This is a genomic window from Aestuariivita sp., assembly GCF_021404545.1.
Taxonomy (GTDB): domain Bacteria; phylum Pseudomonadota; class Alphaproteobacteria; order Rhodobacterales; family Rhodobacteraceae; genus Aestuariivita.
On sequence record NZ_JAAWWD010000009.1, the window covers coordinates 1 to 54499 of the forward strand.

Annotated in this window: 56 protein-coding genes, 1 tRNA gene and 2 pseudogenes (1 of these 59 cut by a window edge); 30 read left to right on the forward strand and 29 right to left on the reverse strand. The window is 61.0% G+C overall.

Annotated features, from left to right (window positions below; genetic code table 11):
- Window positions 1-321 precede the first annotated feature (321 nt).
- The 6 genes from HEP69_RS05630 to HEP69_RS05655 all read right to left on the reverse strand — a co-directional run bounded on the left by HEP69_RS05630 (window position 322) and on the right by HEP69_RS05655 (window position 3649).
- Window positions 322-1179: a DUF1217 domain-containing protein gene (locus tag HEP69_RS05630; protein ID WP_290557583.1), complete on the reverse strand. Its 858-nt coding sequence runs from the start codon at window positions 1177-1179 to the stop codon at window positions 322-324.
- Window positions 1113-1517: a flagellar biosynthesis repressor FlbT gene (gene flbT / locus HEP69_RS05635; protein WP_290557584.1), complete on the reverse strand. Its 405-nt coding sequence runs from the start codon at window positions 1515-1517 to the stop codon at window positions 1113-1115. The genes HEP69_RS05630 and flbT overlap by 67 nt, the downstream gene beginning before the upstream one ends.
- Window position 1518: 1 nt before the next feature.
- Window positions 1519-1890 (reverse strand): flagellar biosynthesis regulator FlaF, encoded by a 372-nt coding sequence (gene flaF / locus HEP69_RS05640; protein WP_290557585.1) that lies wholly within the window; start codon window positions 1888-1890, stop codon window positions 1519-1521.
- A 68-nt stretch (window positions 1891-1958) separates the two neighbouring features.
- Window positions 1959-2804: a flagellin gene (locus HEP69_RS05645; protein WP_290557586.1), complete on the reverse strand. Its 846-nt coding sequence runs from the start codon at window positions 2802-2804 to the stop codon at window positions 1959-1961.
- A gap of 211 nt (window positions 2805-3015) precedes the next feature.
- Window positions 3016-3375, reverse strand: coding sequence for a flagellar biosynthesis protein FlgN (locus HEP69_RS05650; RefSeq protein WP_290557587.1), 360 nt, complete (start codon window positions 3373-3375; stop codon window positions 3016-3018).
- Window positions 3365-3649 (reverse strand): rod-binding protein, encoded by a 285-nt coding sequence (locus tag HEP69_RS05655; RefSeq protein WP_290557588.1) that lies wholly within the window; start codon window positions 3647-3649, stop codon window positions 3365-3367. Before HEP69_RS05655 ends, HEP69_RS05650 begins: the two co-directional genes overlap by 11 nt.
- A 2886-nt stretch (window positions 3650-6535) precedes the next feature.
- Between HEP69_RS05655 and HEP69_RS05660 the strand changes: the two genes are divergently transcribed.
- The 4 genes and pseudogenes from HEP69_RS05660 (at window position 6536) to HEP69_RS05675 (ending at window position 8544) form a co-directional block, all read left to right on the forward strand.
- The gene (locus tag HEP69_RS05660; protein WP_290557589.1) at window positions 6536-6889 is read left to right on the forward strand and encodes a flagellar hook-length control protein FliK; all 354 of its coding nucleotides are present in this window, start codon (window positions 6536-6538) and stop codon (window positions 6887-6889) included.
- Window positions 6890-6898: 9 nt separating this feature from the next.
- Window positions 6899-7573: a flagellar hook capping FlgD N-terminal domain-containing protein gene (locus HEP69_RS05665; protein WP_290557590.1), complete on the forward strand. Its 675-nt coding sequence runs from the start codon at window positions 6899-6901 to the stop codon at window positions 7571-7573.
- A 74-nt stretch (window positions 7574-7647) separates the two neighbouring features.
- Window positions 7648-8325, forward strand: a pseudogene (locus tag HEP69_RS05670) (aminoglycoside phosphotransferase family protein); the annotation flags it as partial.
- Between the two features lie 45 nt (window positions 8326-8370).
- Window positions 8371-8544, forward strand: coding sequence for a hypothetical protein (locus HEP69_RS05675; RefSeq protein WP_290557659.1), 174 nt, complete (start codon window positions 8371-8373; stop codon window positions 8542-8544).
- 197 nt (window positions 8545-8741) lie between these two features.
- Here HEP69_RS05675 and HEP69_RS05680 read toward each other — a convergent pair whose 3' ends face one another.
- Window positions 8742-9440: a glutathione S-transferase N-terminal domain-containing protein gene (locus tag HEP69_RS05680; RefSeq protein ID WP_290557591.1), complete on the reverse strand. Its 699-nt coding sequence runs from the start codon at window positions 9438-9440 to the stop codon at window positions 8742-8744.
- Between the two features lie 146 nt (window positions 9441-9586).
- On the opposite strand from HEP69_RS05680, the gene mscL reads away from it, so the two are divergent.
- Complete coding sequence (gene mscL / locus HEP69_RS05685; RefSeq protein WP_290557592.1) at window positions 9587-10033, forward strand: large conductance mechanosensitive channel protein MscL; 447 nt, start codon at window positions 9587-9589, stop codon at window positions 10031-10033.
- A gap of 42 nt (window positions 10034-10075) precedes the next feature.
- Here the strand turns inward: mscL and ald are convergent, their stop codons facing one another.
- The gene (ald, locus tag HEP69_RS05690) at window positions 10076-11194 is read right to left on the reverse strand and encodes an alanine dehydrogenase (protein WP_290557593.1); all 1119 of its coding nucleotides are present in this window, start codon (window positions 11192-11194) and stop codon (window positions 10076-10078) included.
- A 134-nt stretch (window positions 11195-11328) separates the two neighbouring features.
- On the opposite strand from ald, the gene HEP69_RS05695 reads away from it, so the two are divergent.
- On the forward strand, window positions 11329-11787 hold the full coding sequence (locus HEP69_RS05695) for an Lrp/AsnC family transcriptional regulator (protein ID WP_290557594.1): 459 nt from the start codon (window positions 11329-11331) through the stop codon (window positions 11785-11787).
- 226 nt (window positions 11788-12013) lie between these two features.
- The gene (locus HEP69_RS05700) at window positions 12014-13597 is read left to right on the forward strand and encodes a GMC family oxidoreductase N-terminal domain-containing protein (protein WP_290557595.1); all 1584 of its coding nucleotides are present in this window, start codon (window positions 12014-12016) and stop codon (window positions 13595-13597) included.
- 54 nt (window positions 13598-13651) lie between these two features.
- Here HEP69_RS05700 and yghU read toward each other — a convergent pair whose 3' ends face one another.
- Window positions 13652-14524, reverse strand: coding sequence for a glutathione-dependent disulfide-bond oxidoreductase (yghU, locus tag HEP69_RS05705; protein WP_290557596.1), 873 nt, complete (start codon window positions 14522-14524; stop codon window positions 13652-13654).
- A gap of 214 nt (window positions 14525-14738) precedes the next feature.
- Window positions 14739-14945, reverse strand: a complete 207-nt coding sequence (gene rpsU / locus HEP69_RS05710) for a 30S ribosomal protein S21 (RefSeq protein ID WP_008207378.1) — start codon at window positions 14943-14945, stop codon at window positions 14739-14741.
- A gap of 111 nt (window positions 14946-15056) precedes the next feature.
- On the opposite strand from rpsU, the gene HEP69_RS05715 reads away from it, so the two are divergent.
- The 5 genes from HEP69_RS05715 (at window position 15057) to HEP69_RS05735 (ending at window position 19602) form a co-directional block, all read left to right on the forward strand.
- Window positions 15057-15752, forward strand: coding sequence for a COQ9 family protein (locus HEP69_RS05715; protein ID WP_290557600.1), 696 nt, complete (start codon window positions 15057-15059; stop codon window positions 15750-15752).
- A 310-nt stretch (window positions 15753-16062) separates the two neighbouring features.
- On the forward strand, window positions 16063-17052 hold the full coding sequence (locus HEP69_RS05720; protein WP_290557601.1) for an NAD(P)H-quinone oxidoreductase: 990 nt from the start codon (window positions 16063-16065) through the stop codon (window positions 17050-17052).
- A gap of 36 nt (window positions 17053-17088) precedes the next feature.
- Window positions 17089-18063, forward strand: a complete 975-nt coding sequence (locus HEP69_RS05725; protein ID WP_290557602.1) for a quinone oxidoreductase — start codon at window positions 17089-17091, stop codon at window positions 18061-18063.
- Between the two features lie 136 nt (window positions 18064-18199).
- Window positions 18200-18718 (forward strand): TetR/AcrR family transcriptional regulator, encoded by a 519-nt coding sequence (locus HEP69_RS05730; RefSeq protein WP_290557603.1) that lies wholly within the window; start codon window positions 18200-18202, stop codon window positions 18716-18718.
- A complete protein-coding gene (locus HEP69_RS05735) occupies window positions 18715-19602 on the forward strand; it encodes a sterol desaturase family protein (RefSeq protein WP_290557604.1) in 888 nt (295 codons plus the stop codon). The genes HEP69_RS05730 and HEP69_RS05735 overlap by 4 nt, the downstream gene beginning before the upstream one ends.
- On the opposite strand, the gene HEP69_RS05740 is transcribed toward HEP69_RS05735, so the two are convergent.
- Window positions 19582-20226, reverse strand: a complete 645-nt coding sequence (locus HEP69_RS05740) for a ribonuclease T2 (protein WP_290557605.1) — start codon at window positions 20224-20226, stop codon at window positions 19582-19584. The two genes, HEP69_RS05735 and HEP69_RS05740, sit on opposite strands and share 21 nt — an antisense overlap.
- Before the next feature lie 127 nt (window positions 20227-20353).
- Between HEP69_RS05740 and HEP69_RS05745 the strand changes: the two genes are divergently transcribed.
- The gene (locus tag HEP69_RS05745) at window positions 20354-21121 is read left to right on the forward strand and encodes a DUF1013 domain-containing protein (protein WP_290557606.1); all 768 of its coding nucleotides are present in this window, start codon (window positions 20354-20356) and stop codon (window positions 21119-21121) included.
- A 154-nt stretch (window positions 21122-21275) separates the two neighbouring features.
- On the opposite strand, the gene recR is transcribed toward HEP69_RS05745, so the two are convergent.
- The 5 genes and pseudogenes from recR to HEP69_RS05770 all read right to left on the reverse strand — a co-directional run bounded on the left by recR (window position 21276) and on the right by HEP69_RS05770 (window position 25800).
- The gene (gene recR, locus HEP69_RS05750; protein WP_290557607.1) at window positions 21276-21869 is read right to left on the reverse strand and encodes a recombination mediator RecR; all 594 of its coding nucleotides are present in this window, start codon (window positions 21867-21869) and stop codon (window positions 21276-21278) included.
- A gap of 85 nt (window positions 21870-21954) precedes the next feature.
- Window positions 21955-22299 (reverse strand): YbaB/EbfC family nucleoid-associated protein, encoded by a 345-nt coding sequence (locus tag HEP69_RS05755; protein WP_290557608.1) that lies wholly within the window; start codon window positions 22297-22299, stop codon window positions 21955-21957.
- A 68-nt stretch (window positions 22300-22367) separates the two neighbouring features.
- Window positions 22368-23237: pseudogene (locus HEP69_RS05760) on the reverse strand (TauD/TfdA family dioxygenase).
- Between the two features lie 23 nt (window positions 23238-23260).
- Window positions 23261-25018: a DNA polymerase III subunit gamma/tau gene (locus HEP69_RS05765; protein WP_290557609.1), complete on the reverse strand. Its 1758-nt coding sequence runs from the start codon at window positions 25016-25018 to the stop codon at window positions 23261-23263.
- Window positions 25019-25230: 212 nt separating this feature from the next.
- Window positions 25231-25800, reverse strand: coding sequence for a TetR/AcrR family transcriptional regulator (locus HEP69_RS05770; protein ID WP_290557610.1), 570 nt, complete (start codon window positions 25798-25800; stop codon window positions 25231-25233).
- Between the two features lie 90 nt (window positions 25801-25890).
- Here HEP69_RS05770 and HEP69_RS05775 point away from each other — a divergent pair, with 90 nt between their 5' ends.
- Window positions 25891-26769 carry an alpha/beta hydrolase gene (locus HEP69_RS05775; RefSeq protein ID WP_290557611.1) on the forward strand — a complete coding sequence of 293 codons (879 nt, stop codon included), beginning with the start codon at window positions 25891-25893 and terminating at the stop codon, window positions 26767-26769.
- Window positions 26770-27113: 344 nt separating this feature from the next.
- On the opposite strand, the gene HEP69_RS05780 is transcribed toward HEP69_RS05775, so the two are convergent.
- Both HEP69_RS05780 and HEP69_RS05785 read right to left on the reverse strand, forming a co-directional pair.
- A tRNA-Ala gene (locus tag HEP69_RS05780) sits at window positions 27114-27189 on the reverse strand.
- 94 nt (window positions 27190-27283) lie between these two features.
- On the reverse strand, window positions 27284-27607 hold the full coding sequence (locus HEP69_RS05785; protein ID WP_290557612.1) for a TIGR02300 family protein: 324 nt from the start codon (window positions 27605-27607) through the stop codon (window positions 27284-27286).
- 123 nt (window positions 27608-27730) lie between these two features.
- Between HEP69_RS05785 and HEP69_RS05790 the strand changes: the two genes are divergently transcribed.
- The 5 genes from HEP69_RS05790 to HEP69_RS05810 all read left to right on the forward strand — a co-directional run bounded on the left by HEP69_RS05790 (window position 27731) and on the right by HEP69_RS05810 (window position 31809).
- Complete coding sequence (locus HEP69_RS05790; protein WP_290557613.1) at window positions 27731-28423, forward strand: SprT family zinc-dependent metalloprotease; 693 nt, start codon at window positions 27731-27733, stop codon at window positions 28421-28423.
- Window positions 28424-28455: 32 nt separating this feature from the next.
- A complete protein-coding gene (locus HEP69_RS05795; RefSeq protein ID WP_290557614.1) occupies window positions 28456-29103 on the forward strand; it encodes a GntR family transcriptional regulator in 648 nt (215 codons plus the stop codon).
- A gap of 89 nt (window positions 29104-29192) precedes the next feature.
- Entirely contained in the window at window positions 29193-30209 is a 1017-nt protein-coding gene (locus HEP69_RS05800) for an ABC transporter substrate-binding protein (RefSeq protein WP_290557615.1), read from the forward strand.
- A gap of 42 nt (window positions 30210-30251) precedes the next feature.
- Window positions 30252-31019, forward strand: a complete 768-nt coding sequence (locus HEP69_RS05805; protein ID WP_290557616.1) for an ABC transporter ATP-binding protein — start codon at window positions 30252-30254, stop codon at window positions 31017-31019.
- Window positions 31012-31809 carry an ABC transporter permease gene (locus tag HEP69_RS05810; RefSeq protein WP_290557617.1) on the forward strand — a complete coding sequence of 266 codons (798 nt, stop codon included), beginning with the start codon at window positions 31012-31014 and terminating at the stop codon, window positions 31807-31809. Before HEP69_RS05805 ends, HEP69_RS05810 begins: the two co-directional genes overlap by 8 nt.
- 42 nt (window positions 31810-31851) lie before the next feature.
- On the opposite strand, the gene HEP69_RS05815 is transcribed toward HEP69_RS05810, so the two are convergent.
- Both HEP69_RS05815 and HEP69_RS05820 read right to left on the reverse strand, forming a co-directional pair.
- Window positions 31852-32814: an acetyl-CoA carboxylase carboxyltransferase subunit alpha gene (locus HEP69_RS05815; RefSeq protein WP_290557618.1), complete on the reverse strand. Its 963-nt coding sequence runs from the start codon at window positions 32812-32814 to the stop codon at window positions 31852-31854.
- Window positions 32815-32895: 81 nt separating this feature from the next.
- Entirely contained in the window at window positions 32896-33489 is a 594-nt protein-coding gene (locus HEP69_RS05820) for a LysE family translocator (protein ID WP_290557657.1), read from the reverse strand.
- Between the two features lie 73 nt (window positions 33490-33562).
- On the opposite strand from HEP69_RS05820, the gene HEP69_RS05825 reads away from it, so the two are divergent.
- Entirely contained in the window at window positions 33563-34015 is a 453-nt protein-coding gene (locus HEP69_RS05825) for an Lrp/AsnC family transcriptional regulator (protein ID WP_290557619.1), read from the forward strand.
- A gap of 48 nt (window positions 34016-34063) precedes the next feature.
- Here HEP69_RS05825 and HEP69_RS05830 read toward each other — a convergent pair whose 3' ends face one another.
- Both HEP69_RS05830 and HEP69_RS05835 read right to left on the reverse strand, forming a co-directional pair.
- Window positions 34064-35272 carry a LytS/YhcK type 5TM receptor domain-containing protein gene (locus HEP69_RS05830; protein WP_290557620.1) on the reverse strand — a complete coding sequence of 403 codons (1209 nt, stop codon included), beginning with the start codon at window positions 35270-35272 and terminating at the stop codon, window positions 34064-34066.
- Window positions 35273-35374: 102 nt separating this feature from the next.
- Complete coding sequence (locus HEP69_RS05835) at window positions 35375-36337, reverse strand: L-malyl-CoA/beta-methylmalyl-CoA lyase (protein WP_290557621.1); 963 nt, start codon at window positions 36335-36337, stop codon at window positions 35375-35377.
- A gap of 285 nt (window positions 36338-36622) precedes the next feature.
- On the opposite strand from HEP69_RS05835, the gene dgcN reads away from it, so the two are divergent.
- The 3 genes from dgcN (at window position 36623) to HEP69_RS05850 (ending at window position 39529) form a co-directional block, all read left to right on the forward strand.
- Window positions 36623-37624: an N-acetyltransferase DgcN gene (gene dgcN, locus HEP69_RS05840; RefSeq protein WP_290557622.1), complete on the forward strand. Its 1002-nt coding sequence runs from the start codon at window positions 36623-36625 to the stop codon at window positions 37622-37624.
- A 67-nt stretch (window positions 37625-37691) separates the two neighbouring features.
- The gene (gene dgcA / locus HEP69_RS05845) at window positions 37692-38657 is read left to right on the forward strand and encodes an N-acetyl-D-Glu racemase DgcA (protein WP_290557623.1); all 966 of its coding nucleotides are present in this window, start codon (window positions 37692-37694) and stop codon (window positions 38655-38657) included.
- 11 nt (window positions 38658-38668) lie between these two features.
- Window positions 38669-39529, forward strand: a complete 861-nt coding sequence (locus HEP69_RS05850; RefSeq protein ID WP_290557624.1) for a D-amino-acid transaminase — start codon at window positions 38669-38671, stop codon at window positions 39527-39529.
- A 480-nt stretch (window positions 39530-40009) separates the two neighbouring features.
- Here HEP69_RS05850 and HEP69_RS05855 read toward each other — a convergent pair whose 3' ends face one another.
- Window positions 40010-41539: a cryptochrome/photolyase family protein gene (locus HEP69_RS05855; RefSeq protein WP_290557625.1), complete on the reverse strand. Its 1530-nt coding sequence runs from the start codon at window positions 41537-41539 to the stop codon at window positions 40010-40012.
- Window positions 41533-42195: an SDR family NAD(P)-dependent oxidoreductase gene (locus HEP69_RS05860; RefSeq protein WP_290557626.1), complete on the reverse strand. Its 663-nt coding sequence runs from the start codon at window positions 42193-42195 to the stop codon at window positions 41533-41535. Before HEP69_RS05860 ends, HEP69_RS05855 begins: the two co-directional genes overlap by 7 nt.
- 262 nt (window positions 42196-42457) lie before the next feature.
- Here HEP69_RS05860 and HEP69_RS05865 point away from each other — a divergent pair, with 262 nt between their 5' ends.
- Window positions 42458-44032 carry a 2-isopropylmalate synthase gene (locus HEP69_RS05865; RefSeq protein WP_290557627.1) on the forward strand — a complete coding sequence of 525 codons (1575 nt, stop codon included), beginning with the start codon at window positions 42458-42460 and terminating at the stop codon, window positions 44030-44032.
- Between the two features lie 3 nt (window positions 44033-44035).
- Here HEP69_RS05865 and HEP69_RS05870 read toward each other — a convergent pair whose 3' ends face one another.
- The 3 genes from HEP69_RS05870 to HEP69_RS05880 all read right to left on the reverse strand — a co-directional run bounded on the left by HEP69_RS05870 (window position 44036) and on the right by HEP69_RS05880 (window position 46319).
- The gene (locus HEP69_RS05870; protein ID WP_290557628.1) at window positions 44036-45034 is read right to left on the reverse strand and encodes a zinc-dependent alcohol dehydrogenase family protein; all 999 of its coding nucleotides are present in this window, start codon (window positions 45032-45034) and stop codon (window positions 44036-44038) included.
- A 55-nt stretch (window positions 45035-45089) separates the two neighbouring features.
- A complete protein-coding gene (locus HEP69_RS05875; protein ID WP_290557629.1) occupies window positions 45090-45407 on the reverse strand; it encodes a DUF1244 domain-containing protein in 318 nt (105 codons plus the stop codon).
- Window positions 45408-45581: 174 nt separating this feature from the next.
- Complete coding sequence (locus tag HEP69_RS05880; RefSeq protein ID WP_290557630.1) at window positions 45582-46319, reverse strand: N-formylglutamate amidohydrolase; 738 nt, start codon at window positions 46317-46319, stop codon at window positions 45582-45584.
- A gap of 122 nt (window positions 46320-46441) precedes the next feature.
- Between HEP69_RS05880 and pyk the strand changes: the two genes are divergently transcribed.
- The 5 genes from pyk (at window position 46442) to HEP69_RS05905 (ending at window position 50870) form a co-directional block, all read left to right on the forward strand.
- Window positions 46442-47887: a pyruvate kinase gene (gene pyk, locus HEP69_RS05885; RefSeq protein WP_290557631.1), complete on the forward strand. Its 1446-nt coding sequence runs from the start codon at window positions 46442-46444 to the stop codon at window positions 47885-47887.
- 43 nt (window positions 47888-47930) lie between these two features.
- On the forward strand, window positions 47931-48155 hold the full coding sequence (locus tag HEP69_RS05890) for a hypothetical protein (protein WP_290557632.1): 225 nt from the start codon (window positions 47931-47933) through the stop codon (window positions 48153-48155).
- 115 nt (window positions 48156-48270) lie between these two features.
- On the forward strand, window positions 48271-48471 hold the full coding sequence (gene rpmI, locus HEP69_RS05895; RefSeq protein WP_290557633.1) for a 50S ribosomal protein L35: 201 nt from the start codon (window positions 48271-48273) through the stop codon (window positions 48469-48471).
- Between the two features lie 15 nt (window positions 48472-48486).
- Window positions 48487-48852 (forward strand): 50S ribosomal protein L20, encoded by a 366-nt coding sequence (rplT, locus tag HEP69_RS05900; protein WP_290557634.1) that lies wholly within the window; start codon window positions 48487-48489, stop codon window positions 48850-48852.
- A 500-nt stretch (window positions 48853-49352) separates the two neighbouring features.
- The gene (locus tag HEP69_RS05905) at window positions 49353-50870 is read left to right on the forward strand and encodes an ABC-F family ATP-binding cassette domain-containing protein (RefSeq protein ID WP_290557635.1); all 1518 of its coding nucleotides are present in this window, start codon (window positions 49353-49355) and stop codon (window positions 50868-50870) included.
- 100 nt (window positions 50871-50970) lie between these two features.
- On the opposite strand, the gene HEP69_RS05910 is transcribed toward HEP69_RS05905, so the two are convergent.
- Complete coding sequence (locus HEP69_RS05910; RefSeq protein WP_290557636.1) at window positions 50971-52155, reverse strand: YbfB/YjiJ family MFS transporter; 1185 nt, start codon at window positions 52153-52155, stop codon at window positions 50971-50973.
- Entirely contained in the window at window positions 52156-53298 is a 1143-nt protein-coding gene (locus HEP69_RS05915; RefSeq protein ID WP_290557637.1) for a serine hydrolase domain-containing protein, read from the reverse strand. It abuts the gene before it with no gap.
- A gap of 184 nt (window positions 53299-53482) precedes the next feature.
- Between HEP69_RS05915 and pheS the strand changes: the two genes are divergently transcribed.
- On the forward strand, window positions 53483-54499 hold the 5' portion of the coding sequence (pheS, locus tag HEP69_RS05920; RefSeq protein WP_290557638.1) for a phenylalanine--tRNA ligase subunit alpha. 57 nt of this gene lie beyond the right edge of the window; 1017 of the gene's 1074 nt are visible here — the first part of the coding sequence; the start codon lies at window positions 53483-53485; the stop codon falls past the right edge of the window.

A 54499-nucleotide genomic window follows, 5' to 3' on the forward strand; every position in this document is an offset into this window, starting at 1 on the left:
CCTGAAACTCCCTAGTATCTTCTTTGATTTTCCCCCCCGTGATCCAATACCATGCGCACAGCACGTGCACGCAGTTCGTCCGGATATCTCTTTCCAAAGTTCTTCTTTTCCATAACCCAGTATCCTTACTTCTGGGTCTCCGGCAAACAAGCGGCGGTTCAGTCATTGTAAGCCGACCAGTTCGTGGTCTTGTGCTTTGTAGGGGCCCAACTGCTCATGCCCTCCAGCTATCATGCTGGATTCGCCGGATGAATCCCTAGCGGGATTTGTGCAACAAAGCCTCTGAAATGGACCAATCAGGCCGCCTGAGAAATACAGTTGCTAGGATTGGCTTAGCAGGGAGAGCGCGATTGCCGCGCCGCTAGTGCTTATATTGAAGCTGTCAATCTGCGACCGTGCCAGATAGGTATTTGTAAGGCGTTCCAAGGTTTCTGGCTCAACCAACTCGGATAACCGATCCGTCCCAAGTTTTTCGCGGGCCTTCTCTTGGAAAACGACCAGCTGTTTGTCGATATCCAACTGGCCAAAGCTGGCGGGAAGGCCGAGTGCCTTCTCCATCATTGTTCGCAGGGGTGGCAGGCCCATAACGGAAAACCACTGTGCGTCCTGGCTGCGTGTACTTTCGGCGATCTCGACCAACTCGCGTTGTGCATATAGCGCAATGCGCATCGTCTCATCTTGATTGCCAACCGCTTGCTCGAATTGTTGGGTCTTATAGCGGTGAATGATCAGTTCGGCGAAATCCGGCAAGATCGTCTGGATCAACTGATTGGGTCCAAACCCGAAGCCGTCGCTGAACTCTCTATAGCGTTCGTCACTGAGCCGGTTTGCCAGTGCATCCCGACTGCCCGTTCCGTCCTCCAAAATGCGCTGAAGGAACGCTTTATTGTTGATATCTTCCGAAAGGCCAAAGGCGCCCAACGCCACCGAGAGCAGGCGCCGGTCGGCAATCAGGGTCTCTGCCGTCAGAACGTTTTGAATGTTCTCACGAAAGTAATCGGTATCTCTCTGCAAAACGACTGATTGATTGAACGCCTCGAACTGATTGTCATAGGTGCGCTGCAAGAATTGCCATCCCGCGATACCGGCGAGCGGAACAACCGGTTGAAAGGTCATCTTGTATGCGCGGCCATCAGCCGCTCCTCGCGTGGCAGCAGACTGCGCAGCGCCTTTAGGCATTGATAATGCCTGTTGTTGACAACAGCTTGGGTCGCCTCAGCGATCGAGGCGCGGCTGTCAGGGTCTGTAAAGACCTGGCTCAACTCCTCAATCCGGCGTAACAGAGTCATACGCGTATCCTCCGCGGCGGCGTCTCCGGTCAGGACCAATTGGGCGGCATAGCACACGCGCTTGACCGGTGTTGTTGCCTCGTCCGGGTGGATCGCATCCCGCAGGCGCAGAATGTTGGCATCCGGTGTGACGATGGAAAGACGGCTGCGGCGGTCGCCGTTTTCAATGACCGCGCCGTTGATCAGCACCCTCTCTTTCGGGCCGAGTTTCAGAACTAGACCTGCCATTCTATGGTTTCCTTGGATTCAGGCCGCGCATGATGGCGGTGTTTATGTCGATGAGGGCCTGGACATCGTCCTTGCGCGCCATGACCTTGCGCGTATGCGTGAAAGTGAACTCGGCAAGATAGAAGATGCGCGCCCGTAGCGGCGCAGGGAGCTGGTTCCCATCGTTCGCCACGTCCGATGCAAGCAGTTGCCAAAGTCGGCGATTGTCGTTGAGCGCCTCCGCGAACGCAGCGAATGCGGTCTCCTTCTGCGCCGCGGCAGTTCTTAGTTTGTAGGTGATCCGCGCGATGACCTCGTATTCGAGGCCTTTTTCGGTGCGGGTTGGCGCGGCCCCGGCCGCGTAGGCGCGCTGCGCCCTCAAAGTCGCATTCACGTGTCCACCTCAATTTCCGATCATGAGCATTGGTGGGCCGGGGCGACATCACGCCCCGGCCGGGTTCATTAACGGAAGAGCTGGAGGAGTGTCTGAGGTGCCTGATTGGCAATCGACAACGCCTGGACGCCCAGCTGCTGCTGTGTCTGCAGAGCCTGAAGGCGGGCGGATGTCGCCTCCATATCGGTGTCGATCAGCGAGCCGATGCCGGATTTCATGGCATCGGTCAGCTTGCTCACGAATTCCTGCTGATCTTCCAGACGCTTGGCCGAGGCACCCAAAGCGGCAGCCCCGTCAATCGCGGTTTGCAGGAACGCTTCGATCTCACCCAGCGCCGTCGCGGCCGTTGCTGTGTCAGTGATCGCTGTCAGGTCAGCTGCCAGATCGATATCCGCCTCGAAGTCCACGGTATCTACTGCGATGGTCGCCGGTGTGGGTGCGGCGGAACCAACACGGTCGAGCGACGAGATCACCGAGACGCTGGTTGCACCATTGCCGTCAACATCGGTTGCCAGCAAGTTGGCGCCGTTGAATTGAGCTGCGGAAATGATCGATCCAACCTGGGCTGCACGCTCGGCCATGTCATTCTGGATCTTTGCAAAATCCACGTTTTCCGAGTTTGCGGAGACGGCGAGTTCTTTCATCTCTTCAAGAACGTTCACAATCTGATCGGCTGCGGCTGAGGCCACGGCCACGGTTGATTCGCCCAATGCAAGCGCATCGGAAACGGCGTTGAAGCCTGCGACATCTGCTTCCATCACCCGGGTGATGGCCCAGATCGCCGATCCCTCTTTCGCTGTCGCGATCTCTTTACCGGTTGAGATCGCGTTTTGCGTATCTGCCAAGTTGGAATTGATGCTCTTGAGCGTTTGCAGCGCGACCATTGCGCTGTTGTTCGTCAGAATACTGGACATAGTAGGTTCCTTGTTTTCAAAAAGGACGCTTTTGCGCCTTGCCTCTCCGCCCTGGACGGGCGGCTCGAAACGTCTTTCTGACGGATGCGTGCGGTTTGTTTTCGCTGTCGCGCCACCCCCCTCGGGATGCAGGGGTAATCTGGCGCCCAAGTGCTAAAGCTTCGCTAAGCCAAGGCCATGCTTTGCACAGCATTTGATTAAAACCTGATTATCAAGCGCGCTTTTCGACGGTCCGCTTGGGATCTGCGGCGATTTCCTGAATGGTGCCGGACCGGTCATAGGTCTGCAAGGATTGCCGAACGCTGCGCATTTCGGCCATGCGGTCCGCAACGGCGCGAATCCCTTCGAGGGCGCTCGCGATCAAGGTTTGATTGCGGGTCAGCTTATCATGTAACGGGGCAAGCGTTGGGGGCGCGAGATCGCTAAGCGCATTTAACTTGTCGATCAACCCCTCTTTGTGGTCGGCAAGCCGATTGATTTCGGCCACATTCCCGGCCAGCAGCGCGCTGCGTTCCGTCTCCAAGAGCGCGTCCAGCGCATCAATCAGATCTTGGGGTGTGTCAGTTGTCATGGGGTCGCTCCTTTAGTGCGTTGAAAATCGTTTCCGCCAGCCCGATACCGCCCGCCCGCGCCATTTCCAGGGCCTGTTCACGGACCAGAAACGAGCTGAATTGCTCTTCGCCCGCGCCGCCGCCGAACCCACTGCGGGTTTCGCCCATCCCAGCCGATTTCAGCATCTCGGCCAGAAAGGTCGCCTCGAGCTCGATGGCTGCGTCGTGCAAGGCCTTGTTGGATCGCTGAGTGGGGGCGTCGGAGATCGCGGGAATGGGATTGAGCTCGGTCATATGGATGCCTCGAATTGAGCGGATTTTTTCGATCATTGCCTCAAAGCGGTAAAGAACCAGTAACCACGCACCGCCATATTGACCGCACTGAGGCAGAACCCCGGAGCAGACATGACTGTGCACCCCAGTGCGATACCGTTGACCGCGCATACCGCATTCATTGATGGGCAGATCTTGGATCAGGTCCTCGCCAGCCCGCCTCTGCGCCCGTTCGATGCTGTTATGGCCAGCCTTATAGGCCAAGAGGCTGAGCAGGAGATGCCCGCTTTGAATTCGGCGGACCCTGTTGAGGGCGCGCAAGGCGAGCACTCTGCGGAGGACACTCCATTATCCAGGGGATCCAAGTTCGCGGTCTCTGAGAAAGCGTCGGATCGTCCGGTATCAGCTTCGCTAGAGATCAATGACCGGGATCCATCGCCGACGGTTCAACCCGCCGAAAAGAAGGAAAACCAGGCGGTGCCGGATCTGACGGCTTCGCTAGCACCGCCTCTGACGCCTCCTGATACCGCGACTGCAGCGGCACATAACCGTTCAACGCAGCTTCAGTTCGGGGACACCGACGTGGTTACCAGCGACACGCCAACAGTGTACTCACTGCCAGAGGCCCTGCGTCATGATCCCCTTCAGCGGCATCGAAATCCAATCCAGGACGCCAATGCCAACCCACTTGAAACAGGTCGTCACAGTCCGGCGAGTGCGACCCCGACAACCTCCCCCATCATAGCTCCTTCTCTGCCGGACGAGGAATCGCTTCGATCGCTGCCGCTTCCGAAGATGCGCGATCCGGAGCGGCCTGGTTCGCACCCCGGACCGGAGTCCGTACCGTTTTTGTCCTTTTCGGAAAGGGAAACACCGGGGGAGCCTCTTCCGCGGATCGCCAGCAACCATGCGCCGCCGCCGGATTGGTCTGCGGCTGAGCAGACCCAGCTGCCTTCGAGGCCTGGCCACATGCGGACTACCGATCTGCCTGCACGAGCAATTCATGACCGTGGTCCACCGTTGCCAGCAAAGCTTGAAGCCCAGACCCATCTCCCCAACACGCAGACCCTGCAAGGGACACCGCACATGGACCCGGTCGCGAAAGCGGCTGGCGCGAAGGCAGCTACCCGGCACCCCCTCGAATTGGCTGTTTCAGTTGCCCCGCCACCTGAATCCGCAATCTCGCCAGGGCCCGGGCGAAACGCGCCGAAGGGTGCAGCGGTCGTCCCGGATCGCTCGGATACATCGCATCTCCGACCAACGATCCCGGCAACGCCTGTCAATTCGCGATCACTCGCAGAGTCTCAAGTCGAAGGGCCGCCGGTTTCATCAGTAACGGTCGGAGAGCCGGTCTTGAGGCGTCAGCCCGAGCCTGTCCCGGCACCGGTTGCGCCACCCCAAGGGTTGGTTCGGCAAACGCTGGTCGACAGCCGATCGGAGGAGGCCAAACCACAGACGGAGGCGGGGATGCGCTCAGCGCCTTGGCCAGAGTCGGTGATTCCCCCGTCTGGGATATTACCAGCGTCTGGATCGACAACTGCACGGGTGCGCGCCAGCGCGGATCGGCCAGACATTGGGCATCTCCCTAGACCGATGGAGCCGCCTGAAGGGCGCGGCCCTGCGTCGACAGCCCCGGATCAACGTGCCTCAATGTCGCGTTCGAACCAAACTCAGTTGCGTGGTTCTGGGCAATCGTCGCCTGCTCAACCCAGTACGGCGGTGCCTCCGGCACCTGCTCCGGGCGCCCCTGAAAGACCCAAGCTGTCCATTCAGGAGAGCGCTTCATACCCTAAAGTGTCTGTCGACAGCGGTCCCGGGATTCGACCCGAGCCTCCAGTGAGCGCTTCTGCGGCCCGCAAGACTGTCGATGGATCGGACATTGTCACTCTGCCGCGTGTCACCCATCTGGACATTTCAAAGGGCGGCCAGCTGGTCCAGGTTCAGACCAAATCTGATTTCGCAGCGGGACAGTCTGCGATGCAGATCCTGTCCGCTCCGGCGCCGACACAGCCTGAGCTGCCACCGAAATCCGATGCGATCACCAGACAGCATGGGGTTCAAGCCAAACCCGACACCAAGGGAGTGCAACCTTCGCTGCTCCAGGGTCACACCAAATCTGATCCCACTGCGGGACAGTCTGCGATGCAGGTCAGGTCTGCTCCGGCGTCGGGCCAGCCTCAGCTGCCGCCGAAATCCGAAACGATCACCAGACAACATGGGGTTCAGGCCAAACCCGACACCAAGGGGGAACAACCTTCGATACAATCCATGCCGCAAAGCGGATCCCGGGCGCATGTCGAACCTGCCGTAGCTCCATCCGCAATAATAGAAACGCCCTCAGACAGAAGGTCAGCGGGTGCCGAACCTAATGTCCCCGCATCATTGCGGCATGCCGTTGCGACGACCTTCACGCCGAAACCGCCTCGATTTGCGGATGCCGAAGTGCCTCTGGAGCGTTTGGCAACAGTCAGGGTGGCTGAGCCTGCGGCTCCTCGCCAGGCAGGAGAGGTCAAAGCGACACCGTCCGCACAAGGAAACGTCGCACCCTCCGCCCATCGGGTGTCCGCTTTCCCGATGACACCGGACAGGACAGCGCCTGGCGACACCACATCAGCCAAAGGCGCGGAGGGGCAGGTCATTCGTCACAGCGACGCTCACCGGCCCGTGCCGTCTCAAACGGCAGGGGCACCGCTGGCCGCCGCAATCGCTGCAGGTCCGCCCAAGCCGGTACAGAGTGTGTCGCGTGTCGAGGAAGAGATTCGCGTGGGCAGCATGACGGGGTCCGATGCTGAAGAAGGGTACGTTTTCGCGCGGTTGGGAGCTGACGGGGTCTCTGCTCCCAGCTCCCCGACTGCGCCTCCACCATCTGCCGCTGCACGTGCTGTCCTGGTCCAGATTGCGCAAGCCATGCCTCAGCCCGGCCAGCAATCGGTCGAGATTACGCTTAACCCCGAAGAGCTTGGGCGCGTTCGCCTGTCGCTTTCCTCAACAGACGGGGTCCTCACCATGACCTTGACCGCAGATCGGGCAGAAACGCTCGACCTGATGCGGCGTCATGCGGCAGAGCTGGGCCAGGAATACCGTGCGTTGGGATACAGCGACATCGATTTTCAGTTCCAGCAGCATGGATCTGACACAGGTCCCTCTGGTCGACACGCAACAGCCGAAAGCGCCGGTCCAGGGCAGCCAGAAGAACTGACCGCAACCATGCCAAACCCCGCTGCCCGACCTGTGCAAACGGGCCTGGATATCCGGATATAGGAGTTCGCAATGACCACCGTTTCCCCCGCTACGGCAGCTGCCAATGCCGCCGCCGCGACCCAATCTCCCGCAGCGTCCAGCGCGGCGGTGCTTTCCTCGGATTTCGAGACGTTCTTGCAGATGCTGACCGCGCAGGCCAAGTATCAGGATCCTCTTGAGCCGGTCAGCTCGTCTGAATATGCCGCGCAACTCGCGCAGTTTTCGATGGTGGAACAGCAGGTGTTCACCAACGATCAACTGGCGCTCTTGGCTGGTGCCATTGGCGGCAACGCAATGACGACCATGGCCAACTGGGTCGGCATGGAGGCGCGGGCTGTTGCCTCGGTCGCGTTCAATGGCCAGCCAATCACAATTGCGCCCAACCCCGCATCTGCGGCCAATCGTGTTGAGATGGTGGTCTACGACGAGTCCGGAACCGAAGTGGCGCGGCGCGAATTACCGGTTTCGGCGGAGAATTACGAGTGGGACGGGCGCGACCAGACCGGCGCGGAGGTAAGCAGCGGTACCTATTCCTTTGCCATTGAGAGTATTGTGGATGGAGAGGTGATCCTGGCCGAACCTGCCGAGGTCTATGCCCGTGTGATCGAGGCTCAGATCGTCGGCGCGGACACGGTGCTGAAACTCCAAGGCGGCACCTATGTCCTGAGTGATCGCGTCACAGCCCTGCGGGAGCCGCCCGCCTAAGACTGGTCCAGATCTTGCACGCGATTGACCACTGGCATAGCGTCGACCGGTCTGACCTGATCACCGGTCCCATCGTGTCTTTGCCAACTCCCCATGCGCTGATTGCCCGCCTTGTCCGCGCGGGCCATATCCGTCAGCCTGACATCGTCCGTGGATTGTCTGGCGGACGGACCAATGCCGTCTGGCGGATCACATGCGGGTCGCGAAACTGGGTTCTCAAGCTTTATGCGTCTGCGGGGCAGACACCGCTTTTTCCCAATGACCCCACAGCCGAACGCATCTGCCTTACACACCTTGCGGGGCAAAGTTTGGCACCAAAACTGTGTGCAGCGGGGGCCTCTGAGTTTGGCCCTTGGGTTCTCTATACCTTTCTGGACGGTTCAATTTGGCGAGAGGGGACTGCCGACGTCGCTCGAGCCCTGCGCGCGCTGCATTCGCAATCCTGCCCAATGGGTTTGCGCCACGCTCCAAACGGCAGCGATGATTTGGAAAGCCAGACCGAAGAAATCCTGGCCCGCTGCGGCGGATCCCAAGCCGACGCGTTGCGCCTGGCGCGGCCCGAGGGAAAGGTCGCACCGACAATCAGCATAGCGCTGCTTCATGGGGACCCGGTCCCTGGCAACCTGGTCCTTTCCGAAACAGGGTTGGCCTTTATCGATTGGCAATGTCCTGCCTTGGGTGATCCTTGCGAGGATCTTGCGATCTTCCTGTCGCCAGCGATGCAACACCTATACCGCGGACATGCTCTTTCGCCGCGAGAGGTTCGGAACTGTCTGCATGCCTATGGTGCGCCTGACGTGACCTCCCGGTACGATGTCTTGCGGCCTTGGTATCATCGGCGGATGGCGGCGTACTGCATCTGGCGGGTTCAGACCGGTGCCACTGAATATGCCGCCGGTCTGGATCTGGAACTGGCCGCGTTGCAGGGGTGCGTCAACAAAGACCAGGTCGTTGACCGATGGGTCGATTAGGGTCGGCCCTCAGCGCAAGGCGGGCTATGCCGACCGGTCCCAAGCAGCGAGAGCCCGCGGTGCCCGGACCGGCAAGCCTCATGGCGCGTCGCGGCAGAGCGCGAAGCCCAGATGCACTGCACGGTCTTCGCGCTGCTCCGGCCCGGAGAAATGATCGGTAAGGCCAAGCCGCCTGGGCGTTGCGACCTCACCGTTAGTCAGTCGCGCGGCGGTGTCACCAACCCGATCCGGACGGCAGGGCGGGTCAGAAAACGATCCAGATAGGCGGCAAGGTTGGCGTGTTGATCCCAGCCAAGTATCTCCTTGGCGCCATAGAAATCAAGCGCGCGCAGCCAGGGCACGATTGCTATATCAGCGATCGAGTAATCGCCCGCGACCCAGTTGCGCCCGTCCATATGCCCGTCGAGGACGGCAAGAAGGCGCTTTGCTTCATTGATGTAGCGTTCCCGGGGACGGGGATCCTCGATCTCGGAGCCCGCGAACTTGTAAAAGAATCCAAGCTGACCGAACATCGGTCCCAAGCCGCCCATCTGAAACATCAGCCATTGAATCACCTGGGCCCGCTCGGCAGCCGTGGTGCCGATCAGCATGCCCGATTTCTCGGCCAGATAGATCAGGATTGCACCGCTTTCAAACAGGCCCACGGCCGTGCCGTCCGGTCCGTTCGGGTCAATGATCGCGGGGATCTTGTTGTTGGGGTTCAGCGAGAGAAACTCAGCACTTTTGACATCCGCATCTGACAGCGTGACCTTATGCGCCTCATACGGCAGCCCCATCTCTTCGAGGGCGATAGAGACCTTTACGCCGTTTGGTGTGGGAAACGAATAAAGCTGAATAACCTTTGGATTTTGGGCAGGCCATTTGCGGCTGATTGGAAACTGATCGAGAGCGGACATGCTGTCCTCCTATGAAGCGGTATTGCTAAACCTAAGACCCTGGCTTGTGAAAAACAGGCTTTGCCATGTTCGGCGATATGCTAACGATTGTGTGACTGCGCACATAAAGAAGGCGCTGTCCAAGGGCCAAGAGAGAGGGACATAGAATGTTTCAGGAATTCAGGACGTTCATTGCCAAGGGCAATGTCATGGATATGGCGGTCGGCATCATCATTGGCGCTGCCTTCACCGCGATCGTGTCATCCATGGTGGCCGATCTGATCAATCCGATCATCGGATTGGTCAGCGGGGGCGTCGACTTTACCAACAATTACGCCGTTCTGGGTGGCGAGGTGCCCGCCGGAGCCAGCCTTGAGGCCGCGCGCGAAGCCGGGGCGTCGGTCTTTGCCTATGGCGCGTTCATCATGGCAGTGATCAATTTTCTGATCATCGCCTGGGTGGTGTTCCTGTTGGTGAAGATGGTCAACCGCATCAAGGATGCGGCCACCGCAGAGGAAGACGCGCCCGCAACCCAGGAGGCGCCCGCAGGCCCAACCGAACTGGAGATCCTCATGGAGATCCGCGACGTGTTACACAAACAAAGCGCGTCCTGAGCATCGGAGACCTGTCACCCGGGCGGGCCTTTTGCGCCCGGCTCAGGTCTTGATCGCCAACTGGGGGGAGACCACATTAATCCCCAGCGCACGACCAACCGCGTAATAGGTCAGCGTTCCGGCATGCACGTTCAGGCCGTTCAACAGATGCGGATCATCTGTACACGCCTGTCGCCAGCCTTTGTCGGCAAGTGCCAGCATGAAGGGCATCGTCGCATTGCCAAGAGCGATGGTCGAGGTTCGCGCCACGGCGCCCGGCATGTTGGCTACACAGTAATGCATGATCCCGTCCACATCATAGATCGGATCGGCATGGGTCGTCGGTTTCGAAGTCTCGAAACATCCACCCTGGTCAATCGCCACATCGACCAATGCCGCGCCCGGTTTCATCTGGGCAAACTGGGCGCGTTTTACCAGTTTGGGTGCCTCGGCGCCGGGGATCAGCACGGCACCGATGACCATATCGGCCTCTCCCAAATGCTCTGCCAGCAACCCCGATGAAGAGTAGCCTGTTCGAAACTGTGCGCCGAATGCATCGTCGAGATACCGCAGGCGCGGCAGCGAGCGATCCAGTACTGTGACTTCTGCACCCATCCCGGCGGCGATGCGGGCGGCATGGGTCCCGACGACCCCGCCACCGATCACCAGAACCCTGGCTGGGCCTACGCCGGGCACACCGCCCATCAAAACGCCGCGCCCACCATTGGCCTTTTGCAATGTCCAGGCCCCCACTTGCGGCGCCAGGCGTCCAGCCACCTCTGACATGGGCGCCAGCAGGGGCAGGCCGCCGCGATCATCCGTGACGGTCTCATATGCGATGGCGGTGCATCCCGATGCCAGCAGATCATGGGTTTGACCCGGGTCCGGCGCAAGGTGGAGATAGGTAAAAAGCAATTGCCCTTCGCGCAGCATCTTGCGCTCGGCAGGTTGTGGCTCCTTGACCTTGACGATCATGTCGGCGGTGGCAAAGACTTCGTCGGCCGTTTCCACGATCCGGGCGCCCGCAGCGGCATAGTCGGCATCGTCAAATCCCGCTCCCGCTCCGGCGCCTGTTTGGATCATCACACCATGGCCATGGGCGACGGCCTCCTGCGCGGCGTTTGGGGTCAATCCGACCCTGAATTCCTGTGGTTTGACTTCTTTCGGGCAGCCGATTTTCATGCGATCTCTCCTCTTCCCTCCGTGCATTATGGGCCATGTCTGGCGCAATGTGCTTGAAATGATACCCCGCGATGAGTGAAATTGGCGAAAGAACCTGCGATGAAATCACCTTCCAACGCAAAGGATGTGCGTCCATGAGCCTTGATGCAATCGACAGGCGGATTCTCTCGGCCTTGCAAGAACGCGGTCGGATGTCGAATGCGGATTTGTCCGAGCAGATAAACCTCTCGCCCTCGGCCTGCCATCGCCGGGTGCAGCGGTTGGAGACCGAGGGATATATCCGCGATTATGTGGCGCTGCTGGACGCCCGCAAGATGGGTGTGCCAACGACGGTGTTTGTCGAGATTACGCTGCAAGGGCAGACGGACGAGGTTCTTGATGCGTTTGAAAAGGCGATCATGCGGATCCCGGATGTTCTGGAATGCCATTTGATGGCCGGTTCGGCGGATTACATCCTCAAGGTGGTGGCTGAAAACACGGACGATTTTGCGCGCATCCACCGCCAGCATCTCGCACGCCTGCCCGGAGTGGCGCAGATGCAATCGTCCTTTGCGCTGCGCACGGTCTTCAAGACGACGGCTCTTCCGGTGTGACGCTGCCTGATTGAGCGCCTGCGGCGCAAGTGTCTCGTCTCGGCCTCCGCCTCCGGCTGCGTCCTCGGTGGGTGCTTGGTGCCCGGTTCTGCCTTATTGCGATTCACCGGGGTCCTGACCGCCGGGGCGCAACCCCCGGCGCCGGTCGGCGCGCGCAGCGCGTCGATACCGGAAGGGGCTTGAAGCTTTGTGGGTTCTGCGAGACGGTCCGTTGCAAGAGGTGCCTATGAGCTGGGATTACATCATCGTCGGGGCGGGCAGTGCCGGCTGCGTTCTGGCCAAACGTCTGGGGGAGGCCGGACACAAGGTGCTCCTGCTCGAAGCCGGTGGCACGGACAGCTATCACTGGGTCCATATTCCGATGGGATATCTCTATTGTATCGGAAACCCGCGCACCGATTGGATGTACCGGACCGAGGCTGAGCCCGGGCTGAACGGTCGATCCCTGCTCTACCCCAGGGGCAAGCTGTTGGGTGGGTGCAGTTCGATCAATGGGATGCTCTATATCCGGGGGCAGGCGGCGGATTATGACGGGTGGCGGCAGTTGGGGCTGACCTGCTGGGGTTGGGACGATGTCCTGCCCTATTTTCTGAAGTCCGAGGATTATGCCGATGGCCCGTCTCAGATGCATGGCATCGGTGGCGAATGGCGCGTGGATCACCAGCGCCTGCACTGGGATCTCTTGGATCATTGGGCCGAGGCGGCGCAAGCCTGGGGTCTCCCGCGCATCGCGGATTTCAACACCGGCACCAATGAAGGTGTCGGGTATTACCGTGTGAACCAGCGCGGGGGCTGGCGGATGAACACCGCAAAGGCGTTTTTGCGTACGGCCAAGGCACCCGGGCTGAAGGTCGAGACGTTTGCCCGGACCCGGCGCGTCCTCATCGAGGGCGGTCGGGCCGTTGGGGTCGAATATCAGCAAGACGGAGTGATCAAGACCGCGCACGCACAGGCAGAGGTGATCCTGTCGGCAGGGGCGATTGGCAGCCCGCAGATCTTGCAGCTGTCCGGGATCGGTCCAGCGGACCTTTTGCAATCCCTTGGAATTGCAGTCGTCCAAAACGCGCCGGATGTGGGGCGGAACCTTCAGGATCATCTGCAGTTGCGCTGCGCGTGGCGGCTCCAAGGGGCGAAGACGCTTAATACTCTGGCCAATTCGTTTTGGGGCAAGGCCAAGATAGCTCTCGAATATGGGCTCAGGCGCAGCGGGCCGATGTCGATGGCACCCTCACAGCTAGGGGCATTCTCGCGGTCCTCCAGCGATGTCGTCACGCCCGATCTGCAATACCACGTGCAGCCTCTATCTCTGGACGCGTTTGGAGAGCCGCTGCACGATTTTCCGGCCATCACGGCCAGTGTTTGCAATCTGCGCCCTCAGAGCCGGGGTGTGGTTGAGATCGCGTCTCCAAATCCGCAGGATGCACCTCGCATCGCGCCCAGATATCTCAGCGATCCGGCAGACAGGCGCATTGCAGCGGCGGCGATCCGTCAGGCGCGCCAGATCATGGCACAGGCACCCATGCAGCGCTATGCCCCTCAAGAGATGCGGCCCGGTCCGGTGGCCGATGATGAGGCGACGCTGGTGAAGGCGGCCGGTGAGATTGGCACAACGATTTTCCATCCCAGCTGCACGGTGCGAATGGGGGCCGATGAGACCGCGCCGCTTGATGCCATGCTCAGGGTGAGGGGCGTTCGCGCTTTGCGCGTGGTCGATGCCAGTGTGATGCCCCGCATCACCAGCGGGAACACCAATGCGCCAACCATCATGATTGCCGAGAAGGCGGCAGATCTGATCCTCGCCACCGGGTGAGGGCAAGGTCTGACAACCGCGCGAGCGGTCCTGTCATGAACCGCTCGCGCGCTATCAGGCGGTCTCGCTTTCGATCTTGTCCTGGGTTTTCGTCTCGAAATCCTCGGCATCGTGCCGTTCGCGCAGCTGCGTGTGCAATTCGCCAAAGGCCCGGTTGACCATCCGTCCCCGGCTGACGGCGGGCCGGGCGTCGATCTCGCGGGCCCAGCGCAGGACGTTCTTGTAGCTCTCTACATCCAGGAACTCGCCCGCGTCATAGAGACGGCCCAGAACCAGCTGACCGTACCATGCCCAGATCGCCATATCGGCAATCGAATACTCTTCGCCCGCCATATACGCGTTCTCGGCCAGGTGCCGGTCGAGCACGTCAAGCTGGCGCTTGGTCTCCATCGCAAAGCGGTTGACCGGGTACTCCCATTTCTCGGGAGCATAGGCATAAAAATGGCCAAACCCGCCACCCAGATAGGGCGCGCTGCCCATCTGCCAGAACAGCCAGTTCATGCATTCCGTGCGCGCGCCGTGGTCGGTTGGCAGGAACGCCCCGAACTTCTCGGCCAGATAGAGCAGGATCGAGCCGCTCTCGAACACGCGCGTTGGCGGTGCCGTGGAATGATCCATCATCGCGGGGATTTTTGAATTCGGATTGGCCGCGACAAAGCCGCTGCCGAACTGATCGCCTTCGCCGATGTTGATCAGCCAGGCATCGTACTCCGCACCCTCATGTCCCAGCGCCAACAGCTCTTCGAGCATCACAGTGACCTTGACCCCATTCGGCGTGGCCAGCGAATAGAGCTGGAGCGGGTGCTTGCCCACTTCGAGATCCTTGTCATGGGTGGCCCCGGCGATGGGGCGGTTGATCGAAGCAAAGCGGCCACCGCTTTCCTGATCCCATGTCCAGACCTTGGGCGGGGTGTAGGTATCGCTCATGTTGTCTTTTCCTTATGCGCTTGGATTGGGGGCAACATAAGGCCTTGGGGGACAATGTGTAGGTGTTCTGCCCAGGCATGGGACGTGCGGGCAGAAAAACGAGACACACATGGCGCTGATGGATCGGTCGGCCCGCACCCGCTGGTCACAGAAAAACCCCCGCAGGCCGGGCCCCGGGGGTCGTTCGTTTTCGTGTCTGCACTGCCGGGTCTGCTCAGAGCATCCCTTCGCGCTGGGCCTTCTTGCGAGCCAGCTTGCGGGCACGCCGAATCGCTTCGGCTTTCTCGCGGGCTTTCTTCTCGCTGGGCTTCTCGAAATGCTGCTTGAGCTTCATTTCGCGGAAGACGCCCTCGCGTTGCAGTTTTTTCTTCAGAGCGCGCAGCGCCTGATCGACATTGTTGTCGCGAACACTAACCTGCATGTGGTTTTCACCACCTTTCTAAGTTGAGTTGCAATGATTTGCAGGAAGTGGCCGTATAGCAAAGCCCCGCTATGTTGTCTAGGGTCCGTCCAAACCCGACAGGAGAGTGCCATGACCGATCCCATCGACCTCAAGACGCGGCTCTTGGATGCCGCGTTGATGCATGTCCCCTTCGACGGCTGGTCCGAGGCCGCGTTTCGTGCCGCTGTGACTGATCTGGGTGGGGAGATGACGGCGGCCCGCGCACTCTGCCCACGTGGTGCGCTGGATCTGGCGGTTGCGTTTCACAAACGCGGTGATGCGATCATGTTGGCGCGGCTGGAAAGCGAGGATCTGTCTGCCTTGCGCTTTCGCGACAGGATTGCCGCGGCTGTCCGGTTCCGGCTGGAAGCTGTGGATGACAAAGAGGCGGTGCGCCGTGGCACCACGCTCTTTTCGCTACCGCATCATGCGCCCGAGGGCGCGCGCCTGATCTGGGAGACCTGCGACGCGATTTGGGCGGCGCTGGGCGACGCCTCAGACGACATCAACTGGTACACAAAGCGTGCCACGCTGTCGGGCGTTTACTCTTCCACCGTGCTCTACTGGCTGGGCGATGACAGTCTGGACCATCAGGCGACCTGGGCGTTTCTGGATCGGCGCATCGACAACGTCATGCAGATCGAAGAGATTAAGGCGAAGGTGCGTAAGTCTCCTGTGTTGTCCAAACTGATGGCGGGCCCCAATTGGCTGGCCAGTCAGGTCAAGGCGCCAAGCCGTACGCCGCCCTCGGATTTGCCGGGCAGCTGGGCCGCGCCGCGCGATTAGGAGCGCAGCAGCACTCCCAGCGCAGGGGGGGATCAGCACCACCTTCAGGTGTATGAGCACCAAGGGGCTGTCCAGACCCAAGCGCCATCCCGATCAGCTCCAGCGCACTGATCACCCCAATCGCCAGATAGACCGACGCCAGGATCTGGCGCGCGTCGTTGGCCGGGCCAGATGTCACATCCAACCCGGGCTGCCCCGTCATCTCACCAACATGGATAGGGTCAGCATCGTCATGGGCATCTCCGGAGTGTCGGCTTTTCGCGGCGCCTTTGCGGTGATACGCAAGCAAAGGGAGAAAAGGATCACAGATATGTCCAACACAATGCGTGCCGTTGAGATTACTAAACCGGGTGGCCCGGATGTCTTGCAAATCACCGAACGTCCGATCCCGGAACCAGCTCATGACCAGGTCGTGATCAAGGTCGCCTGGGCGGGCGTGAACCGACCCGACGCGCTGCAACGTGCGGGTGCCTATGCGCCGCCGCCCGGTGCAAGCGACCTGCCGGGGCTGGAGGCTTCGGGCGAGGTTGTGGCGCTGGGCGCAGGCGTGACGGGCTGGGCCTTGGGCGATCAGGTCTGCGGGCTCCTGCCCGGCGGCGGTTATGCCGAATATGTTGCCACGCCTGCCGCCCATTGCCTGCCCCTGCCCAAGGGCATGTCCCTGAAAGAGGCGGCGTGCTTGCCAGAGACCTATTTCACCGTCTTTTCAAACGTTTTCACCAGGGGCGGCCTCAAGGCTGGCGAGCGGTTCTTGATCCATGGCGGGTCGAGCGGGATCGGAACGACGGCGATCCAACTGGCGAATGTGTTTGGTGCGCGGGTGTTTGCCACCGCCGGATCGGATGAGAAATGCGCGGCCTGTATGGAGCTGGGGGCCGAGCGCGCGATCAACTACCGCGACGAGGATTTCGTCGAGGTGATCCGGGCCGAGGGTGGTGCCGATCTGATCCTCGATATGGTGGGTGGGCCATATATTCCGCGCAATATCAAGGCTCTGGCCGATGACGGGCGGTTGGTGCAGATCGCGTTCCTGCAAGGGCCCAAGGTCGAGGTCAATTTTGCCCAGCTGATGACGCGGCGCCTGACCATGACCGGCAGCACCCTGCGCCCGCAATCGGATCTGGCCAAGGCGCGGATCGCACAGGATCTGCGCGAGGCGGTCTGGCCGCTTCTTGACGCGGGGCGCGTGAAACCGATCATGGATTCCGAGTTTCCGCTGGGTCAGGCCTCGGCCGCGCATGCACGTATGGAAAGCTCGGGTCATATCGGGAAAATCGTGCTCGAAGTTGCGGGTGGCTGAGTATGTGGAACCAGAACGAAGCAAGGGTGGAGAGACATGGCAAAGACGGCGATCATTGAAAAGGCGGGCGGTCCGGAAGAGTTCAAGCTGGTGGACCGAGACGTTGGCGAGCCCGGGCCGGGCGAGCTTCGGATCCGGCACGAGGCCGTGGGGCTCAACTTCATTGATGTTTACCAGCGCACTGGCCTTTATCCACTGGAGTTGCCGCAGGCGCTGGGGATGGAGGCCGCTGGCGTGGTGGAAGCCGTGGGCGCGGGTGTGACGCATCTCAAACCCGGCGACCGCGCGGCCTATGCCGCCATGCCCCCCGGCGCCTATGCGGAAGCGCGGGTAATGCCCGCCGCGCAGGTCTGTCCGGTCCCCGATGGGATTTCGATGGAGACGGCGGCGGCCATGATGCTCAAGGGCATGACGGTCGAGTATCTCTTTCACCGCACGACACCCTTGTCCAAGGGCAATACGGTGCTCTTTCACGCGGCGGCGGGTGGAGTGGGTCTGATTGCCTGCCAATGGGCGCGCTCCGAAGGGATTACCTTGATCGGCACCGCTGGCACGGATGAGAAATGCCAGTTGGCGCTGGATCACGGGGCGACCCATTGCATCAATTACCGCACGCAGGATTTTGCCGCCAAGGTTCGGGAACTCACCGATGGCCAGGGGGTCGATGTGGTGATGGATGCCGTTGGTGCCGACACGTTCGAGGGATCGCTCAACAGCCTCAAGCCACTGGGGATGCTGATCTCGTTCGGCAACGCCTCCGGTCCGGTGCCGCCTTTCAACATCGGTATTTTAGGGGGCAAAGGATCGCTCAAGGTGACGCGCCCGACGCTGTTCACACATATCGCGGATCACGAGGCCTGCCAGGCGATGGCGCAGCATCTGTTCGACAAGGTGCAAAGTGGAGAGGTGTCGATCCGCATCGACCAGCGATTTGCATTGGATGACGTGGCCGAGGCGCACCGGGCGCTGGAGGCACGCAAAACCACCGGGTCCACGATATTGTTGCCATAGGGGCCGTTGCCGTTTGGATCATGTCGCCGCCCCGCATTTTCAGCGGGGCGGTTTCTTTTTGCGCGGCCATCTTGCAATGGGCATGCAATCGAGACATATATGTCTCATGAGAGACAAAGATGTATCAAAGACTGAGATGAATCTGCTGGAAGCTGGATTTGCCGTTCTCAGCCGAAATCCCGGGGCGTCCCTGGCTGATGTTGCGCAGGCGGCCGGCGTCGGACGGGCCACGCTGCACCGGCATTTTTCCAGCCGTAGCGATCTGGTTACGGCCCTGGCGAGACAAGCAATGCGAGAACTGGCCGAGGCCGTGGATACCGCGACCGCTGATGCGGAAAGCTATTGGGACGGGCTGCGGCTGGCAATGCAGGCGGTCGTTCCGTTGGCCCACCGGCACATGTTCCTTATGCGGGATGAGAACCTGAGCCCCGATGTAGAGGCCGCTTTTGCGCAAGATGCCCGAGAGTTGCGCGATACCATCGACGCCGCCAAGGCCGAGGGCGCAATCCGGGCAGATCTGCCCACCGAAGGGGTCGCGCTGGCCTATGATTACCTGATCTATGCCGGTTGGGAAATGGTGCGGCGCGACGAGGCCACACCACGTCAGGCAGCGGATCTGGCCTGGACGATGTTTGCGAAAGGCGCTGCGTTATGACCCCCGATCTTGTGATGGGCCTTGCCACACGAATAGACGAGGCATTCTTGTTGATCGGCGCGGCGATCCTGCTGATCGAGATTGCCGAGGCGCTTTTCAAACGTGACCATGTGGGCCGGACAATCTGGGAGATGGTCGTGAGCGCCTCGACCCAGATCCCGTATCTGTTGGTGGAAACGCTGATCCTGACCGCCGGGTATGGGGTGTACTATATTCTGTCGGAAACTGTGGCGGCCTGGTCGATTCCGATCACCTGGTGGTCGGTCATGCTGGTTCTGCTTCTTGCCGACATCACCTATTACTGGGAGCATCGGATCGCCCATCAGGTGCGGCTGTTATGGACCCAGCATGCGGTGCACCATTCTTCGCGCGATTACAACATTGTCACCGGCGTGCGCTTTGGCCCGCTGGAAGGGGTGTGGTCGCTGGCGGCTCACCTGCCGCTGATCGTACTGGGGTTTGCACCCGAACTGGTGTTTTTTGGGGTGATTGTGGTCCTCGCCTATCAGACCTGGCTGCATACCGAGCTGATCGGCAAACTGGGACCATTGGAGCGGGTGTTGAACACGCCGTCGCATCACCGGGTGCATCACGGGGCCGACGACAAATATCTCGACAGGAACTATGGTGGGATCACCATCATCTGGGATCGCCTGTTCGGGACCTTCCAGGTCGAAGAGGAACCGCCGCGCTATGGGCTGAAGCGGGATTTCAACAGTCGGAACCCGGTTGTGGTCTGGTTCTCCGAATGGCCCGCGCTGATCCGGGATATGGCTGGGGCGCGCAGCTGGGGCGAGGCGTGGGCCTATATGGTCAAACGCCCGGGCTGGCGGCCGAACGGGGCCGAGCACCCGTCCGAAGGATCACCGAACCGGAGTGATTAGCGCATCGCGCATCTGGCAATCGCGCACCACGTCCTGACCGCAAGGCACCGGCGACAGATCACGAGACAGGCAGATGCGCGCTTCCTGGATGTGGCCATCCTTGCAGGTGATGGTGATGCCATCGGGCTCCAATATAGGGTTCTGATCGAGAAAGGCCTCTTCGACCACCGTGGCGGGCAGGCGCACGGTGCGATCCAGGCGGCGAAAGATCTGGGGCCGCGTGACAGCCTCATAGGCCATGCGTGAGAGCGTGAAGTACTCTGCCGCCGACAGGCCCGAACAGACCCCGTGTTTGCGCCATTGATGCCAAGCCAGACCGGCCGTGCCCATGATGTCGGCCATCGATTGGGTCAGCGCGCGCGACGGCGTGCGCTGCCTCGTCGCGCAGAACGACGGCCAGCCGCGATGGTATTGCGGCCAGAGCCCGTGCAGGATCCAGCCGTGATCGTGGCGCGCGTCGCATTGATCGGACCCGCGTGCATCGCCTTCCAGCGCACACCAGTTGGGCGACCAGCTGAGCGCCAGAACATAATAGTCGAAAGCACCTGCTGTCCCCCCGGCGCGCGCACTGTTGGGCGGGGCCGTTATCACGGCGACAAGCATTGCACAGATCCAAAGGCGCATTCTCTCTTCCCTTCCGTCGCGCGGCTGACTATATAGCTGCGAAGTTCCCCGACAATGGAAACCGGTTCTGCCCCGCAGGACAGCCTCTTTCAGGCGACAGGAAAGCTACGTTCAAAGGAGACGCATTATGGCAAAACCGTTGATGGCAAAGGCGACCGCCGTCTGGCTGGTCGACAACACGACCCTCAGCTTCAAGCAGATCGCCGATTTCGTCGAGATGCATGAGCTTGAAATCCAGGGCATCGCCGATGGCGATGTGGCGGCAGGTGTCAAAGGGTTTGACCCGGTGGCCAACAACCAGCTGACCCAGGCAGAGATCGACCGGGCCGAAGCGAACCCGCAGCACAAGCTGCAACTGAAATTCAACCCGGCCTCGGTCGGTGAGGAAAAGCGACGCGGTCCGCGGTATACGCCGCTGTCGAAACGGCAGGACCGCCCAGCCTCGATCCTCTGGCTGGTCAAATTCCACCCCGAACTGACCGATGGTCAGATCTCCAAACTGGTGGGCACCACGAAGCCGACCATTCAGGCCATCCGGGAGCGGACACATTGGAACATCTCCAACATTCAGCCGATCGATCCGGTGGCGCTGGGCCTGTGCAAACAGTCTGAACTGGATGCGGCCGTGCAAAAGGCCGCCGCCAAGAAAGCCCGCGAGGGCGAAGTGATGAGCGATGACGAACGGCGCAAGCTGGTCTCAACCGAGCAAAGCCTCGGCATGGAGGCAGAACCGAAGATTCCCACCGCAATCGAAGGGCTGGAGACCTTTACTCTGGGCAGTGTGACCGATGACGAGGACGAGCCCGAGCCCGGTGCCGCAATTGCGGATGCCGAAAGCCTCTTTAACCTGCCCAAAGGGGATGGCGAGGACGAGGATGAGGACGACAAGTTGTAATCGGGCTCAGATGTGGTGAACAGTCCCCGGCCTGTATGCGCAGTGCCGGGGTTTTTGTTGGCGCGCGCCACGTTGCCGGATGGCCCGTGCAAAGACCATCGCGGTGCTACATCTGCCGATTTGCAATTACACAGGCCCCCGGCACCGCGCCCGGTCAGAGCTCCTTGCGTGCCCGCAGGGCAGCGGTGATTGTCCCGTCATCAAGGTAATCGAGCTCTCCGCCGATAGGCACGCCTTGCGCGAGGGAAGTCAGGCGACAGCGCCCGCCCAGTTGATCGGCGATGTAGTGGGCGGTTGTCTGGCCGTCGATTGTTGCGTTCAGAGCCAGGATCACCTCAGAGATCTCTTCGGTGTCGACACGGTCGACAAGGCGCGGAATGCGCAGATCCTCCGGCCCCACGGCATCGAGCGCCGAGAGCGTGCCGCCCAGTACATGATAGCGCCCCTTAAAGACAGCCGCCCGCTCCATCGCCCAAAGGTCGGCGACATCCTCAACCACGCACAGCTCTCCGGTAGCACGTTTATCGTCATTGCAGATATCGCAGATATCCGCGGTTCCGATGTTGCCGCAGTTCAAACACTCGCGCGCCGTAGCTGCAACCGTCTGCATCAGATCCGCCAGCGGGGTCAGCAAGAGCGCACGCTTGCGGATCAGATGGAGTACCGCACGACGGGCCGAGCGCGGCCCCAAACCGGGAAGCTTGGCCATCAGCTCGATCAGGGCGTCGATGTCGGTATTGCTACTCATGGCGGATGGGATGCCTGACGTTTTCTGTTTGCGCGGACCGCAGGCTCTCACGGAACACCCAAGCCTCCGGGTAACTTCCGTGCGGTCAGAAGGGCAGTTTCATGTCCTTTGGCAAGCCCAGACCCTCGGTCAGTTTGCCCATCTCGTCCTGCGCCTTCTGGGCTGCCTTGGCCTGCGCGTCCTTGATCGCGGCAAGGATCAGGTCTTCTACGACCTCCTTGTCATCGCCATTGAAAATCGACGGATCGATATCCAGCGCCTTGAGGTCGCCCTTGGCCGACGCGGTCGCCTTGACCAGACCGGCGCCTGCTTCGCCGGTGACCATAACGTTGTTCAGCTCGTCCTGCATCTCGGCCATCTTGGTCTGCATTTCCTGAGCTTTTTTCATCATCCCGGCCATGTCGCCGAGACCGCCAAGTCCTTTGAGCATCCTGTCTCTCCTGAGTATGGGTTGATATCGTAGATACGGGGCGCCGTGCCTTGGCACAAGGGGCAGGCTCAGACGACACGCACCTGTATCAGACCGTCCGCATCGGTGGCTGAGCAGCAGATACTCGAAAGCGTCCGCGGCTCGTCATAGGGCCAGGGACGTCCCCGGTGCAGCATGGCTCGCTCGTCCCAGATCAGCACATCGCCTGCGCGCCATTTGTGGGTATAGACATTGTCGGGGCGGGTACAGATTGCGGTCGCAGCGTCAAGCACCTCCTGGCCTTGCTCAAGGCCCATCCCTTCGATGGCAAAGGCGTGCGAGGCGATGTAAAGCGCCTCCTCCCCGGTCGCGGGGTTGGTCCAGATCGCCCGCCAGGGCCGGTCCGGCCAGCGGTTCATCACCGGCAGCGCGGCCAGCTCAGCCGAGATTTTGGACCGGGAATGCGAAAGCCTGTGCCACAGGATCGCATTTTTCAGCCGGGTGCGCAGCCCCGCGGGCAAGTCGGCCCAGCCGGTCCGGGTAGAAGCCAGTTCGGTCTCTCCGCTCGAAGAGGGTAGCACGCGCGCCACCAGGATGTTAACCAGAGCGGGCACAGGCAAAAACGTGCTGTCGGTATGCCAAAGCATGTTGCCTTGAAGGTTCATCACCTCAAGACTGTCAGCGGCGCAGACGCCATCGCCGGTCTCGTTCGACACCACGGGGATCTAAAACGGGACATCGCGGTCTGCCGACATCGCGTCGCGGTTCTCCAGCGGACCAAAGAGACGGGCGATCCGTTCATGGCTTTCGGGATCCAGAGACTGGTTGCGAAACAAAAGCGCGGAGTGGCTGTCAAACGCGGCGCGAATATCGGGGAAAAGATGTTCTGCGGTGACCTCGCGCAGATCGACACCCTCCACATGCAGGCCAAACCGGGGGTGGAGGGGATGTGTTTTCATCTCGGGTCTCTCAGTGCCACGGCTCAGTCCTCCTCAAACGGATCCCATTCATCCTCGACCTCCGGCAGGGCGTCGGTCTGGGCCGCGGCAGCGATTTCTTCGGGGGTGCGGATGTCGGTGATCCGGGCCTTGGGAAAGGCGGCGAGAACAGCCTGAACCATCGGATGGGCGCTGGCCTCTTCCTCGCGCGCATATCTCTCGGCGTTCCGCAGCTCATCAATCGTCTTGCCACCACCTTCGGACACGATGGAGACCGCCCACCGATTGCCGGTCCAGTTCTGCAGACGTTGCCCGAGACGCTGGGCCAGATCCGTCGGAGCGCTATCGGAAGGTTCAAACTCAATCCGGCCGGGCTGATACCGCGCGAGCCGTATGCCGGTCTCAACGTCCACCAAGAGCTTGCCGTCGCGATTGGCCCGGATCAGTTCGACAACATGTTCGAACGTGGGGAATCGTGCGAGGGCGGCGTCGGCATCGCGCGCCAGAGCGGTGGTATGGCCGGAAGCAGAGGGGGTGCTGGTCATGCGGGTCTGGGCGCCTTGCGCCAGGGCCTGGGTGCCGGACATGCGGGGCGTGCCTGCCGCGCTGCCACCGCCGCCGGGTCCGGCAGGGGGCGGTGCATCCTGCAATTTGCGCACCAGCTCTTCTGGAGAGGGCAGGTCGGCCACATGGGTCAGCCGGATGATCGCCATTTCGGCAGCCATCATGGCGTTGGGCGCGGCGGCGACTTCCTCCAGCGCTTTGAGAAGCATCTGCCACATCCGCGTGAGCACTCGCATCGGCAGGGCTTCGGCCATCTGAGAACCTCGGGCGCGCTCATCGGGGCTGACGGTGGGATCCTCTGCAGCATCCGGGGTGATCTTGACGACAGAAATCCAGTGCGTGATCTCGGCCAGATCGCGCAGCACTGCCATCGGATCGGCGCCATCGGCATATTGCGCGCCCAACTCTCCGAGCGCGGCTGCGGCATCGCCACGCAGGATCATGTCCATCAGGTCCAGCACCCGGCCCCGGTCAGCCAGACCCAGCATCGCACGCACCTGATCGGCGGTGGTCTCTCCGGCACCGTGGCTGATCGCCTGATCGAGCAGCGAGGTCGCATCCCGTGCCGAACCTTCGGCGGCCCGCGTGATCAGGGCCAGCGCATCGTCGGTGATCTGCGCACCTTCGGCCTGCGCGATCCGGTTCAACATGCCGATCATGTCCTCAGGCTCGATCCGGCGCAGATCAAAGCGCTGGCATCGGCTCAGCACCGTAACCGGAACTTTGCGAATCTCGGTGGTTGCGAAGATGAATTTCACATGGGCGGGCGGCTCTTCCAGCGTCTTCAAAAGCGCGTTGAACGCGCTGTTGGACAGCATATGCACCTCGTCGATGATATAGATCTTATAGCGGGCCGAAGCCGCGCGATAGGCGACGCTGTCGATGATTTCGCGGATATCGCCCACGCCGGTGCGCGAGGCGGCATCCATCTCCATCACATCGACATGGCGGCCTTCCATGATCGCAACGCAATGTTCGCACTGCCCGCAAGGATCGGTGGTCGGGTTGCCGGTGCCGTCCGGGCCAATGCAGTTCATGCCCTTGGCGATGATCCGCGCGGTCGTGGTTTTGCCGGTGCCGCGAATACCTGTCATGATGAAGGCCTGTGCGATCCGGTCCGCTTCGAACGCGTTCTTCAACGTGCGCACCATCGCGTCCTGGCCGACGAGATCGGCAAAGGTCTCAGGCCGATATTTGCGCGCAAGAACCTTATAGCCTGTCTGTTCGCTGTCGCTCATGGTGTCTCCAGGATTCGGCTGAGACCGCAGGTTAGGCCAGCGGGCAGGGGCGGTCCAGCGGTCATGGGGAACTCAGGCCTGAAGGCGTGTGGAGGGCGTCGCTGACCACAGCTGAGACGCGATACGGTGTCTGTCGCTGGGCGCCGTCCGCAATCCAAAGGAGCGCCTGCGGCGCACGCCATTATCTGGCGCCTTGGGTCAACCTTTGTCTTTCAGGATCGGGAGAACTGGTTGGGCAGCTCACGCAGCACGTCCGAGGATCCGCGCGCCCGCGCCAGGGTCCAGCCGCCCTGAAGGAGCATGAAGAAAAGTTCGGCATCGCGCCGCGCTTGGTCCGGTGGCGCGCCAAATCCACGCGCGACATGTTCGGCCTCTGTGATCCAACCTTCAAAGATATGATCGGCGGTGTTGCGGAACAGGTCGTTGTTCGGCCCGTCAAAGAGAGCACCCGACACCGGACAGCCATCGGCCATGCCAGAGAGATCAAAGAGCTTTGCCAGCTTGTGGCAGAGCGTTGTCAGACCCGCCTCGAAACTGTCTGCGGGGCTGAACGAGGCCGCCATCAGACGCAACATCTCGTCTGAGGCCCAGGTGGCAGCGGCTATCGCCAGGTCGGACTTCCCGTTTGGAAAGTGGTGGTAGAGTGAGCCTTTGGGGGCGGACGCCTGGTCCAGAAGGTCGTTGAGCCCGACCCCGTTATAGCCGTGACGCCGAAATAGATGCGCGGCAGACCGGATCAACCGGTCCTTGGTCGGCAGCGGAGGGGTATCGGAACGTGACATCACGGCGATCTTGACAGGGTTAGACCAATTGGTCTAGATCTGTAACTGGACCGATTGGTCTAGTGCCGTCAACGATTCCGGATCGCTTTTATGTTGGATACGACCCCGTCTGAATTGATCCGTGTCTCGCCGGTCACCTTCCCAGCTGGCGATGCACAGCTTGGCGGCACTCTTTTTCTTCCTCTGAGCGCGCCGCGCGCCGCGCTTGTGCTGAACGGCGCAACCGGCGTCCCGCAAGGCTATTACCGGCATTTCGCACGCTGGTTGGCCGCCACGCAGGGGATTGCCTGCCTGACTTACGACTATCGCGGGGTCGGGTTGTCGGCTGTGGATGAGGTGCGCGGATGCGATGCAACCATGCTGGACTGGGCGTTGGTCGATCAGCCCGCCGCCCGGGCCGAGATCCGACGTCAGGTGCCCGGCGCGCCGCTTTGGGTTCTGGGGCATTCGCTGGGCGCGATGTTGTTGCCGATGCAGCAGGGCATTGCTGAGATCGAGCGTGTGTTCGCCGTGGCCAGCGGGTATGTTCATTACAGCGATCATCCCTGGCCATATCAGGGGCTGGCGCGGCTCTTTTGGTTTGGTCATGCACCGCTTCTGACCTGGATGCTGGGCTATCTGCCCGGGCGCCGTCTGGGTTTTGGCGAGGATTTACCGTCTGGTGTCTATTGGCAGTGGCGCAGGTGGTGCATCTCGCCCGCCTTCTTTTGGCCCGAAGTCGGGCAGACGATTCCGGCCCCGAATTGGTCGGTCAGCGGCGCCCCGGTCCGGGTTGTGGCGTTTTCCGACGATGTAACCGCCCCAGACATATGCGCGCGGCGCCTAGGGCGCGCCTATGGTGCGGAGGGGCTGACGCATGTCGTGCTGAGCCCAGAGGCGTTTGGCCTCCGCAGCATTGGCCATATCGGCGCGTTCAGCCGCGCGAATACAGCGGTCTGGCCTGCTCTATTGGGGGATGTCGCGGTCTAGGGCTGGGTTTCGGTTAACCCACCATGGAACGGCGCAGATCAATACGACTGCCGACAAAAAGGTAACCCTGCGCTTGGCATAGCATCCAGCATGTATTCGGAGATCGTCCCGACGACAGATCACACGCGCCAGACACATCTTGAGCCAACCGATACGGATCGGGATCGGATTTTTGGCAAACCCTTGGATCATCTGGGTTTCCGAACGGTAAAAGAAGCCACACCGCACCTTGGGACCGGTTTTGACCAGCCCCTTGGCCTCCTGCCCAGATGACGGCATACGACCCGCAAATTCGGCCTCATCCCTCAAGGGTTTGGGAGGCGTCTGAACGAAGGATTTTGGGGTGGTGGAGCCTAGCGGGATCGAACCGCTGACCTCCTGCATGCCATGCAGGCGCTCTCCCAGCTGAGCTAAGGCCCCATCAGACGTGATCGCGACATCACATCGTGCGCCGCTGAATAGGCGCATCATCAAGCGGGATCAAGCAAAAAAAACCCACCCGATCCCGCGTGACTTAGTCTTCGTCTTCGGATGCGACGTCGGCGATTTCGTCCAGCGAAACGTTGTCGTCATCATCATCGTCTTCGAGCAGATCATCATCCAGATCCACATCGACGGCGTCGGCCTCGTCCAACACCGGGTCATCATCGGTATTGGCCTGTTTGGCCTTGGCGGTGGCCGCATCCTCGGCATCTGCGGCGATCATGCGGGTCTTGGTTGAATCCAGCTCGACCACTTCGCCCGTATAGGGGCTTACGATCGGGTTCTTGTTTAGGTCGTAAAAGCGTTTGCCGGTTGTCGGGCACACGCGTTTTACACCCCATTCCTCATTGGGCATATGACGTCCCCTTCAAAATATGCTGAGTCGTGTCGACGATTCCGGTCACGTGCCATATGAAATGGGGCGTGTCAAAGGCTTTGGCACATGATCCACCCCGCCACACGGTTCAGGAGGACATCCATGGGCGCGCATGTCATTCCGGGCGATCCACCGGTTGAGTTGAGCTTGCGCCGATCCGGGCGGGCCCGGCGGATCAGCCTGCGGGTGTCCCGGCTGGATGGGAAGGTTACGCTGACCCTGCCGACAGGTGTCCGAGAGGCCGAAGCCTTGGCCTTTGCCGAAGAGAGATCAGACTGGATCCGCCAGCATTTGAGGGAAATGCCCGCTGTGGTGCAGGTCGGCATTGGTACGGCCCTTCCCGTAGACGGACGGGTGCGCGTGATTTCGAGCGGAACGGGGCGGCGTATCGCGGTATCGCCCGATCGGATCACCGTTCCCGGATCGTCCGAAACCGTGCCCAGACGGCTGGCGGCATTTCTCAAGACGCTGGCCCGTGACCGGCTTGCCGACGCCTCGGACAGCTATGCGGATGTACTTGGACGCAGGTTCGAACGGATCAGCTTGCGCGATACACGGTCGCGCTGGGGGTCATGCTCGTCCCGAGGGACGCTGATGTATTCCTGGCGGCTGATCCTCGCCCCGCCAGAAGTGCTGAGCTATGTTGCGGCGCATGAGGTCGCGCATCTCGCTGAAATGAACCATTCCCCGGCGTATTGGGCGACATTGCGGCGCATTCATGGGCCTTACGATGCGCCGCGCAGATGGTTGCGTGAGAACGGTGGAGACTTGCACAGATATCGCTTTGAGGCTTGACCTGCCGGTCACGTGTGATCACAAATCGGACCATGTTGCTCAACCCCCGTCTGTCCGACACCTCTGCCGCCCATGACCGCGTCTATCGGGTGTTGCGCACCCGTATCATGCATGGCGAGATCGCTCCGGGAGCGGCGCTGACGCTGCGTGGGATCGGCAAGGAGTTCGATGTCTCCATGACCCCCGCCCGCGAGGCGTTGCGGCGTCTTGTGGCCGAAGGCGCGCTTTTCCTGTCGAATTCGGGCCGGGTTTCGACCCCTGAACTGACCAATGAGCGGATCGAGGAGCTGGCCGCCCTTCGCGCTCTGATCGAGGTTGAGCTGGCCAGCCGCGCCTTGCCCCGTGCGCATATCGCGCTGATCGAACGGATGCAGAGCATCAATGCGATCATCGCCGATGCCGTCGCACAGCGCGATGCGGTTACCTATATTCGCACCAATCTGGAGTTCCACCGGACGCTGTATCTGCGCGCGCAGGCACCGGCGATGCTGGCCATGGCCGAGACAGTCTGGCTGCAACTGGGCCCCACGATGCGGTCGCTTTATGGGCGGCTCAGACGGACCGAACCGCCCCAGTTTCACCGGATGATTATCGCGGCGCTCAAAGCAGGGGATGAGCCTGGGCTGAGGCTGGCCGTTCGTTCGGATGTGACACAGGGCCTCAAAATGCTCGCCACCTAAGAGCTGCCCGTCGAAAAAACCTCTATTCGGCATTGCACCTCTGGCCCACACGACCCTATCGTTGCGCGATGAACGGGGAGGATTTCACCATGACCGATTTCACGCGGCGCGGGACGCTGGGGATGTTGGGGGCCGCGGCGACACTGCCGATGCTGGGCGCACCGGCGCTGGCCAATACGAAAATGACCGTGGGCGCGCTGCGCTTCACCAGCCATGCCGCCAGCTTTGTGGCGCTTGAGCGCGGATATTTCGCCGAAGAGGGTCTCGATGTCGAGTTCCGGTTTTTTGAGGCGGCACAACCGATGGCGGTCGCGATTGCCTCGGGCGATGCCGATTACGCGGTCACCGCGATCTCGGGCGGGTTGATCAGCCTCGCGGAGAAGGGCGCGACCAAAGTGATCGGCGGTGCGCTGAGCGAGGAACAAGGCATCGACGGGCAGAAGATCCTTGCGTCCAACGCGGCCTATGAGGCGGGGCTGACATCGCCCGCGATGCTGGATGGCAAAAGCTTTGCGGTCACGCAGCCGGGTTCGTCGTTCCACTATATGGGGTCCAAGATCGCGGCCGCCGAAGGGGTCTCGGTCACTTTCCGGCCCCTGCAAAAGGTGGGTGCGATCATCGGCGCGATGCGCTCGGGCCAGGTTGATGCCTGGTCCATCGTACCGCATATCGCCAAAGGGCTTGCCGGGGCGGACGCGGTCAAGATCATCGGTGATGTGGCGGACTACCTGCCGGGTTATCAGGTCACGACCGTCTTCACCTCAGCCGATAACGCCGCCAACGAACGGGCCAAGACCGATGCGTTCTTGCGCGCGTTTTCCAGAGGGGCGGATGATTTCAACGCGGCATTGGTCGACAGAACCGCCGGGCCTGAGGCTGATGAAGAGATGGTCAAGCTGATCCACAAATATGTCTATACCGATCGGCCCTTTGACAAGGCGGCAGGTCCGATCCGCAGCGGCGCGATGCGCATCAACGCAAACGCCGCGTTGAACTTGGCGTCGGTTCGCGATCAGCTCGGCTGGTTCCAGTCCGAAGGGTTGATCAAGGACAGCATCACCACCGACACACTGGTCGACAGCTCATATGTCGAGATCATGAGCTGAGCGCGCAGGGCCGGGGGAACGCCTCGGCCCGATGCCTGATCCATGGACCTGCGCGCCGATCATATCACCCACCGCTATGGCGACATGACGGTGCTGGAGGACGTATCGCTGGATATTCCGGCGGGCGAGATTCTGTGCATCATAGGCCCCTCTGGCTGTGGCAAATCCACTTTGCTCCGCCTGTTGGGCGGGCTTGAGGAACCGAGCGCGGGACAGGTCTTGCAACTGGGCACGCCGCCGATGGGGTGCCTGAACCCTCTGACATATGTGTTTCAGGACTTTGCTCTGCTGCCCTGGCGCACCGTCGAGGGGAATGTCAGTCTGGTTCTCGAAGATCATAGATTGGAACGGCACGCTGCCGAGGCGATCATCGACGATGTTTTGACACGGACGAAACTTGCCGATTTTCGGCGCGCTCTGCCGCGTCAATTGTCCGGCGGGATGAAACAACGGGTGGCGATTGCCCGTGCGCTTGCCGTGAACCCGGCGGTGATGCTGCTGGATGAACCGCTCTCGGCGCTGGATGCGCAAACGCGCGAGCTGTTGATGGATGATCTGATTACGCTCTGGTCCCGTCAGCCGTTCACGGGTGTGTATGTCACTCATAACCTGGCCGAAGCCGTTCGACTGGGTCACCGGATCGTGGTGCTATCACGGCGTCCGGGCCGTGTCCGCGACGTGATCGAGGTGCCGATGGATTTGACCGACCGCCGCCCCGGAATGGCCGAGCTGGAACGGTTGCAAGCGCAGCTCTGGCAGATGATGCGGGACGAGGCGCTTGCGGCTGATCAGGAGCTGGCCGATGTCTGATGGCACGGCGCGCCCCGTTCGGTTTCGCGGTGGCGGTTTTCGCCCGACCGCGCGGCGCGGCATGGGCGTGATTGTCTTTGTCGTTCTGATCGCCCTGATCGAATGGGGCACGCGGGCGGGATGGATTTCCAACCTCACGCTGCCGCGCCCATCGGATGTGGCAAGGACATTTATCGATCTGTGGAACACCGGATTGCTGTTTCAGCATCTGACACCCTCGATCACCCGGCTGATTGTCGGCGGTTTGATGGGTATTTCCGCCGGGATCGGGATCGGCATTCTGATCGGTCTGTTCAGCTATGCCCGCGCCGGGTTGGTGCCGCTGGTTGCCGCCATATTTCCGATCCCCAAGATCGCGCTGCTGCCGCTTTTCGTGATTTGGTTCGGCATTGATGAGGGGTCGAAATACGCGCTGATCGCGCTGGGCACATTCACGCCCACGATCGTTGCCACCTATGGCGCGGTCGACAATGTGGACAGGACCCTGATCCGCATGGGCCAGAGCTTTGGCCTGAGCTGGTTCTCGATTGTACGCAAGATCGTTTTGCCCGGTGCCTTGCCGGGGATCCTGTCGGGCATGCGGGTCAGCGTGGCCATCGGTATCATCCTGTTGGTCGCCGCCGAAATGCTGGGCGCTGAGTTTGGCGTGGGCGCCTATATCCTTCAGGCCGGTGCGCTCTACGATCTGGAGCGGCTCTTTGCCGGTGTCGTGATCCTGTCGGTGCTGGGTGTCGTGACCAGTTGGATGATCGGCCAAGCCGAAAAGCGGCTGTTGCGTTGGCGCAGCTGACCGTCCTTCGCCGAGACGGCTGAATGCCTGTTGGCTTTTCAATCAGGCCGCAATGCCCTTGGTCCCGATATCAAGGAACTTGCGCCTCCGATCCGCGATCAGTGTCTTGGCCTTCTGGCCGTCCATCTCGGCGAGCATCGCGCCGATGGCCTGTTCAACGGACGCGATCGTCGCGGATTTGGCGCGGTGCGCCCCGCCCAAAGGCTCTTTAATGATCCGATCAATCACACCCAGCGCCTTGAGATCCTGGGCCGTCAGGCGCAGGGCCTCGGCCGCCTCGCGCATCTTTTCCGCATCCTTCCACAGGATCGAGGCGCAGCCTTCGGGGCTGATCACGGAATAGATCGAATGCTCCAGCATCGCAATGCGGTTGGCCGTGGCAAAGGCCACCGCTCCGCCAGACCCACCTTCGCCGATAACCACCGACACCATGGGAACCCCGATTTTCAGGCAGGTTTCGGTCGCGCGCGCAATCGCCTCGGATTGGCCGCGTTCCTCGGCCCCTTTGCCCGGATAGGCGCCGGGTGTGTCGACAAGCGTGATGACCGGCAGGCCGAACTTGTCCGCCATTTCCATCAACCGCACGGCTTTGCGGTATCCTTCGGGACGGGCCATCCCGAAATTCCGTTCGATCCGCGATTTGGTGTCAGACCCCTTTTCATGGCCGATCACCATCACCGGCCGATCCTCAAACCGTGCCAGCCCGCCCATCACCGCGTGATCGTCGGCAAAGTTTCTGTCCCCGGACAAGGGCGTATATTCGGCAAAAAGCGCGCCGATGTAGTCTTTGCAATGGGGCCGCTCGGGGTGCCGCGCCACTTGGCATTTACGCCAGGGCGTCAGATCCTTGTAGAGATCCTCAAGCAGCTTTTCGGCCTTGGCATCCAGCGCCTTTGCCTCGGTCTCGACATCCATTTCGTCGTTTTGACGGGCCAGCGCGCGCAGCTCTTCGGCCTTGCCTTCGATCTCGGCCAGCGGTTTTTCGAAATCCAGATATTGTATCATGGCATCTGCCCTTTACCTGCCGCCTATATGGCTGGTGGAGGGGGTATATGCAATGGGAACGCGTGGCGCCAAAGCCCGGCTCTAGGGCCAAAGCACCGGGTAAAGCGACATCACGAGCAGTACCGCCATCGTCCAGTTGAACAGCGTCAGCCGACGCGGGCTTTGCAAGAGGCGCGCCATCTGTTGTCCCAGAACGGTCCACGAGCCGACCGAGGGTAGGTTGATCGCGCCAAAGATCAGGCCAACAAGCAGGATCGCTTCCATCGTGCGGTCGGGCGTGTAGGCGGTGATGGCCGTCAGCGCCATGGTCCAGGCCTTGGGATTGACCCATTGAAAGGCCGCCGCCTGACCAAAGGTCATCGGGCGCCCCTGCGCGCCGCCAGGCCGAATGGGGGACGCGGTGGCGATTTTCCACGCGAGGTAAAGGAGATAGGTGACGCTGACAATTTTCAGAGCCGTATAGCTGACAGGGTAGACGTCAAAGATCTGGATCAGCCCTGCGCCCACCAAGAACACCATCACGACAAATCCCAGCGCGACACCCAGCATATGCGGGATTGTGCGCCGAAATCCAAAATTGGCCCCAGACGCCATCAGCATCAGATTGTTCGGCCCCGGTGTGATCGAGGAGACAAAAGCAAAGGCAGCAAGGGCAAGGAGAAGGTCATATGTCATAGGCGCCAAACTGACGCGTCCTTTGCACGATGTGGTTGTGTTGTTGCGCGTGGGAGCCTAGATTTCGCAATCTATGCTAAAAAATGATAACATAACCGAAAAAATATTGCAGACGCTGTCAAAAGACGGCCGGATCAGCAACCTGGAGTTGGCTGGCCGGGTCGGGCTATCCCCCTCAGCCTGTCTGCGCCGGGTGCAGGAGCTGGAACGCTCCGGTGTCATCACCGGGTATCGGGCGGTTGTGAACCCTGCCGCGCGGGGCATCGGGTTTGTGGCCTATGTCGGCGTCGGGCTAAGGGAGCATTCAAAGGCCGCGCAAGAGGGGTTTGAGCGCACCATCGCGCGCGCACCGGAGGTTGTGGAATGTCACAACGTCACCGGTACGATCGAGTACATGCTGCGCGTGGAATGTATTGATCTAGCGGCCTACAAGACTTTTCACACCGACGTTCTGGGTACTGTTCCGCATGTGATTGCAATCACCTCCTATGTGGTGATGGGCTCCCCCAAGGATGCGCGCGCATAACCAATCGTCCTGACCTTTCAGCGCGCAGGTTGCAACCGGGCGGGACGGCTAGCGCGTCGACATCAAAAGGGCAGCCTTGTCGAACAGAACATCCCGTTTTGCTGCGGTCAGATGTGTTGGTGGATCTGGCTCGGGATGCCTTTTTCTTGAGATCCGCCAGTGGCCCCGCTGTTTGCGCGCGGGTTTCTTGGACAGCGACGGTTTGGTGCGGGTCGCGGGATCGGCCCCCAATTGGGTCAGAAGGACTTCCATCTCTTTATAGGAAGACACGCGGCGCACGCTGACATTGACCCCCACTCTCAGTAGCAGACCGCCGGGCAGATTGAACCCCTCTCCGGCGATGGCATGCTCCAAATCATCCACCAGCGCGCTGCGGCGTTGCATTTCGATCGCCGTCAACGGCACGACAATCCTGTGGTCGGTTGTCAGTCCGATCAAAGGCGTTTCTCCAAGCACCTTATTGACCCGCAACAGCAACCCACCCAGCATCATGTTTGACAAACGTTCGCCCCATTGGCGGATGAGCCATGGCTGATGCTGCACGCGGATTACGGCCAGGCCCGCGATCTGGCCGGGCGGGGCAGCGGCCATTTGCAACCCAAGATCCCGGGCAAAGCAGCCCCAGGTGAGGAATCCCGTGTCCGGATCGGTTGTTCCTGCGTCCCTTAACTTGCTTTCGTACAGGATCATTCGACGCTCACGCTCGATAATCCAGGCGGTCAACGGTACGACCAGCATGTTCAGCGTAACGATGGGGATTGCCGCTTCCCTATAGAACCAAAGGAAGGCCTGAACCGGTAGGATTGTCGCGGCCAGAATGTGAAGAGACATCATGACGCCCAGGCCCAGCATCATGAGAAGGCCGCGTCTTGCATATGCGATTGTCAGGTGATGCCAAAGTCGGCCCATGCCCGCAGCAATCAGCATCGCCAGAATACCGGAGGTGGCGCCGGTGCCCCCCGCATACATCCGACCGCAAATGGCGAGGATCAGGCAGGACCCAAGCCCCCAGCGCCCCAGGAACGCACCAGCCAAGGCGACGGGCACATTGCGCATGTCGATCAGAACGCCGTCCCAAGCCGAGAGCGGATTGTGCATCTCAAGAAAAGAGGCCAGACCGAACATAAGGCCCAGAATGATCTGGGCCGTATGGCCGCTTGCGATCTGGCGATGGACGGCGCCATAGGCCACGGACAGCACGACAATAATCGACAAGGACCCGATAAAATCCGTCAGATTTTGTAGCAAAAGCGCCATTCCAAGCCTCCCATCGCGTGATGAAAGACTAGGAACGGAGAGTTAATCGGGTCTTGCCAAATCCCTGACCAATAGAGTTTTCAGTATTTTAGCGGGCTGGCGTCAGGCTCCGTCGTGGATCATTTCAAACTGACGGACGATCACCTCGGCCTGCTTGATCGACGCGATATCGACTAGGCGCCCTTTGTAGACGGTGGCGCCTTCGCCCTTGGCTTTTGCCTCCTCCATCGCGGTGAGGATCTCACGCGCTTCGGCCACTGCCTCGTCCGAGGGGGTGAACACCTCGTTTGACAGGGCCACCTGCTTGGGGTGGATCGCCCATTTCCCGACCATGCCCAATGTCGCCGAGCGGCGCGCCTGGGCACGGAACCCGTCGTCATCCGAGAAATCGCCGAACGGGCCGTCCACCGGCAGCACACCATGGGTCCGACAGGCCGCAACGATGGCTGCCTGGGCCCAGTGCCACGGGTCGGACCAGTGCTTTTGGCCCTCGTGGATCATATAGTAGTTCTCTTGCGTTCCACCGATCCCGGTGGTGGCCATGCCCATGGAGGCCGCGAAATCGGCCGCTCCGAGGCTCATCGCTTCGAGCCTTGGCGAGGCCGCGGCGATCTCTTCGACATGTGCGATGCCTGCGGCGGATTCGATGATCACCTCGAAGGCGATGGGTTTCTTGCGGCCTTTGGCGGATTCGATGGCCGTCACCAGCGCGTCGACAGCGTAGAGATCCGCGGCGCAGCCCACCTTGGGGATCATGATCTGATCGAGCCGCTCGGGGGCCTGTTCCAGAAGATCCACCACATCGCGATACCAGTACGGCGTGTCGAGGCCGTTGATCCGAACGCTGAGTGTCTTGGTGCCCCAATCCACGTCGCCGATCGCCTCGATCACATTCTTGCGCGCGCTGTCCTTGTCGGAGGGCGCGACGGAGTCTTCGAGATCGATATTGATCACATCCGCCGCCGACCCTGCCATCTTTTCGAAGATCGCGGGGCGGGAGCCCGGGCCGAACAGCTGGCAGCGATTGGGGCGGGCAGGTGGCGTTGGTTGCAGACGGAAGCTCATGGGGCGGATGTCTCCGGTAATAATATTGCGCTCATTCTGGTGGCTGCTGGTATTAAATTGCGCGCTTCCGCGCAAGGCTGATTCCGCAAGTGCAGCATGATCGCGCCGCATCACCGAGAGCCTTGGCGGGATTCGTCGGTTGCCATCACACGATGCACAATTCTTCGTCAATTTTGCAAATATGCGGGAGAAAATTGTGTCACTTTGCCTGGACGGCGCCGAATACGCGACATCCTTGGGGCTGATTTCGCTATGATCTGCGCAAGTCTTTCAGGGAGATGGAGCATGATCGAGACCCCGTATCTTTTGTTTCTGGGCGATGCGCCGGATCAGCTGGCCGCGAAGGTGGCGCAAGGGATCAAGGACTGGCGCCCCGAAAATGCCGTGGGCCAGTTTCGGCTGCCTGGCTGCGGGGCCGATGTTGGCCTGACCGACATGAGCTTGCAGCAGGGCCTCGATGCCGGGGCGCGCACGCTTGTGATTGGTGTGGCCAATCGCGGGGGGGTGATCAGCCAGGACTGGAAAGATGTCCTGATCCAGGCGTTGGAGATGGGGTATGATCTGGCCTCGGGCCTGCACAACCTGTTGCGCGAAGAGCGGGATCTGACCTCGGCCGCGCAGATGCATGGCGGCACTTTGCACGATGTGCGCGTGCCGACGGACGCGTATCCTATTGCCAATGGCAGGAAACGGTCCGGTAAGCGTGTTCTGGCCGTGGGCACCGATTGCAGTGTCGGCAAGATGTATACCGCGCTGGCGCTCGACGAGGCGATGCGCAAGCGGGGCATGAAATCGACCTTTCGCGCGACCGGGCAGACGGGTATTCTGATCACCGGGCATGGGGTGCCTTTGGATGCGGTGATCGCGGATTTCATGGCGGGCGCGGTGGAATATCTGACCCCCGAAAACGCCGCGGATCATTGGGACATAATCGAAGGGCAGGGCAGCCTTTTCCACGTGTCCTATTCGGGTGTAACGATGGCGTTGATCCATGGCGGGCAGCCGGACGCCCTGATCCTGTGTCACGAGCCGACCCGAGAGACGATGCGGGGCTTGCCGGAATATGGGCTGCCGACCCTGGAGCAGGTGCGCGATACGGCTTTGCCGCTGGCCAGGATCCCAAACCCGGCCTGTGAAGTGATCGGTGTGTCGATCAACACGCAGCATATGAGCGACGCCGAGGCGGAACGCTATCTGGCGGAGGTCGAGGCGCGATTGGCCCTGCCGAGTGTTGATCCTTTCCGGCAGGGCGCGGATCGGCTGGCTGAGGCGCTTGCAGCGCTCTGACCCGGCTTTCTGCCCCGCGGCGGGCGGCATGTGTTCGTATTTGAAGCGAGAAGAAGGGCAGGGTGCGATGATGATCAGCGTGACACGGGATGTGTTCCGGCTGGCCCAGGTGTTTACGATTGCGCGCGGCTCGCGGACCGAGGCCAAGGTGCTGACCGTGCGGGTGGAGGCCGACGGGGTGACGGGCTGGGGCGAATGTGTGCCCTATGCGCGATATGATGAGACGCTGGAGAGCGTTGAGGCGCAGATCCAAAGTTTGCCCGACAGTGTGACGCGCAGCGCATTGCAGGATGTCTTGCCGCCAGGGGCGGCGCGGAATGCGGTGGATTGCGCATTGTGGGATTGGGAGGCCAAGCGTGCGGGCGTTCGCGCCTGGGATCTGGCGGTGCTGCGACCTCCGGGGCCTGAGATCACCGCCTATACGCTGTCGCTGGATACGCCTGAAAAGATGCGAATGCAGGCAGCCCAGAACGCGCACCGCCCTCTGCTCAAGATCAAGCTCGGCACAGCCGATGACATGGGACGTTTGGAGGCGGTACGCGCGGGCGCACCCGATGCCCGGATCATTGTGGATGCCAATGAAGGATGGAGTGCCGAAATCTACGCCGATCTTGCTCCGCACCTCGTGCGTTTGGGGGTGCAGATGGTTGAGCAGCCTTTACCGGCGGGCGCGGACGCCATGCTGGGCGAAATTGCGCGCCCCTTGCCCGTTTGTGCGGATGAAAGCTGCCATGATCGCGCGTCCTTGCCAGCGTTGAAGGGCAAGTACGACATGGTCAACATCAAGCTCGACAAGGCCGGCGGATTGACAGAGGCGCTGGCTTTGCGTGCAGCAGCCCTGGCCGAGGGGTATGCGATTATGATGGGCTGCATGGTCGGCTCGTCCCTGGCAATGGCGCCGGCGGTTCTGGTGGCGCAGGGTGCGGCGGTGGTGGACCTTGACGGGCCGCTCCTTCTCGCCGAAGACCGCGCGGTACCACTGGTCTTTGACGCGGCGGGCGTGCATCCGCCCGATGCCGCTCTTTGGGGATAGGAGAGACACCCATGCGCACTGTTTATGTCAATGGCGATTATCTGCCGGAAACCGAGGCGAAGGTTTCGGTTTTTGACCGTGGATTTCTGATGGCGGACGGCGTCTATGAAGTGACCAGCGTGTTGGGTGGCAAGCTGGTCGACTTTGATGGTCACGCCGTGCGGCTGGAGCGGTCGCTGAGTGAGCTCGACATGGCCTGTCCCATCAGCAAGGAGGATCTGCTGGACGTACACCGGGAGCTGGTGCGGCTGAATGATCTTGATGAAGGATTGATCTATTTGCAGATCACGCGCGGGGCGCCGAAAGATCGCGATTTCGCCTTTCCCGATCCAAAGACGACGCCCTGCACGGTGGTCCTTTTTAGCCAGTCCAAGCCCGGGCTGTCCGATAGCCCAGCGGCGAAGACAGGTATAAAGGTGATCAGTATCGACGACATCCGCTGGGGGCGGCGCGATATCAAGACGGTGCAGCTGCTCTACCCGTCGATGGGCAAGATGATGGCCAAGAAGGCCGGAGCCGATGATGCCTGGATGGTACAGGATGGATTCGTGACCGAAGGGACTTCGAACAACGCCTATATCGTGAAGGGCAACAAGATTATCACGCGGGTGCTGTCGACCGATATTCTGCATGGGATCACACGGGCCGCAGTCTTGCGGTTCGCGCGTGAGGCGCAGATGGAGGTTGAGGAGCGCAACTTTACCATCGACGAGGCGAAAGAGGCCGATGAAGCGTTCATCACCTCGGCTTCGACATTCGTGATGCCGGTGGTGGAGATTGACGGGGTCGCTTTGGGAGACGGAACGCCCGGTCGGGTGGCACCGCGTCTGCGCGAGATTTATCTGGATGAGAGCCGGAAGGCTGCGGTTTGACTGACCGCCCGTTCCGGTCGGCAGTCTCCTGTACGGCCTGGTAGCGGATGCTCGGGCAAGAGATCGGAGCGTCGAGGCGGTTGGCCCGGATCAGAGCCGGGTCGTCGCCCTCGCAAATGTGACATCAGAGGCGCCGTTGATGCATCTGGCCCCGGTGCAGGCCGCGAAGTCAGTGGTTGGCCGGAGACTGTCGGTTATGGAATGCTCACGCTCTCGGTGCTGCCAGGCACAGCTTGTGATGCGCTGCCAGCGATCCAAGGGAGGGAGGCGCGCGTAGACCTTGGTTTTGTTCGATTGCGTCTCGCCGAGCCGATGCCCGCGAAACGCGCTTTGGCCGATGATGTCTGTGCTGGAGTCCACGGGCAGCTCACCCTGCCTCCGGGCCATTTTCTGACACAGAAAATGGGGGCGCCCAGGGCCGAGGGCGCGCCAGAAACTGAGTCAGTTTCTGACCATATTCTGTGTCAGAATATGGTGCGATCAAACTCGTCTTTTTGCATCTAGCCGGTCAAGAAAGGCATCGGCGTCCCGCAACACTGTTTCCCGTCTATCTTGATCCATCCGGTCCCAGGTGCGGTACATGTTGCCCATGCGCGGATTCTCGGCAAACTGGTCACGGTGCCTATTCAGAAAATGCCAGTACAGCAGATTGAACGGGCACGCGCCTTCGCCTGTCTTGGCGCTTACTGAATAGGTGCAGTTCTTACAGTAGTCCGACATCCGATTGATATAGGCGCCGGAGGAGACATAGGGTTTGGATGCGATGATCCCGCCATCTGCAAACTGGCTCATCCCGACGGTATTGGGAGCTTCCACCCACTCAAACGCATCCGCATAGACCGCAAGATACCATTCATGCACCTGACGGGGGTCGATCCCGGCGAGCAGCGCGAAATTGCCCGTTACCATCAGGCGCTGGATATGGTGGGCATAGGCCTCCTCCCGCGTCTGTTCCACCGCGCGGGACATGCAGCGCATATCTGTCTCTTTCCCCCAGTAAAGGTCAGGCAGATCCCGGTTGTGGCCTAACGTATTGCGGGTGACATAATCAGAACCTTCCTGGAAATAGATCCCGCGCACATATTCGCGCCAGCCGATGATCTGGCGGATAAAGCCTTCGACCGCATTCAGGGGCGCTGCCCCCGTCTTCCAGGCGTCTTCTGCAGCCTGGCACAGCTCCAGCGGGGACAACAGACCCGCGTTGAGGTAAGGCGAGATCACCGCGTGATAGAGAAACCGGTTCGTGTCCAGCATCGCGTCCTGATAATCGCCGAACCGGGGCAGGGCGTATTTGACAAAATGCTTGAATGCGCGCTTGGCTTGCCCGTGATCGGTGGCAAAATGGAACGGGCGGAGGGTGCCGAAGGTATCGCCAAACCGGGCCTCGACAAGGTCGAGCACCTCCGCCACCGTCTCATCGGGCGTGAACCGCATCGGACCGGAATGGGTGACATCATCGGGGGCAGGTTTGCGATTGTCGTGATCGTAATTCCATGTGCCGCCCGCCGGTTGGTCGCCGTCCATCAAAAGCCCGGTTTTCCGGCGCATATCGCGATAGAAATACTCCATCCGCAGCTGTTTGCGCCCATCTGCCCAGCGTTCGAACTCTGCATGCGAGGCGATGAACCGGTCATCTTCGAGCATCCGCAGCTTGAATGGTGCATGTTTGAGCGTCTCGATCAGGCGCCATTCGCCCGGCTCGGTCGCGATCACCTCACCGGCGCCGGTTTCTTCCGCACGTCGCAGCAGTTCGCCGGCGATGGAGCCGGTGTTCTGGGTGTCGTCAAGCTGGGTGTACCGCACTTGCCAGCCATCCTCTTGCAGCGCCTTTGCGAACTTGCGCATGGCGGCGAAGAGAAACGCGATCTTCTTGGGGTGGTGCGGCACATAGGTCGCTTCGTCCGCGACCTCGGCCATAACAACGAAATCCTGTTCTGGATCCGCCTCTCCCAGGGCGCTCAGTTCAGGTGAAAGCTGGTCGCCCAATACCAGGATCAGCCGGCCTACCATGGAACCGGTTTCCCGGCCCAGTCAAAGAACTGGCCCGTCTCGGCCGGGGTCAGACCGTCCATCACGCGGGTCAGGTTCTGAGCCGCCTCCGATGCCGGGACGGCCGGGTGGCGGCCCAGATATTTCGCAGTGAAGGGGGTTGCGACCGTGCCGGGGTGGAGGGCGACACAGATCGCCTCCTTGTGGGTGCGCGCCAGTTCAATCGCGGCGGTACGCACGATCTGGTTCACGGCGGCCTTGGCACTGCGATAGCTGATCCAGCCACCGATCCGGTTATCCCCGATCGAGCCGACACGGGCCGAGAGCACCGCGAACACGCTGCGCCCTTTGCGCGGCAGGAGCTGGTGGGCACGCGCCAACACCAGCGCCGGACCGACAGCGTTCAGCCGGAATTGATCCATCATCTCATTAGCTTGAACAGCTTTGATTGACTTTTCCGGCGCCGCGCCGCCGATCTCCAAAGCGCCGGTGGCGACGATCACCCGTTCGAATGGTCCCAGCCCATCCAGGTGCTCTGCAAGGCTTGTCTGATCCGTGATGTCGACCCCGTCCTGGCTGCGCGACAGGGGTGTGACCTCTTCCCCTCGGGCCTGTGCAACCTGCACCAAGGCGTGTCCGATCCCGCCTGATGCCCCGATGATCAATGTCTGTACCATGCAGGCAGAGTTAGACGCGCGCGGCGCGGCGTCAATCGCGCGGCGTGATCGGCAAAAGAGACTTTTCATTTGTTCCGAGCGGGGTATAGTCACCGCCATGACACGCATGACCTCTCATTTCCCTCTTTCCGCCCTGCGCGGTGCCGGTCTGCGTGGCCTGCTGCTCCTAATGCGCCTCTGAGCGTGCCATCCGGCGCGCCCGCTCAGAGGGAACCGCATGCGCGCCACATGGCCCAAGGAACAGACGAAAAAGAGACCCGATATGACTGACAAGACTGCAAGAGATCGCGTCGTGATCTTTGACACCACATTGCGCGATGGCGAACAAAGCCCGGGCGCGACCATGACCCATTCCGAAAAGCTGGAGATTGCCGAACTCCTCGATGAGATGGGCGTGGACATCATCGAGGCGGGATTTCCCATCGCCTCCGAAGGAGATTTCGCCGCTGTTTCCGAGATCGCGGAGCGGTCGAAAAACGCAGTGATCTGTGGGCTTGCGCGCGCGCAGATCGGCGATATCGACCGCTGTTGGGAGGCAATCAAGAACGCGGCCAAGCCGCGTATTCACACCTTCATCGGCACCTCGCCGCTGCACCGGGCGATTCCGAACCTGACGCGTGATGAGATGGCCGACCGGATCCACGAGACCGTCAGCCACGCGCGCAACCTGTGTGACAATGTGCAGTGGTCACCGATGGATGCGACCCGCACCGAATGGGATTACCTGGCCCGCGTGGTCGAGATCGCGATCAAGGCCGGTGCCACCACGATCAACATCCCCGATACCGTGGGCTATACCGCCCCTGCGGAAAGCGCGGATCTGATCCGTCGCCTGATTGCCGAAGTTCCTGGGGCCGGGGATGTGGTCTTTGCCACCCATTGCCACAACGATCTCGGGATGGCGACGGCCAATGCGCTCGCGGCCGTCGACGGCGGCGCCCGCCAGATCGAATGCACGATCAACGGTCTGGGGGAGCGGGCGGGCAATACCGCACTCGAAGAAGTGGTGATGGCGCTGAAGGTGCGGGGCGATATCATGCCCTATCAAACGGGTATCGACACCAGAAAGATTATGCATATCTCGCGCCGTGTCGCCACGGTGTCGGGCTTTCCGGTGCAGTTCAACAAGGCCATCGTGGGCAAGAATGCCTTCGCTCATGAAAGCGGTATCCACCAGGATGGCATGCTGAAGAACGCCGAAACCTTTGAGATCATGCGGCCCGAGGATGTGGGTATCGCGGGCACCTCGTTGCCGCTGGGCAAGCATTCCGGGCGCGCAGCGCTGCGTGCCAAGCTCGCCGATCTGGGCCATGAGGTGGGGGATAACCAGCTCAAGGATATCTTCGTGCGGTTCAAGGAGTTGGCCGATCGCAAGAAAGAAGTCTATGACGACGATATTGTGGCGCTGATCTCGGCCACTGGGGATGCCGATACCGACCGCTTGCAGATCGTGTCGCTGAAAGTGGTCTGCGGGACAGGCGGGCCAGCAGAGGCAACGCTGGAGATGGACATCGACGGGGCGGAGGCGATGGCCACAGCCCAGGGCGATGGCCCGGTGGATGCAACCTTCAAGGCGGTTCGCGCGCTGCACCCCAACGAGGCGCGGTTGCAGCTTTATCAGGTGAATGCGGTCACCGAAGGCACCGATGCTCAGGCGACCGTGTCGGTCCGGCTGGAGGAAGATGGCGTGATCGCCACCGGGCAGTCGGCCAATACCGATACGGTCGTGGCCTCCGCTCAGGCCTATGTCAGCGCACTGAACCGTCTGCTGGTGCGGCGTGAGAAAGTCGGCCCAGGCGCCGATGCGCGCGAGATTTCCTACAAGGAATTGTCCTAGCTCTCAGGGCAGCAGCACCGCGGCGCCTTGCAGGTGCCCGGTGCGCACGTCGTCCAACGCCTGATTGGCCCGATCCAGCGGATAGGCCGTTGTTTCGGTCTTGACCTGTGCTTGCTCGGCCAATGGAAAGAACGCCTCGCCATCCGCGCGTGTCAGGTTTGCGACGGATACGATCTGCCGTTCCTGCCAGAGATCGGCATAGGGAAAGGCGGGAATGTCGCTCATGTGGATGCCGCCACAGACGACGATCCCGCCTTTGCGTAGGTCTTTGAGCGCTTTGGGCACAAGCGATCCGATCGGGGCAAAGATGAGTGCCGCGTCCAGAGCGACAGGGGACGGGGCCGACGATCCACCGGCCCAGACGGCCCCCAATGCGCGCGCGAAGTCCTGTGCCTGCGTATCGCCATCACGGGTGAAGGCGTAGATATCGCGCCCTTGCCAGCGCGCGATCTGAGCCAGGATATGGGCGGCAGCTCCGAAGCCGTAGATGCCCAGCCGCCGAGCCGTGCCTGCCTTGGTCAGAGAGCGGTACCCGATTAACCCCGCACAGAGCAGCGGCGCTTGCGAGACCGGATCGCCCCGAGGCAGCGGGAAAACGAAATCCGTATGCGCGATGCAGTATTCCGCATAGCCGCCGTTGATCGTGTAACCGGTGAATAGGGGCAGATCGCAGAGGTTCTCCTGCGCGCTTTGGCAAAACGCACAGGTCCCGCACGTGTGGCCCAGCCAGGGCACGCCGACGCGCGTTCCGATTGGCAGACCCAAAACATCGGTGCCAAGAGCCGCGATCTCGCCCACGACTTCATGACCCGGGATCAGCGGCAGCGCGGGCTCTGTCAGCTCTCCGTCAAGAATGTGCAGATCTGTCCGGCAGACGCCGCAGGCCAGAACCCGGATCAGGACCTGGCCTGCCTGTGGTCGGGGTATGTGGACGCGTTTGGAGACAAGCCTTTGGCCCGCACGCTCCAGCACCATCGCCCGCATCTGGTCTGATCCGCTCATATGCACCTCTCCGCTTGGACTCTAGACAGGGCAGGCGGCGGCGCATTGAGGTGTATCAACCCTGATTTTTGGTGACGTTTTCTTCAAATGCGACTTTGAAGTCGGCCTGCTTTTCGGTGCTGGCCTCTGTCTGGTGGTTGGCTTTCCAATCCGCCATGGACATCCCGTAAAAAAGCTCGCGGGCCTCGTCCTTGCCCATCTCAATGCCTCTTTCATTGGCGGCCTCCTGATACCAACGGCTCAGGCAATTTCGGCAGAAGCCGGTCAGGTTCATCATGTCGATGTTTTGCACGTCGATGCGGTCCTGCATCAGGTGCTGGCGCAGACGGCGAAAGGCGGCGGCTTCCAATTCAATCTGGGTTTGGTCGTCCATGGTCGTTCCCTTCATTGTTTGAAGAGGATGTAGGGAGCGAATGGTCCTGTGTCACGGGTGCATTTTTTGACACAAAAAATGTCCAGAAAATGAACGCATTTTCTGCGCCCTGCCGATCTGTCGACAGGGCAATTTCTGCAACAGAAATTGGCCAGAAACTGTGTCAGTTTCTGATCACACGCCGGATTGGGCCAATGCCTGTGCCAATATCGGCGCCAGCCGCGCCGCCCAATGCCGCTGGCCCTCATCATCGGCGATCAGATCGTTGCGCAGTTCGATCAGCACATTGGGCCGTCCCAGGCGCAAGGCATGGCGATCAATCGCATCGCCAGGCAGATGGCCCGAATAGGGTGCATTATCCCCAACGCACAGGTCACCTTCGGCTTTCAGCAGATCAATCAGCGGTCGTGCCAGCCGGTCATCCTGTGCATAGAGCACACCAACCTCCCAGGGTCGCGGATCTCGCCCACGCAACTGCCGGGTATAACTGTGCACCGACACGACCACGCTGTGGGGGAGCGCGGTCATCCGGTCAAGCTGCGCGTCGTACGGGCGATAGCACATCTCCATCCGCCGCTCGATCTCTGCGGTATCGGCATGGCGATTGGCCGGGATGATGGACCCATCGTACAGCTTCATCAACAAGGTTGGATCATCCGCGCCCCGGTTCGGATCGATCACCAGGCGTGAGAAATTGGCGGCCAGAACAGGCGCACTCAGCAGGACGCCCAGTTCCTGCGCCACGCCATAGGCGCCCACATCATATGCGATGTGGCGCTCCATATCGGTGCGATGCAGCCCCAGATCGCCGCCAGCGATATCCGGCGGCACGGCGTTGGTGGCGTGATCGCAGGTCACCAGCCAGCGGCCAGGCCGGGTTTCCCCGTGGAGGTAGAAGGGTGTGTATGTCATGGATATGTCATTGTCTTGCCCGCAGGTTTAGGCGAGTTGTTCGGGAATGGGAATTGGTCGATAACCAAGAAAACACGTGTTTGCGATAACAACGCCCACAGTCGAAAAAGCGAGCCTTCTGAATGCGCCGAACGAGAAACGTCAAGATCGTGGCCACGCTTGGCCCTGCGTCTGAAACCTATGAAATGATCCGTGCCCTGCACGAGGCCGGTGCCGATGTGTTCCGGCTGAACATGTCCCATGGCACCCATGAAGAGATTGAGGCCAAGCACAGGATCATCCGCCAGGTCGAGGAGGATCTCGACAGTCCCATCGCGATCCTTGCCGATCTGCAAGGCCCCAAGCTGCGTGTGGGGATCTTTGCCGATGAGGCTGTCGATTTGGAGGAAGGTGCCGCGTTCCGTCTGGATCTGGACCCTGCGGAGGGAGATGGATCTCGCGTCTGCTTGCCTCACCCAGAGATCTTTGCCGCACTTGAGCAGGGATCCCATCTTCTGGTCAATGACGGCAAGATTCGCTTGCAGGTAACGGCCTGTGGCACGGATTTCGCCGATTGCACCGTGGTGACCGGTGGTACCATCTCCAACCGCAAGGGCGTGAACGTGCCGGATGTGATCCTGCCCCTGGCCGCGCTGAGCGAGAAGGACCGTGCCGATCTGGAGTTTGCCTGCACGCTGGGTGTGGATTGGCTGGCACTGTCGTTTGTGCAGCGTCCTGAGGACGTGACCGAAGGACGTGCATTGGCCCGGGGCCGTGCCGCAATTCTCTCCAAGATCGAAAAGCCCTCGGCGGTGGACCGGTTCGACGATATTCTGGCGGTTAGCGATGGGATCATGGTCGCTCGGGGTGATCTTGGTGTCGAACTGCCAGTGCAGGCCGTCCCGCCGATCCAGAAGCGCCTGACCCGGAAATGCCGCGCCGCGGCCAAGCCGGTGATCGTCGCCACACAAATGCTGGAGAGCATGATCGAAAGCCCGATGCCGACAAGGGCCGAGGTCTCGGATGTTGCCACTGCCATCTATGAGGGGACCGACGCCATTATGCTCAGCGCCGAAAGCGCTGCGGGCCACTATCCCGTCGAAGCGGTGCAGACCATGGACAAGGTCGCGACCGAGGTGGAAGCCGATCCGACCTACACCCAGATCATCGCAGCCTCCCGCTCGGTCCGGGGCGACACCATTGCCCACGCCATCGTCGCAGCCGCCCGCGAAATCGCGGAGACCACGGATATCAAGGCGATCTGCTGTTTCACCCAGTCGGGCGCCACGGCCTTGCTGACCGCACGGGAACGGCCTGGCGTGCCGATCATCGCGATGACCTCCCAGCGCGAAACAGCGCGGAGACTGTCGCTGAGCTGGGGGTGCAACTGCGTGATGACCGGCCAGCTTAAGCGGTTCAAGATGGCCGTCGTCAGCGCAGCGCGCGCCGCACGCGACCGCGGCTTTGCCACCGCGTCCGATCAGATCGTGGTGACCGCTGGTGTGCCCTTCAACGTGCAGGGCACCACCAACATCCTGCGTGTGGCCCCCTGTGACGAGCGTTTGATTTTTGCGACAGATCCGGAATAACCTCAACCGATACTGTTTGCGGTGACCGGAGGGACGGGACGGGATGGACGCGGATCTTGCTCTGATCCTGGGGATGGTCCTGGGTTGCTTTGCCCTGGTCGGCATGTGGAGCGCGATCACCGATGGCCGCGGCCCCCGCGCCTCGGCCATAACCGTGCTGATCGCGGGGGGCCTGATTGTGTATGCTCTGACAACCACGCCGGACGGGTACACCATGGCCCAGATACCGGATGTGTTTTTCAGCGTGCTGGCGCGCTTTCTGCCCTGATTTCGCTCTTGCCTTGTGCGGACATCTTGCGTAAATGGCCGCTTCTGACTGCGCGACCGGCCAATGTGGCATGCCGAGTCGCGCCTGACACCGACCCAATGTTGAGGAGACGGAAATGCCCAAGATGAAGACCAAATCGAGCGCCAAGAAGCGCTTTAAGGTGACGGCCACCGGCAAGGTTATGGCCGGTCAGGCCGGCAAACGCCACGGCATGATCAAACGGACCCGGAAATTCATCCGCGACGCGCGCGGCATCACCACGCTCAGCGCTCCTGATGCCAAAATCGTCAAGGGCTATATGCCCTACGACCGTTGATAGGAGGCTGCACAGATGTCCCGCGTTAAAGGTGGAACCACAACTCACGCCCGTCACAAGAAAGTCGTCAAGGCCGCAAAAGGCTTTTACGGTCGTCGCAAGAACACCTTCAAGGTGGCCAAGCAGGCCGTCGACAAGGCCAACCAATACGCCACACGCGACCGCCGCACGCGCAAGCGGAATTTCCGCGCGCTGTGGATCCAGCGGATCAATGCCGCGGTGCGCAGCCATGACGAGGCGCTGACATATTCGCGCTTTATCAATGGTTTGTCGCTGGCCGGGATCGAGGTGGACCGCAAGGTTCTGGCCGATCTGGCCGTGCATGAGCCCGAAGCGTTCGGTGCCATTGTCGAGCAGGCCAAAGGCGCGCTGAGCGCGTAAATACCCGGCCGACGTCGTGCTGAGAGCCGCCCCATTGAAGGCGGCTTTCTTGCATTTTTTGGGCGGTATCGCCACCTCGGTTGCAGGTTTTCTTTGCAATTGGCGCGAGCCAAGGGCATTGCGTGATGCGGCTGCAATCGCCTTAGGTCATCCGCTACGGTCAAGGCAGCGCTCAACCCGATAGGTGTTGTAGCGTTTCGTGCCCTGTCAGGACGCGGCGGCTGACGCCCGGAAAACCTCCACCGGCATCGACGAGAAGGCCGACACAAATGGCCACGCCTTGCAAGACGGTTGCCAAATTCAGAACTGTTTCCTAGAATTGGCAAAAGATCTACATCAACAAGGGAGGGCACGCGCTGAGCATGCGTATCATACGCCGACTTCAGCATGGACCCCGTCTTGCCCTGCGAATCCGTTTGCAGGGCTGACCCGAGCATAACCTCATCCTCGGTCTGCCCATAGCCGCATTGCGGCAATACTCTTGTTGACCCGAGGATCCAATGACAATCATCAGTCTGAATGCTGTGGGCGTGACCCTTAGCAAGCCGCTTTTTTCACAACTCAATCTGACAATATCCAAAGGTGACCGCATTGGATTGGTTGCCCCGAACGGGCGTGGAAAATCCACGCTGCTGGCCTGTTTGGCGGGGGTGTTTGACCCCACTTCAGGAGTGGTCATGCGAGCACGCGGATTGCGTGTGGGATACGTCAAGCAGCACCTCCCCCAAGAGGCGCTGGAGCGTTCTCTCTACGATTGGGTGTTGGCAGCGCTTCCGGTTGAGCAGGCGGAATACGAGGGCTGGCGTGTGGATGTCGTTTTGGATGATCTCAAGGTGCCGTATGATTTGCAGCACAGGCACCTCAGCAAACTCAGTGGCGGATGGCAACGTAGCGCGATGCTGGCGGCCGCTTGGGTCAATGATCCTGATCTTCTTTTGCTGGATGAGCCGACCAACCATCTGGACCTGCACCGAATCGCATTGCTTCAGGGCTGGGTGGGGGCGTTGCCACGGGATGTGCCGGTGGTCATGATCTCCCATGATCGGGCGTTTCTGGACGCCACAACAAATCGTACGCTGTTTCTGCGGCCTGAGCGTTCTCATGTATTCCAGCTTCCTTTCTCCGCGGCACGTGCGGCGCTTGATGCCGCAGATGCTGCCGATGAACGGCGCTTTGCCAATGAGCTGAACAAGGCTCAACAGCTGCGCAGACAGGCTGCCAAGCTTAAGAATGTCGGGATCAATTCAGGCTCTGACCTTTTGTTGACCAAGACCAAGCAATTGACCGAGCGAGCCGCAAAACTCGAGGCTGCCGCCAAACCAGCCCATCACGACCGAAGCGCGGGCGATATCAGGCTGTCCAACAGTGGAACACACGCCAAAGCTTTGATCACATTGGATGATATTGCCGTGCGCGCGCCAGATGACCGATTGCTCTATAAGACAGGGCGGAAGTGGATTTCCCAAGGTGACCGCATTGTTCTTTTGGGGGCGAACGGTACAGGAAAAACGATACTTGTCGAGATGATACAGCGCGCGCTTACCGGTGTGGATGAGACGGTGAGATATGCGCCCTCAATCGTATCGGCCTATTCGGACCAGCATCTGAGCCAGCTTTCCGACTCAGAGACCCCGTTGAAGGCTGTGACAGCGCAATTCGATATCGGTGATCAGCGCGCGCGCGGGGTTCTGGCCGCCGCGGGCGTCAGTATCCAGATGCAAGACACGCGGATCGGGGCTCTGTCAGGAGGGCAAAAGGCCCGACTGGCAATGCTGATCTTGCGTCTCAGAAACCCGAACTTCTATCTACTGGATGAGCCGACCAACCATTTGGATATCGAAGGACAGGAAGCGTTGGAGGAGGAATTGATCGCGCATCGGGTGTCTTGCCTATTGGTGAGCCACGACCGGAGCTTTCTGAGAAATGTGGGCAACAGATTCTGGTGGATTAAGGGCAAAAAGCTTGAGGAGGTAGAAAGCCCTGAAGCCTTTTTGATCGAAGAGATGAGCGCAAAGTAGGCAGAAGATCGTACTGGAAGGTCAAATGAACTCTTTCTTGTGGCATCATCACATAGGGTTCGAGGTTGCGGTGCGGGACATCGGCTATCCATAGGTTTGCTTATTCCGCCTGTTCCGTCGCCAAGACCCGCTGCGACAATGCGCAGACCGCACCGCAGAGCAATATGGCCGATGCGGCAAGCAGGCTTGCGCCGATGGTTCCGGTGGCGTCCCCGATCATTCCCGCCCCCACGGGGCCCAGTGTTTGCGCTATGGCAAAGGCGATCGTGAAGATTGCGATGGCCGCGCCCCAGCTGTCCTGGGGCAGGTTCTGGCGGGCGAAATTGGTCACTGCCCCCGGTGCCATGAACACCGAAAGGCCAAACACCACCGCCGAGACCACCAATCCCAGAAGCCCGGGCCAGAGCACAGGCAGGCTCGACCCGACCGCGATGTTTACCAGGATCAGGGCCAAGGGCACTCCGTTGCCAAACCGCGCGAACACCCCGCGCCAGACGAAGGGCGAGGCGCAGATGCTGAACCCCACCAGGGTCCAGACCCCGGCGATCTGCCAAGCCGGTGCCGCCTGCGAGGTCATCCAGGCCGCGATGAAGGTCAGATAGACGATGTATCCCAGACCAAACCCGGCATAACCACCCAAGAGGCCGAGCATCTTGCGCATAGGGACCGGCGCGGGTTTTGGCGCGCCGCCTGCTGCCGGGCGTAGCTGCCGCGCGGCCCAAAGGCTGAGCGGGCAAAAAGCGAAACTGATCAGCCCTATGACGATCCAGCCCCAGGCCCAGGCGGCGTTGCCCCAGCTGGCCAGGACCAGGGGCACGCTCAATCCGCTCAGAACGATGCCCAGACCGCCGCCGACGCCGAAATAAATTGCAATCGACAGCGCGTTGCGGCGTGGCTGATCGGTGAAAAGGGCTGCCGCCAGGGCACCGCCCGTTGCAAAGGACATCGCTCCCATAAGCCCCGCAGCGAACCGCCAGAACGACTGTGCCCAAAGCGCCTCATTCAACCCGGTTGCGAAAAGGGTGATCGCCGTCGTCCACACGCCAAACGCAAAGAGCGGCGCGGGCGGTAGCCGCCGCAACAGCGCCAGCGTCAGCACCGCGCCCACCACATAGCCCAACGCATTGGCCGTGTTGAGCCAGCCCGCCTGGGTATAGCTCCATCCCAGCTCCGCGCGCATCGCGGGCAAGAGGAGCCCGTAAGCGAAACGCGCAAAACCGTTAGTGACGCAGACACCCAGCGTCAGCCCGGCCAGGATCAGCCAGTTTCGGGGTGTCCCGCTCACCTAGAGGCTGGCGTAGACCGCCTCTTCGTATGCGCCATAGGTCTTCATCAGGGGCGGCTCCACAAAGGGCAGGCTCTGGGTCATGATCACGGCGGCCAGATCCCTGGCCGGATCGATCCAGTAATGGGTGTTGCACACCCCCGCCCAGCTGAGCGAGCCCGCGCTGCGCCGTCCCGGCTGGTCGACCTCGTTGCGCACGAAGGCAAAGGAATGTGTGGCCTTGGTGCCGTCGAAGAGTTCGACATCCGCAGTCAACGGCGGCGCGTAGGAGATCATCTTTTCAAAGACCAGCCCGTTCATCTGATCGGCACACATCTGCTCCACCGCATCTTCGGACAGGATCCGGTTGCCGTCGAGCTGGCCTTTGTTCAGCACCATGCGCAGGAACTTCATATAATCCGGCGCCGTGGAATAAAGCGCATGGCCCATCCCGTAGAACTCCGGCTTGGGCGGTGGCGCCAGTTCGAAGGGGGCGAAAGTGCCATCCTCCCCCCGGATCGACACGTTCGATAGACGGTCAGAGAGCGCATCGGGCTCGAAATATGTGTCTGTCATGCCCAGAGGATCCAGGATCTCTTCGCGGCAAAAAGCGTCGATGCGGCGGCCATCGACGGCCTCGACCATCTGGCCCAGCCAGTCGATGCCGATGCCGTACCCCCAGCGCGTTCCGGGATCGCTCATCAGCGGATACATCAGACCGGCCTTCTGCCCGGTCAGGATCGAGGTCTGGTTCTTCACCTCCATGTATTTCTGCATATCCGCGTTCCAGATCTCGTATTCCAGACCGCTGGTATGGCTGGCCAGATGCCGCACGGTGGCCACCGTCTTGGGCGCGCGCAGAATGGGTTCGTCGCCGTTCCAGCCGTCCAGAACCTTCAGATCGTTCCAGGCAGGCAACACATCGGCCACGGGCGTGTCCATCGATATCTTGCCCCGGTCGATCAGGATCATCGCTGCCAGCGACCCGATGGCCTTGGTCATCGAAAAAATGCGGAAGGCCGTGCTTTCATCGACAGTGCGTCCCGCACTTTCGCCGGCCGCCCCGGAATAGGTGATCCCGGCTGCATTTCCGGCCATGGCCACGACAAAGGGTACGTCCTGTGCGGCCACGGCGGATTGCAGGACTTTATCTAGATCTGACATGTCTTCCTCCTGATGATGTGCACAGGTTAACGATGCGGGAACTGCACTGTCCATGCATGATCTGCGCAAAGGCGTGAAATTGGCGGTTTCGCTCTTTTGTCAGCCCGATGATGACCCGCCCCTGCACCTTGCAATCATGCGCCGCTGCCGCTAGCAGAGCGAGGCCTTAGTCTGGGGAAGTCTGATGGACGATCTGAAAGCCAAATACTTAAGCCTGATTGCCGATGCGGGGGACGAATCCACGCTGGAGGATCTGCGTGTGCAGGCCGTTGGGAAAAAGGGCGAGATCAGTCTGCGGATGCGCGAACTGGGCCGGATGACCCCCGAGGAGCGGCAGGTGGCGGGCCCTGCGCTCAATGCGCTCAAGGACGAGATCAACTCCGCACTGGCGGCCAAGAAAGCCGCGCTGGGCGATGCGGCCCTGGAAGAGCGGCTGCGCACCGAATGGCTGGATGTGACATTGCCGGGCAGACCGCGCAGGCAGGGCACGCTGCATCCGATCTCGCAGGCCTCCGAAGAGGTGACGGCGATTTTCGCCGAGATGGGGTTTTCGGTGGCCGAAGGCCCGCGTATCGATACCGATTGGTACAATTTCGACGCGCTGAACATTCCCAGCCACCATCCCGCACGGGCGGAGATGGACACGTTCTATATGCACCGTGCCGAGGGCGACAATCGTCCGCCGCATGTGCTGCGCACCCATACGTCGCCGGTGCAGATCCGGTCGATGGAGACGATGGGCGCGCCCATGCGCGTGATCTGCCCCGGCGGTGTTTATCGCGCGGATTACGATCAGACCCACACGCCGATGTTCCATCAGGTCGAGGGGCTGGCGCTGGACACCGATATCTCCATGGCGAACCTGAAATGGGTGCTGGAGGAGTTCGTGAAGGCCTATTTCGAGGTGGACGATGTCGAGCTGCGCTTTCGTGCGTCGCATTTCCCGTTCACCGAACCCTCGGCCGAGGTCGATATCCGCTGCTCCTGGGAGGGAGGGCAACTGAAAGTGGGCGAGGGCGACGACTGGCTGGAGATCCTGGGCTCGGGGATGGTCCATCCCAAGGTGATCGCCGCTGGCGGGATCGATCCGGATGTCTATCAAGGCTTTGCCTTTGGCATGGGGATAGACCGGATCGCGATGCTGAAATACGGCATCCCCGATCTGCGCGCATTCTTTGACAGCGATCTGCGTTGGCTGCGC

Excerpts from the sequence above, each read along its gene's own strand:
- dgcN (WP_290557622.1), top strand. The coding sequence starts at position 36,623 with ATGATCGAGACCCCGTATCTTTTGTTTCTGGGCGATGCGCCGGATCAG.
- HEP69_RS05815 (WP_290557618.1), bottom strand. The coding sequence starts at position 32,814 with ATGATACAATATCTGGATTTCGAAAAACCGCTGGCCGAGATCGAAGGC.
- HEP69_RS05740 (WP_290557605.1), bottom strand. The coding sequence starts at position 20,226 with ATGCGCCTTTGGATCTGTGCAATGCTTGTCGCCGTGATAACGGCCCCG.
- HEP69_RS05870 (WP_290557628.1), bottom strand. The coding sequence starts at position 45,034 with ATGAGCGGATCAGACCAGATGCGGGCGATGGTGCTGGAGCGTGCGGGC.
- flbT (WP_290557584.1), bottom strand. The coding sequence starts at position 1,517 with ATGGCAGGTCTAGTTCTGAAACTCGGCCCGAAAGAGAGGGTGCTGATC.
- recR (WP_290557607.1), bottom strand. The coding sequence starts at position 21,869 with ATGAGTAGCAATACCGACATCGACGCCCTGATCGAGCTGATGGCCAAG.
- HEP69_RS05850 (WP_290557624.1), top strand. The coding sequence starts at position 38,669 with ATGCGCACTGTTTATGTCAATGGCGATTATCTGCCGGAAACCGAGGCG.
- HEP69_RS05650 (WP_290557587.1), bottom strand. The coding sequence starts at position 3,375 with ATGACAACTGACACACCCCAAGATCTGATTGATGCGCTGGACGCGCTC.
- HEP69_RS05645 (WP_290557586.1), bottom strand. The coding sequence starts at position 2,804 with ATGTCCAGTATTCTGACGAACAACAGCGCAATGGTCGCGCTGCAAACG.
- HEP69_RS05695 (WP_290557594.1), top strand. The coding sequence starts at position 11,329 with ATGAGCCTTGATGCAATCGACAGGCGGATTCTCTCGGCCTTGCAAGAA.
- HEP69_RS05800 (WP_290557615.1), top strand. The coding sequence starts at position 29,193 with ATGACCGATTTCACGCGGCGCGGGACGCTGGGGATGTTGGGGGCCGCG.
- rplT (WP_290557634.1), top strand. The coding sequence starts at position 48,487 with ATGTCCCGCGTTAAAGGTGGAACCACAACTCACGCCCGTCACAAGAAA.
- HEP69_RS05805 (WP_290557616.1), top strand. The coding sequence starts at position 30,252 with ATGGACCTGCGCGCCGATCATATCACCCACCGCTATGGCGACATGACG.
- pyk (WP_290557631.1), top strand. The coding sequence starts at position 46,442 with ATGCGCCGAACGAGAAACGTCAAGATCGTGGCCACGCTTGGCCCTGCG.
- HEP69_RS05855 (WP_290557625.1), bottom strand. The coding sequence starts at position 41,539 with ATGGTAGGCCGGCTGATCCTGGTATTGGGCGACCAGCTTTCACCTGAA.
- dgcA (WP_290557623.1), top strand. The coding sequence starts at position 37,692 with ATGATGATCAGCGTGACACGGGATGTGTTCCGGCTGGCCCAGGTGTTT.
- HEP69_RS05770 (WP_290557610.1), bottom strand. The coding sequence starts at position 25,800 with ATGTCACGTTCCGATACCCCTCCGCTGCCGACCAAGGACCGGTTGATC.
- HEP69_RS05755 (WP_290557608.1), bottom strand. The coding sequence starts at position 22,299 with ATGCTCAAAGGACTTGGCGGTCTCGGCGACATGGCCGGGATGATGAAA.
- HEP69_RS05715 (WP_290557600.1), top strand. The coding sequence starts at position 15,057 with ATGACCGATCCCATCGACCTCAAGACGCGGCTCTTGGATGCCGCGTTG.
- HEP69_RS05630 (WP_290557583.1), bottom strand. The coding sequence starts at position 1,179 with ATGCCTAAAGGCGCTGCGCAGTCTGCTGCCACGCGAGGAGCGGCTGAT.
- HEP69_RS05785 (WP_290557612.1), bottom strand. The coding sequence starts at position 27,607 with ATGCCCAATGAGGAATGGGGTGTAAAACGCGTGTGCCCGACAACCGGC.
- HEP69_RS05665 (WP_290557590.1), top strand. The coding sequence starts at position 6,899 with ATGACCACCGTTTCCCCCGCTACGGCAGCTGCCAATGCCGCCGCCGCG.
- HEP69_RS05880 (WP_290557630.1), bottom strand. The coding sequence starts at position 46,319 with ATGACATACACACCCTTCTACCTCCACGGGGAAACCCGGCCTGGCCGC.
- rpsU (WP_008207378.1), bottom strand. The coding sequence starts at position 14,945 with ATGCAGGTTAGTGTTCGCGACAACAATGTCGATCAGGCGCTGCGCGCT.
- HEP69_RS05860 (WP_290557626.1), bottom strand. The coding sequence starts at position 42,195 with ATGGTACAGACATTGATCATCGGGGCATCAGGCGGGATCGGACACGCC.
- HEP69_RS05725 (WP_290557602.1), top strand. The coding sequence starts at position 17,089 with ATGGCAAAGACGGCGATCATTGAAAAGGCGGGCGGTCCGGAAGAGTTC.
- HEP69_RS05890 (WP_290557632.1), top strand. The coding sequence starts at position 47,931 with ATGGACGCGGATCTTGCTCTGATCCTGGGGATGGTCCTGGGTTGCTTT.
- HEP69_RS05875 (WP_290557629.1), bottom strand. The coding sequence starts at position 45,407 with ATGGACGACCAAACCCAGATTGAATTGGAAGCCGCCGCCTTTCGCCGT.
- HEP69_RS05700 (WP_290557595.1), top strand. The coding sequence starts at position 12,014 with ATGAGCTGGGATTACATCATCGTCGGGGCGGGCAGTGCCGGCTGCGTT.
- HEP69_RS05795 (WP_290557614.1), top strand. The coding sequence starts at position 28,456 with ATGTTGCTCAACCCCCGTCTGTCCGACACCTCTGCCGCCCATGACCGC.
- HEP69_RS05720 (WP_290557601.1), top strand. The coding sequence starts at position 16,063 with ATGTCCAACACAATGCGTGCCGTTGAGATTACTAAACCGGGTGGCCCG.
- HEP69_RS05810 (WP_290557617.1), top strand. The coding sequence starts at position 31,012 with ATGTCTGATGGCACGGCGCGCCCCGTTCGGTTTCGCGGTGGCGGTTTT.
- HEP69_RS05775 (WP_290557611.1), top strand. The coding sequence starts at position 25,891 with ATGTTGGATACGACCCCGTCTGAATTGATCCGTGTCTCGCCGGTCACC.
- HEP69_RS05820 (WP_290557657.1), bottom strand. The coding sequence starts at position 33,489 with ATGACATATGACCTTCTCCTTGCCCTTGCTGCCTTTGCTTTTGTCTCC.
- HEP69_RS05765 (WP_290557609.1), bottom strand. The coding sequence starts at position 25,018 with ATGAGCGACAGCGAACAGACAGGCTATAAGGTTCTTGCGCGCAAATAT.
- ald (WP_290557593.1), bottom strand. The coding sequence starts at position 11,194 with ATGAAAATCGGCTGCCCGAAAGAAGTCAAACCACAGGAATTCAGGGTC.
- HEP69_RS05905 (WP_290557635.1), top strand. The coding sequence starts at position 49,353 with ATGACAATCATCAGTCTGAATGCTGTGGGCGTGACCCTTAGCAAGCCG.
- HEP69_RS05835 (WP_290557621.1), bottom strand. The coding sequence starts at position 36,337 with ATGAGCTTCCGTCTGCAACCAACGCCACCTGCCCGCCCCAATCGCTGC.
- HEP69_RS05655 (WP_290557588.1), bottom strand. The coding sequence starts at position 3,649 with ATGACCGAGCTCAATCCCATTCCCGCGATCTCCGACGCCCCCACTCAG.
- rpmI (WP_290557633.1), top strand. The coding sequence starts at position 48,271 with ATGCCCAAGATGAAGACCAAATCGAGCGCCAAGAAGCGCTTTAAGGTG.
- HEP69_RS05865 (WP_290557627.1), top strand. The coding sequence starts at position 42,458 with ATGACTGACAAGACTGCAAGAGATCGCGTCGTGATCTTTGACACCACA.
- HEP69_RS05745 (WP_290557606.1), top strand. The coding sequence starts at position 20,354 with ATGGCAAAACCGTTGATGGCAAAGGCGACCGCCGTCTGGCTGGTCGAC.
- HEP69_RS05660 (WP_290557589.1), top strand. The coding sequence starts at position 6,536 with ATGCCTCAGCCCGGCCAGCAATCGGTCGAGATTACGCTTAACCCCGAA.
- HEP69_RS05680 (WP_290557591.1), bottom strand. The coding sequence starts at position 9,440 with ATGTCCGCTCTCGATCAGTTTCCAATCAGCCGCAAATGGCCTGCCCAA.
- HEP69_RS05915 (WP_290557637.1), bottom strand. The coding sequence starts at position 53,298 with ATGTCAGATCTAGATAAAGTCCTGCAATCCGCCGTGGCCGCACAGGAC.
- HEP69_RS05730 (WP_290557603.1), top strand. The coding sequence starts at position 18,200 with ATGAATCTGCTGGAAGCTGGATTTGCCGTTCTCAGCCGAAATCCCGGG.
- HEP69_RS05825 (WP_290557619.1), top strand. The coding sequence starts at position 33,563 with ATGCTAAAAAATGATAACATAACCGAAAAAATATTGCAGACGCTGTCA.
- yghU (WP_290557596.1), bottom strand. The coding sequence starts at position 14,524 with ATGAGCGATACCTACACCCCGCCCAAGGTCTGGACATGGGATCAGGAA.
- HEP69_RS05790 (WP_290557613.1), top strand. The coding sequence starts at position 27,731 with ATGGGCGCGCATGTCATTCCGGGCGATCCACCGGTTGAGTTGAGCTTG.
- HEP69_RS05830 (WP_290557620.1), bottom strand. The coding sequence starts at position 35,272 with ATGGCGCTTTTGCTACAAAATCTGACGGATTTTATCGGGTCCTTGTCG.
- HEP69_RS05735 (WP_290557604.1), top strand. The coding sequence starts at position 18,715 with ATGACCCCCGATCTTGTGATGGGCCTTGCCACACGAATAGACGAGGCA.
- mscL (WP_290557592.1), top strand. The coding sequence starts at position 9,587 with ATGTTTCAGGAATTCAGGACGTTCATTGCCAAGGGCAATGTCATGGAT.